This window comes from Halomicrobium urmianum, from assembly GCF_020217425.1.
Lineage (GTDB): Archaea > Halobacteriota > Halobacteria > Halobacteriales > Haloarculaceae > Halomicrobium > Halomicrobium urmianum.
Genome location: NZ_CP084090.1, coordinates 1,234,818 through 1,289,407 on the forward strand (window position 1 = coordinate 1,234,818; position 54,590 = coordinate 1,289,407).

A 54,590-nucleotide genomic window follows, 5' to 3' on the forward strand; every position below is an offset into this window, starting at 1 on the left:
CAACTGCATGGTCGTCTGGGACGTCCCGGACGACGAACTGGACGAGCGGGGTCGGGCGGTCGGGGGGCTGCCGTACGTGACGCTGTGCTACCACCGCCCGCGTCGGCCGGCCCGTGACTGGCCGTACAACCTCTTCACGATGGTCCACGGCCGGGAGGCGTCGGCCGTCGACGCGTCGATCGACCGGCTGGCCGACGAGCACCTCCCCTTCGAGCACGAGCGGCTCTACTCGACGGAGACGCTCAAGCAGACCGGGGCACGGTACGCGGACCTGGTCGGTCGATAGGCGGCCGGTATCACGGGGCAAACTGCCCAGAACCCTTTTGCGTTAGTTCGTTCTTAGTGGCAGCCACCCACATGAGTCCCAGCGAGCTCGCGACGGTGTTGGTCGTCGACGACGAGCCGGACGTGGCCGACGCCTATGCCGCGCAGCTCCGCGGCGAGTACGACGTCTTGACGGCCCACAGCGGCGAGGCCGGCCTGGCGAAGCTGGATCCGGACGTGGACGTGGTGCTGCTCGCCCGGCGGATGCCAGACGTCCGGGGCGCCGACGTCCTCGAGGAGATCCGCGACCGGCAGCTGGACGCGCGCGTGGCCATGGTGACCGCCGTCGACCCCGACTTCGAGATCATCGACATGGCGTTCGACGACTACGTCGTCAAGCCGGTCTCCCGATCGGATCTGGTCGACACTATCGAGCGGCTGCTGAACTGCGCCGCCTACGAGGAGCGGTTCCGCGAGTTCTACGCGCTGGCGTCGAAACACGCGGCGCTGTCGGCCAACAAGCCGACTGCGGAGCTGCGCTCCAGCGAGGAGTTCCGGGAACTGGAGGACCGGCTCGCCCGCCTGCGCTCGGAACTGGACGACATCGCGGACCAGTTCGACGGCGAGGACTACGCGGCCGTGTTCCGCGAGGTCGAGGGCCGTGCGCTGTCGCCGCTGGACGAATAGACGCGGCGAACTGGGGCTCGCTGACTGTATTTTCGAAAGCACTAACGGTAATTCGTCCCTAGCCGGGTGCAATGAGTCAGCAACTTCCGGACGTACAGGCCTCGAGTCCTGACGTCACCGTCGGTCTGAACCGGGTGGGCGTCACGGGCGTCGAGAAACTCGTCAAGATCGGCCGCGGGGACCAGCGGCCGATCGTCCTGATGGCGGAGTTCGAGGTCTTCGTCGACCTGCCCTCCTGGCGCAAGGGGGCGGACATGAGCCGCAACATGGAGGTCATCGACGAGACCCTGGAGGCGGCCGTCAGCCAGGAGGTCGAGGGCATCGAGGACGTCTGTGGGGAAGCCGCCGAGCGACTGCTGGAGAAGCACGACTACACGACGCAGGCCGAGGTGCGCATGGAGGCCGAGTACGTCACGCGCGAGGAGACGCCCGAGTCCGGGCGTCCCACGCAGTCCACTGCGGACATCGTCGCGTCGGCGACGGCCGACGAGGACGGCACGCGCGAGGAGATCGGCGCCCGCGTCACCGGCATGACCGTCTGTCCCTGTTCGCAGGGGATGTCCGCCGCCCGGGCTCGCGACGCGCTGCGCGGCCTCGGCGTCGAGGACGAGACGATCGACGCCTTCCTCGAGGAGGTCCCCCAGCCCGGCCACTCCCAGCGGGGCCACGCCACGCTCACCATCGAGAGCCAGGGCGCACCCGACGTCGACCTCGACGACGTCATCGAGGTCGCCCGGGACGCCATGAGCGCCCGGATCTACAACCTCGCCAAGCGGCCCGACGAGGACCACATGACCTACGAGTCCCACAAGAACGCCAAGTTCGTCGAGGACTGCGTCCGCTCGATGGCCGAGGGCGTCGTCGACCGATTCCCGCACCTGCCGGACGACGCCGTCGTCACCATGAAGCAGTCCAACGACGAGTCCATCCACCAGCACAACGCCCACGCCGAGCGCGTCGCCGAGTTCGAGACGCTGAAGCGGGAAGTCGGTGGGGAGTAGCGCGGCGCTCACTGCGCTCGCGCCGCGCTACGATCGAACGGGAGCGTGCGCACGGAGCGACACGCGAGATAGCGAGGGTCCGAGCGGGGCGAAGGCTCTCGGCGAAGTCGAGCGGGAGCGGTCTGCGGTATTCTCCTCCGTTCCGCTCGAAACCGGCGCTACCGTTTAATACCGCATATTACCGCCAGCTGGCATCAGACGGCACTTAATACCATCGAGCCCCCTACTCCCCCGTCAGCGCGTCTTCGAGGCCCGCGGGCGAGTCCGCCGCGCCCTCGCGGTCGCCGTCGACGAGCAGTTCGGCCCCCTCGCAGTCGGCGTCGGGGACGACCGTCGTCTCGTGGTCGGCCAGCCGCAGGGCCGCCCGGTGGAGGTCGCTGCCGGCCGGTTCGCCGACGCGGAGGACGTGCGGTTCGAGGACGCGGGCGGCCGCGGTCGCGTAGCCGGCCACCTCGACGCCCATGCGGTCGGACGCGCCGGCGAAGGAGGCCACGGCGTCGCGGGCCGCCTCGCGGTAGCGGTCAGCGCCGGTCAGCGCGGCCAGGTCCAGCAGCGCGTCGGCCATCTCGACGGTGGTGTCCAGCGGGTACTGCGTCCGGTCGCAGAGCCCGGGGCCATCCGCGGGGCCGTCCGTGAACGCGCCGCTGTCCTCCTGGAGGTGCTCGATCGTCCAGTCCGCGATCGCCTCGGCCGACTCGCCGTCTCCCAGCACCTGCCAGCTCGTGGTCAGCCCCTGGAGGACGCGGGCCTGGTCGAGCAGGAAGCCCGACGGGCCCGTCTCCTCGCCGTCGACGTAGTGGGTGACGACGCCGTCGTCGATCAGGTGCTCGCGCAGGTGGTCGCGGGCCCGCTCGGCGTACCGGCTCGCCCGCTCGTCGTCGGTGTAGGCCGCGTAGGTGGCGAGCGCGTCCACGGCCAGCCCGTTCCGGTCGGCCAGCACCGTCTCGTCGACGTGGGGCGGCTCCGTGGTCTCCCGCTCCGTTGCCTCCATGCGGTAGTAGTCGTCGTCGCCCGCCTGGCTGGCTGCGAAGGCCTCGCCCGTCCAGAGGGTCGTGGTGAGATACTCCAGCGCCTCCTCGGCGACCTCCCGGTAGGTCTCCTCGCCGGTGTAGCGGTACCCGTGGGCGAACGCTCGCATGACGGCGGCGTTCTCGTCGAGCAGCTTCTCGCGTCGCGCGTCGCTCCAGTCCCGTCCCGTCGCGTACCGGAAGAACCCGCCGCCGTAGGTGTCCCGCAGGTGCGTCCGGATCGCCTCCAGTGTCCGCGTCGCCTGGTCGCGGGCCCGCACCAGCGCGAACTCCACGGTCCGCGGCAGCGGGAACTTCACGTCCGACCCCCAGCCGCCGTACTCCTCGTCGTAGGCCGCCAGCAGCTGCTCGATCATCTCCTCCTCGATCCGCGTGGTGACCTCCCCGCCCGGCGGCGCCGCCGTCTGCAGCGCCCGCGGGACCGACCCCGCCGCCTCGCCCTTGCCGTCCCACGACTCCCGGACGCTGTCGAGGATGCCCCGGAACCCCGCCGGCCCGAGGTACGTCGCCCCCGAGAGCACCTCGCCCGACGGCGTCAGGAAGACGGTTGAGGGGAACCCGCCCATGTTGTACCGCTCGCGCACGCGCGGGCGACGGTCGGCGTCCACTCGCACCGGCACGAACCCGTCGTTAACGTTCGCCGCGATGCGGGGCTCCCCGTACGTCTTCCGGTCCATCTCCCGGCACTCCGGGCTCCACCGGACCGTCAGCGCCAGCAGGACCGGCTTGCCCTCGGCCTGCGCCCGCTCGAAGGCCTCCGGTCCCCACTCGCGCCACTCGACTTTCGTGTCCGCCGCGAACTCATCCATACCCCAGCTTCGGGCACCGCGTGAAAGTATCTTCCACTCCTCGCTTCGACTGTCCACGGCGTTGCCAGAACTATTGACGTGAACGATCGGGACATACGCACTGCCATGCCAATCACTATTCGCAGGCGCGTTCAGAGGACCAACCGTCCCTGGCCTCGAAAGGCGTTTGTGGCGGGGACTGTAATTCCGAGTATGCTTCGCGTCATCGCGGTGTTGTTGCTGATACCGCTGCTGGATGCGATCCTGCTGGCGGTGCTGGCCGCGCAGTACCTCCCGGTGGCCGTGGTGGTGCTGCTCGTGGTGCTCACGGCGCTGCTGGGGATGCTGCTGGTGCGGGCCGAGGGCCGGCACACCCTCCGGCGGATACAGGAGAAACTGGCGACCGGTCAGGTGCCCACCGACGAGCTGGTCGACGGCGGGTTCCTGATCGCCGCGGGCGCGTTCTTCCTGACGCCCGGGCTGGTGACGGACTTCGTGGGCCTGCTGCTGGCGCTGCCGCTGACCCGCTACCCCATCCGCAAGGCCGCGATGCGGTGGGTCATCGAGCCCTACGTCGACGCCCGGACCGAGGGCTTCGCCTCCGGGAACGTCTACATCGGCGGCTTCCCCGGCGACGGCGGCCCCGGCGCCGGCCCGAGCCCCGGTTCCGGCACGGGCGGCAGCGGCGGCCAGGGCAGCCCGCCCGGCTTCGACCACGACAACGCCACTGACATCGACTTCGAGGAGCGCGACGACGAGTGATCCGGTCGCCCTGTGGTGGTAAGACGCCCCACTCCGTCCGCGAAGAGTAACGCTTAACAGTACGCCTCGGATACGACCATATGCGCTCACCTGGGCCAATAGCTCAATCAGGTTGAGCGCTCGGCTGATAACCGGGAGGTTCGCGGTTCAAATCCGCGTTGGCCCACGTTTCTGGGTCTCACTAATTCGGTAGCGGCTTCTTTCGTATCGGTTTTGTGTGGCAGAGCGGTCTGCGTGAGCAGACGCTACGCGTATTCCCGCCGACCGGTCGCGTTGGCCTCGATGAAGTCCCAGTCGTACTCGACGCCGAGACCGGGACCGTCGGGCACTGGGACGGTGCCGTCGTCGTCGATCGCGTCGATCTCGTCGCGATAGTCGCCGGCGTAGACGGGCGGCGTGGTGTTGGGCGCGTCGGGGTGGACCAGCGCCATCTCGTAGTAGTTGGCGTTCCGCGCCGCGGCCATGCAGTGGCGCTTCGCCGGGCCCGGAGCGTGGAACTCGACGTCCAGCCCGAAGCCCTCGGCGACGCGGGCGATCTTCATCGCGCCGGTGATGCCGGCGTCGTAGTCGGGGTCGGCGCGGACGAAGTCCGTCGCCTCGCTGGCGACGAAGTCCGTGTGCGGTTCCAGCCCGCGGACGTGCTCGGTCTGGAGGAGCGGCGTCTCGACGCACTCGCCCAGCCGTCGGTGGCCGTGCTGGGAGATGCCGCCGTCGCGGTAGGGATCCTCGAGCCAGAGGTAGCCGTACTCGTCGCAGGCGCGCCCCACCTGTAGCGCGTTGGCCCACGTCTCCAGGTTACAGGCGGGGTCGACCATCAGGTCCATCTCGTCGCCGACGCGCTCGCCGACGGCGCGGACCGTCTCCGCCAGCAGGTCGGCGTCGCGCCAGTCGCCGTCCCAGCCGTGGACCTTGTAGGCGGGGTACCCCATCGCCAGGCACTCCTCGGCGAAGTCGGCGTAGGCTTCGGGGGAGTCCAGCCCGCCGCTCCTGTCGCCCTGGTACGTCGAAGCGTAGGCGGGCAGGCGCTCGCGGTGGGTGCCCAGTAGCTCGTGAATCGGCGCGTCGTACTTCCGGCCCGCGTAGTCCCACAGCGCGACGTCGAGCGGTCCCATTCCCATCCGGTCGTACTTCCGCAGGGCGCGCTTGATCTCCGACCAGTGCTGCTCCCGCTTGAGCGGGTCCTTCCCGATCAGGTAGTCGGCGACCATGTTGATCTGCGCCGCGCCCGGCGAGTTGTTCCCGACGTACCGCCCGACGAGTCCGTCGCTGGTCTCGATCCGGAACGCGAACAGCTTCCGCTCCATCCCGTTGCCCGGGTCGTAGATGATGTCGAACCCGCCCGGCGGCGTCCCGACGTCCGGCAACTCGTAACTGAACTCGATCGACTCGATTCTCTCGATGGTCGGTGACATACGACGGGGGACAGCAGGAGGGCGGAAACGTCTGTCGGACATTACCGATGATCGTTGGTAGTGGCTGGGAACGAGGAGAGAAACGGTATTTATAGGTCTCTGCGCGGCGTGGTTCGACGGCTAATCGACTGTGCCAAAACAACGGAAAAAGGAATGACGCTATCTATCAGACGCCTTCGGAATCACTCGGGACCTCGAAGGTGGTGAGAGTCGAACTGGATCCACCACTTTCTGCCGTCCACGTGATACGGATTACGTCGCCTTCTCGGAAGTTATCAGTGCTATCGGGCGTGGCTTCGTAGGTATCTCCAGCAGAGATAGAACTAGCGGACCATCCTCCAGAATTGTCTGTTATTGTTACTGCGTCAGAAGTAACGTCAATCTTTTCTTTGTCAATCGAATCTCCGCTGGCATGCGTGATAGTGACTACACCCTGATCTCCATTGCCCGACGGATTGTACTCGAACTCGAAGCTTGCCGTCGGCGTCGATTGCTGTGCCTGATCCCCCAGGTTGAGAACGAACGAGGCGATGACCGCGGCCAGGATGACCGTGATCGCGACCATCAGGATGACGCCGATGACCGGCGACACCGCGTCGTCCCGCTCGAAGAGTTCCTTGATTCGCATACGGATCTATCCGGGATACTGTTAGTATTAAAGACGTGCTATTGTTCGGTCGTTGAGTGTAATCCAGTATTCACTTGAAAACGGCCGCGGACAGGCAGAGCGGATGCGCCCGTCGGCAGCGCACCGTGGGCGAATAACTGTAATTACAGTTACCATCGGTGGCGATTTCCGACGGCAGCAGACTGGGACCGGTCGATTATCACGCTGCGTTACTGCTGGTCTCGGCGTTCAAGCACTGGTTGAGTGTTTGGTATCGGCTCGAAGCTGTTCGGAAATTGAGGCTACAGCAATGGTCGGGTGGAACGACGTCCCGTCGACCGCCGGGTGGGTTCCGGGGCCGCGGACGTCGGTTTTACCTGCACCTGGCGCGGAGTGCGTGCGAGTATACGCCGGACTCAGGCGTCGGACGGTCGGCGGAGAGCGCGGCGATAGCCGGCGAGTGCACCGATCGGCCCGGCCGCACGCGGAGGGCGCGCTGTTCGCCGTCGGCTACGTACGCGGGCTGGGACGCGCTGGACGGCCCGTCTCGAACCGAGAAGAACGGTCAGCAGTTACAGCGGCCTGCGCCGAGCTGGCCGCCCGGCTCGTCGACCCGACGGCCGCGTTCGAGGGGCGCGCTCAGAACCCGTACTCGTCGGATTCGCCCTGATCGCGGGCGGCGGGGTCCTGCTGCTCCTCGACGTTGTCGAACAGGTCCTCGCCGGGCTCCTCGGTCGCCTCCTCCGTGGGGCCGTACGCGGAGATGCCCATCGAGAGGAGGTCCTCGACGGCCTGTTCGCGGTTGACGAAGTCGCCGCTCTCGACGAGCCGGTCGATCTCCGAGTCGATGCGGTCCGGGAGGTCCACCTGTGTCTTCGGCATGTCTTGGAGTCCGTCAGTTAGCCACGTGAACGTTTCGCTCCCCATCCCCTTCTCCGCGGTCGTGGTTCGTGTGGCTACAGGCGGACCGTCGAACGCGTCGGGGTTCTCCGGCTGTTCGCAATCGCAGCCGTTCCACTGAAGCGCTGGTTGTTCGCCGTTCTCGACGAAACAGAGCCGTTCTCACGTCGGATCAGGAGCCGGCGACGCCCCAGGAGACGCGGTCCCAGAGGCGCTCGTAGCTGTAGTAGGTGACCGTCTTGACGACGTTGGCGGCGAGGCCGATCTCCAGCGCGTCGCCGGCGCTGCCGGTCACCGCGAGCGCGACGGCGACCGTGATCGCTACCATCACGAGCCGGTAGAGCAGCGTCTTGACGACGGCGCGGCGGCGCCGCTGGATGGCCTGTCGGTCCAGTAGCCCGGACGGCAAGACCATGTGGACGACTCGCCGGCGCTCGACTTCAGTTGGGCGGTCGTTCCCACAGACCGAAAACGGCCTGACCGCGGTCGGCCGGTCGGATCACCCTATCAGTTCCGCCTCGAGGTAGTCGAATTGCTGTTCGATCTCCTTCCGGCGCTGTCGCTTCACGATGGTCGCGTCCAGCACCGTGCCGACGACGGGGAGGTCGACGGCCTCGAAGGTCGTCGTCGCCGTCACGGTCGCGCCGTCGCCGGTCGCCTCGACGCGGTAGTCCGTCCGCATCGACTCGAAGATGCCGTCCCGCTGCTCGTAAGCGAGGACGGCGTCGGCGTCGTCGACGACGCCGAGGACCAGTTCCACCTCGAACAGACCGACCGTGTTCTCGAGCGTCACACGGTCGCCGTCGACCCTGACCGCGTCGAACCCCCCGGCGCGCATGAACGGCTCGACGTCCGCCATCAGGTCCCGGACCGCGTCCGGATCGGTGTCGAGCGTGCGCGTCACTGTCACTCGCTCCATGGTCTGAGACGCGACGGCCCGGAGGCTTAAGCTTTCGCGGAAAGCGGTTCGGCCCGGGGCGATAGCGCCCGCTATCGAAGGACAATACCCAAGCCGCTCCGGACGTAACCGAACGTGTTCGGGACAATGCACGCGCACCCGACGCGAATATATTCGCAAACATGCCCAGAGCAGAACTCACGCTGACGCTTCCGGAGGACGTCTGGATCGGCGAGCTGTCGCGGCAGTACCCCGGCGCGGAGTTCCGGGTGCTGGCCGCGGTGCCGGACGAGGAGGGCGGCGTGGGCCTGACGGAGGTCACGGCTGATCAGCTGGCAGACGTGCTCGGCGAGATGCGGGACCTGGCGGCGGTCTCCTCGCTGGAACTGCTCGGCCAGTGGGAGGAGACGGCGCTGGTCCAGTTCGAGACCGTGCGGCCGCTGCTGCTCCTCGCAGTCCAGGGGTCGGGCGTCCCGCTGGAGATGCCGTTCTCCCTGACCGACGGGGAGGCCCGGTGGGAGATCACCGCGCCCCAGGAGCGGCTCTCGGATCTGGGCGAGCAGCTCGACGAGTTCGGCATCCCCTTCCGCGTTGAGCGGGTGACCCAGCACGTCGAGACCGAGCAGTTGCTCACGGAGAGCCAGCTCGAACTCGTCCAGGCGGCCGTCGAGCACGGCTACTACGACACGCCCCGGGACTGCTCGCTGACCGACCTCGCCGACGAGGTCGGCATCGCCAAGTCGACCTGCAGCGAGACGCTCCACCGCGCCGAGGAGAAGGTCGTCAAGCGGTTCGTCGGGGACCTGGCCTGACCAGTTATAGTAGAAATTGAAACTATTTACACGTCGAGGGACACCTCGGGTACCCCTCGAGTGTGTCAGTGCGTTCAATTTCTACTGTAGTCGCCGTCGCCCGTCAGCGCCGCCAGCAGGTAGGCCGCCAGCCCCTTGTCCAGCGGATCGTTGGCGTTGCCGCAGTGAGGCGACTGGACGCAGGCCGGACAGCCGTCCCGGCAGTCGCACGACCGAAGCATGGACAGCGTCGTCGTCATGAGGTCGTCGATCCCCTCGAACCCGCTGCGGGCCAGTCCGACGCCGCCGGGATAGCCGTCGTAGACGAAGACGGTCGGCTTGCCAGTGTGGGGGTGGACCGGCGTCGACAGGCCGCCGACGTCTCGCCGATCGCAGAGGTACTCGAAGGGGAACATGGAGATCATGGCGTGCTCCGCGGCGTGGATGCCGCCTGGGAGATCGCCGGCGTCATCGGGCGATTCGGGCGCTGACGTCGCTTCGCCCTCGCCCGCCTCCCCGCCGCCGTCCGCGGCGGCGACAGCCTCGCCCCGGCCGAGCATGGCCCGCTCGACGTCGCCGGGGACGGTGAAGTACAGCGCCTTCGTCTCCAGCGTCGTCTCGGGCAGGTCCAGCGAGCGCTGGCCGATGGTCTCGCCGCTGGTGGCGTCCTTCCGTTCGTAGCCGGTGATCTGCTTGCGCATGGTCACCTCGGCGAAGCGGACGGGCACGTCCTCGCGGGCGGAAAGCCGGTCCTCGCGCAGGTCCGCTTCGACGGTGATGTCCTTGTCGTGGAGAGTCCGCGTGAAGTAGTCCGCCCACGTGCGGTCCAGTTCGGCGACGTTCCGGTCGAGGTTCAGGTCGACCACCTCGTACGTCGTCCCCTGGTGGTGGTAGATGGCACCGGGGTGGGCGTCCCGCAGCGCGTCGCCGAACGGCAGGCGCGCGACGACGTCGCCGCCGTGCATCAGCCGCACCTCGCGGTCGTCGACGGTCCGCAAGCTGGTGTCGTGCTGGGGACTGCCGTCGCCGGCGTAGGTCCAGCGGACGCCCGCGTCAGTCGTCCGACGCTGCAGGTCGCCCGCGCTCTCCAGGCCGGCGACGAGGTCCGGGAACCGGTCCCCGAAGTGGCGGTCGTCGTCGGGTTTCAGCCACGTCTCCCGGGCCGCCGAGCAGACGTGGGACGGCATGAGCTGGTCGTTCTCCGGGTTCGTGACGGCCTGTTCGGGCGGGTGGTCGAACAGCCGCCCGGGGTTGCGCGCGACGTACTGGTCGAGCTGGTCCTCGCCGGGGACCAGCACTACGAGCGCCGGGTCGGTGCCGCGGCCCGCGCGCCCGGCCTGCTGGAACGTCTGCATCCGCGTACCGGGGTAGCCGTCCAGGATCACCGCGTCCAGCCCGCCGACGTCGACGCCCAGTTCGAGCGCGTTCGTGCTCCAGACGCCGCGCAGGTCGCCGGACTTGAGCCGGTCCTCCAGGTCCCGCCGGCGCTCGTCGGTGAGCGCGGCCTGGTAGGCCCCGACCGAGCGGGAGAGGTCGTGCTCGCCCCGGTCCCGTAGCTCGTCGGCGCACTCGCTTGCGTACCGCTCGGCCACCTGGCGCGAGCCCGCGAACACGACGGTCTGGAGGCCCCGCTGGACGAGGTCGACGAACAGCTGCTTGCTCTCGACGTGGGGCGAGCGCCTGCGCCCGCTGTCGCCCCACCCGTCGCCGCCCGCGCTGCCGTCGTCGTACGTCGGCGGGTTCCACAGCAGCCAGTTTCGCGGGCCGCTGGCGCTCGCGTCCTCGTCCACGAGGGCGAAGGCGTCCTCGGGTCGCCCCGTCACCGCCGCCGCGTGCTCGACGGGGTTGCCGATGGTCGCCGAACAGCAGACCCATTCCGGGCCGGCGTCTGTGCCGTTTCCTCCGCGGGCGTCCTCCTGAAACCGCTCGACGACGCGCTGGAGCCGCCGCATCACGAGGGAGACGTGGCTGCCGAACACGCCGCGGTACTCGTGGACCTCGTCGATCACCACGGTCTCCAGCCGCTGGAAGAACCAGTCCCACAGCCGGTGGGCGTGGGGCAGGATCCCGTAGTGGAGCATGTCCGGCGTCGTCAGCAGGACCGTCGGCTGGCGCTCCCGGATGGCCTCCTTCTCCGACTTGGACTGGCGACCGGTGTACTGGTCGACGGTCACGCCCGAGGCGAACCCGAGGTCCGCCGCGAGGTCCGACAGCGTCTCCGTCTGGTCGTTGATCAGCGCGACCTGTGGGGCGACGTACAGCGTCGTCGCTCGCCTGTCCATCGCCCGCTCGAAGGCGGGTACCGTGTACGCGAGGCTCTTCCCGCTGGCCGTCTCCGTCGCGAGGACGACGTTGTCTCCCCCGCGGACGGCCTCGACGGCCTCGGCCTGGTGGGCGTAGAAGTCCTTGATGCCCCGGTCCGCCAGCGCGTCGGCGAGTCGCCCCTCGACCTCGCAGTCGGCCGGCGTCGCCTCCCGCCCCGGGATCGTCAGCCGGTCCTCGATCTGGCCCTCGTAGTAGGGCCGGCCCCGGAGCCACTCGATGGTCTCGTCCACGGCCGGCGTTGGACGCGAGCGGTCCTAACGGTTGCGCCCGCCCGCGCAGCCTTGATCGCTCAGCCCCTGCCCTTTTGGCCGTGCTGATCTACCGTCGCCCATGGACAAGGACGCCGTCCGCGAGGCCGTCTGGGACGAACTGGAGGACAGCGGCGTCGCCCGGTTCCCCTTCCCGCCCCACGACAGGATTCCGAACGTCGCGGGGGCGGAGGACGCCGCTGAACGCCTCGCCGGGACCGACGCCTGGCAGCGCGCCGACGCGATCAAGGCCAACCCCGACGCGCCCCAGTTGCCGGTCCGGCGGCGCGCGCTCCGCGAGGGCAAGACCGTCTACATGGCGGTCCCGCGGCTGCGCGAGGTCGAGTGCTTCCTGGAACTCGATCCCGCCGAGATCGACGACGTCGAGAGCGCGCCGACGGTCTCCTCGATGGACGAGTACGGCCGGCAGGTCGGCCCCGAGGACGTCGAATCGGTCGACCTGATCGTCTCCGGCAGCGTCGCCGTGAACGAGCAGGGCGCCCGGATCGGCAAGGGCGAGGGGTTCAGCGACCTGGAGTACGCCGTCCTGCGGGAACTCGACCTCGTCGGCGACGAGACGCCCATGGTCACGACCGTCCACGAGCGGCAGGTCCGTACCGAGGACTGGATCGTGGACGACCACGACGTCCCGATGGACCTCGTGGTCACGCCCGAGCGGATCATCGAGACGGAGACGCCCTACGAGCGCCCCGCGGGCGTCGACTGGGACCTGCTCGACGAGGAGCGGATCGAGGAGATGCCGGTGCTTGCGGAGCGATATCAGACAGATCGGTAGACCGGAGCGTCGAGGTCGTTCTCAGGGAGGGCGGTGCCGGTCGTAGACGTTCCGCCGGTGACCGACGGCCTCGACCCGGAGGAGATCTGCCGTCCGATCCCAGGGTGATGATGGCGCGATAGTCTCCTGCACGAAGCTTGTAGTACAGGTATCCGGAGAGCGGATCGAGGCGGTGATCCGTCCACTCAGTCGCCTCGTCGACCTTGTTCATCACGCGGTCGGCGACCCGTGGGTCCAGATGTTCGAGGTGACTGAGGGCCTGCTCGGTGTATTCGACCTCAGTCACCGCGGCCAGCTCCACCGCCGTCTCGAAGACCTGACTGGCCCTGTCGCTCCCGTCGACCGCGCAGAGTATTCGCGTCCGTGTGCGGGTGTACGACGAGGTTCGTGCATGACTATTGGTACCAAAAATCGATGCGCGGGATCGAGGTCGTCCTCGGGTGCTCGTGTGTCCGGTGCGCACAGTAACTCACCGTTTAAGAGCCGAGAGGCATTACGACCGGTCGATGAACGACGAGAGCTACGACGAGTATCAGGTAGCGGTCGTCGGTGGGGGGCCGGCCGGGCTGACGGCGGCCCTCTACACGACGCGCCTGGGACACGACACCGTCGTCGTCGACCGCGGGGGCGGTCGGGCGGCGATGATGCAGGAGACGCACAACGTCATCGGGGTATCCGAGGACGTGTCGGGCAACGAGTTCCTCGGGACCGCCCGCGAGCAGGTCGAGAGCTACGGCGGCGACATCCTCCAGGCGTACGTCGAGTCCGTCGAGGAGACCGACGACGGGTTCCGGCTGACCGCGGGCGAACACACCATCGAGGCCGACCGGGTCGTGCTGGCGACCGGGTTCACCGACGAGCGGCCGGACCCGCCGCTGCCGCGGACGGGACGCGGCCTGCACTACTGCCTGCACTGCGACGCCTACATGTTCGTCGACGAGCCCGTCTACGTGATGGGCACCGGCGACGCCGCGGCCCACGTCGCGATGATCATGCTGAACTTCACAGACGACGTGGACCTGCTGACCCGCGGCGAGGAGCCCGAGTGGAGCGACGAGACCGACGAGCAACTGCGGGGCCACCCCGTCGAGATCGTCGAGACGGAACTTGCGGACATACGCAACGACGACGACGGCTGGCTGGAGGCCGTCGAGTTCGAGGACGGCGAGGTCCGCGAGTACCGCGGCGGTTTCCCGATGTACGGCTCCGACTACCACGCCGAGCTGGCCGACCAGCTGGGCCTGGAGCGCACCGACGACGGCACCGTCGCCGTCGACGACCACGGGAACACGAGCGTCGACGGCGTCTACGCCACGGGGGACCTGACGCCCGGCCACAACCAGATCCCCGTCGCGATGGGCGACGGCGCCAAGGTCGGGATCGACATCCACTACGGCCTGCGGGAGTTCCCCCGATCGAACGAGGAGATCGAGGAGTCCGGCCCGGTCTCGCCCGAGGAGGTCCCCGCCATCTCGCCGGACCTCATGGCCACGGCGATCAGCCACGAGGGCCACGCCGGCGGCCCGCGCGACCCCGACGAGGGCGTCGACGCGGACGGTTCGGCCGACGGGGCCGAGAAGACGGCCGCCGAACAGGACGACTGACGCGAGATTCCGACCGAAGGGAGGAATCTCGGTTAGAGCGAGCGGGAGTGAGCGGAGCGAACGACACGCGAGCCGCGACGTTCCGACCGAAGGGAGGAATCTCGGTTAGAGCGAGCGGGAGCACTCGATAGAGCGAGCGGGAGCGCCAGGTCGCGAAGCGACCTCGGACGAAACGAGCGGTCGAGACCCCGCCCGGTCACTCGCCGACGGCGGCGGCAGCGTCCCTGAACAGCCCGTCCAGGTTCTCGGGCAGCGTCGGGTGGTACGCCCGGTCGGGAATCTCGCGGACGTCGAGTCCCATCTCGACGACGATCTGCATCGTCTTGGCGAAGCTGTCGGCGTGGTAGTGCAGGCCCTGCCAGCCCAGCACGGTGCCGTCCGTCCTGTCGACGACCAGTTTCCCCAGGCCCTCCGGGACGTACTTGGACTGGAACACGCCGTCGGCGCTGGCCCGCCGGGTGACGCAGACCACGTCGTGGCCCGCCTCGCGCGCGGTGCGCTCGGTGTGGCCCAGTCGGGCGTAGGGATAGACGCCCAGTCCGGAGAAGACGACGTGGTGGGCGACGTTGCGGTACTCCTCGAGGGGCTCGTCGTCGCGGTGACGCAGGACGTTCTCGGCGGCAACCTGGCCCTGCTCCTTGGCGACGTGGAGGATCGGCTCCTTTCCGTTGACGTCGCCGACGACGAACACGCGGTCGTCGTCGCGGGCCTGCATCGTGTCCCGGACCCAGCCGGGGCCGGGCTCCAGCGGCGTCTCCTCAACGTGCAGCCCCTCCAGGTTCGGCCGCCGGCCGGTGAACAGGAACAGCTCGTCGGCCTCGTAGGTCTCCTCGCCACCGTCCTCGAAGGCGACCGACAGCCGGACGCCGCCGCCGTCGGTGGGCTCCACTCGCTCCTCGTAGCAGTTGGTGGGGATCGTCACGTCCCACTGCTCGCGGTAGAGGTCAAGCACGGTCCTGCCGAAGGCTGGGTCGGCCTCGTCGAGCGGGTGCTCGTCGTGCTCGACGACCGTCAGGTCCATCCCGCCGACCTCGGCGAGGTACGGGACCAGTTCCAGGCCGACGTAGCCGAAGCCCATGACGATGCCCGAGTCGGGGAACGAGGTGGCGTCGAGCACGTCGGCGCTGGTCAGGAAGTCGACGTCCCCGATCCCGGGCGTACCGGGCACGTTCACCCGCGATCCGGTGGCGACGACGACGTAGTCGCCCTCGAAGCGCTCGCCGCCGGCCCGGACGGTGCGGTCGTCGACGAACCGCGCGGTGTCGTGGACGAAGCGGACGTCGTCGCGCGCGGCCAGGTCGTGGATCGCCTCGCGGCGGTGGGCGGCCCAGCCCAGCGTGTTGTCGTCCTTGCGCTCGGTCGTCCGCTCCAGGTCGACCTCAGGGACGCCCGCCAGCCGGTCGTCGTGGCGGGCCTGGAAGCGGTGGGCGCCGACCGAGAGGACCTCCTTCGAGGGCATACAGCCGTCCAGAATGCACAGGCCGCCGCCGGGGTCGCCGCCGTCGATCAGGGTGAGTTCGACCTCGCCGGCGAGTTCGTCCGCGACCATCGCGCCGGCGCTGCCGTAAGCGCCGATGACGATGACGTGAGTCACGGGTAACCCGTCGGCGCGGACGGGCATAAAGGAGCGGGCGCGTGACCCGGCGGCACACCGGCGGGCGCGCCGGGAATAGCTGCTCAGTCGCGCTCGTCGCGATCGTCGCCGCCGTTGACGACTGCGGGTCGGCGCCGCCCGACGCCGAACAGCGAGGCGAACGATCGGTCGCCGTGGATCAGCGCGTCCCAGACGACGAGCGCCGACGGCAACACCAGCAGCGACGAGAGGAAGGCGAGCGCCACGGAGATGGCGGTCAGGATCCCGAACTGCTGGAGCGGGACGGAGATCGCGATGGCGAGGACGCCCAGTCCGGCCGTCGTCGTCAGCATGCTGCCGAACAGCGCGCCCCCGGTGCCCCTGACAGTCCGGTCGAGGGCCGTCATCAGGTCGTATTCGGCGCGCTCGTCGGCGAACCGATGCGTGACGTGGACCGAGTAGTCGACGCCGAGACCGATCGTGATCGCCAGCAGCATCGCCGTGATGGCGTTGAAGGGGATGGCCAGCAGCCGCATCGTCGCCGGGATCATGGCGACGGTGACGACGACCGCGAACACGTTCGCGACGCCGAGCGTCGCGTACCCCTCCAGCAGGCGGTAGATGATCACCAGGAACAGGGCGGTCGCGCCCAGCGCGACCGCCAGGCTCACGACCGCCGACTCGAAGATCAGGTCCTCGATGACGGCGAACACGACGAGGGCTCCCGTCGCCGTCGCGGTCATCCGCATGTCCTCGGCCACCGACCAGGTGTCGTCGTAGACCGCCCCCTGATCGGCGTCGGACTCGACGGTATAGACGACCCGCGTGCTCCGGTAGTCCTCCGTGATGTAGTTGCTGGCCCGGTCGCCGGCCGACGAGTCCAGCAGGTAGTCGTATATCTCCCGCAGGTTGTCGTCGGGCACGCCGTTGTCGTTGCGGTCGTTGCGATCGACCAGCCGCTCGAACTCGGGGTCCCGCTCGGCCTGGCTCTGGATGATCGTCACGATAGAGGTGGCGTCGGCCCGGCCGTCCTCCTCGACGAAGGTGTCCGGCGGGCTGTCGCCCGCGCGGTAGATCTCCTCGAGGGCGTCGTCCCGCGTGAGGTGTCCCTCGACGTACACCGTCGCCGAGCTGCTCTGCGTGGTCTCGAAGTTGTCCTCGAGGAAGTTCAGCTGCTCGCGCGTCTCGTACTCGCTGGGCGAGAACGGCTCCGGCAGCTCCTCCAGATAGCCCGGGATGTCCTCTGGCGGGAGGAAGTCCTCGTCCTCGAAGCTGGTGTCGACGCCGGCCCCGTACGCGCCGGCCCCGGCCGTCAGGAGGATCACGCCGATCAGGAACAGCGCGGGCGCCCGGTCGGCGACGACGACGCCGCTGCGCAGCACCGATCCGAGCGCGGACCCCTCCGATCCCAGCGGCGACTGGCTGAACTGCGGGATCGGGTATCGCTCGCGGAGCCGGTCCAGTTCGACCTTCGCCGCCGGGAGGAAGACCCCGAAGATGAGGAACGTGAACACGATGCCGGCCGCGGCGGTGAGGCCGAACTCCTTGATCGGCCCCAGCGGGCTGGCGTAGTTCGACAGGAACCCGATGACGGTCGTCCCGGCGACGATGAAGAAGGCGACTAGGAGCTGATCGGTGGTGATCCGCATCGCGCTCTCCACGGACGCGCCGCGGACCCGCTCCTCCCGGTAGCGGTTGATCGAGTGGATGCCGAAGTCGATGCCGACCGCCAGCAGCATCGGCGGGACCGCCACGAGCATGATCGAGAACGGGATGCCGGCGTACCCGGTGAACCCGAAGGTCCAGACGATGGCCATCACCAGCGAGATTACGCCCAGCAGGAGGTCCGCCAGGTCCCGATAGGCGATGAGGAGGAAGGTCAGGATCAGGATCACCGCCGCCGGGACCACGAGCAGCAGCGAGTCCATGATGAGGTTCTGGGACTCGGTTCCGATCAGCGCGCTCCCGAACGTCTCGATGCTTCCCCCGCCGCCCCGCTGGACGGTGAAGTCGGCCCGCTCCTGGACCGGCGCCAGCGGGCTGCCGCCGCCCTGGCCGGCCCCGCCGGAGAGGCCCTCGGGCACCTCGTGGGTGACCGTGCCCAGCGTCGCCGACGTCGAAGCCGACTGCCGGTTGAAGTCGACGCCGACGAGGCTCCTGAACTGCGGGTTCTCGTCGTAGGCCGCGCGGATCGCCTCCTTTCGCTCGCTCGCCGTCGAGTGCTCGATGGCGTCGATCTGTCCCTCGATCGTCGTCGCCTCGGGGTCGATCCGCTGGGCGACGACGGCGGCCGCGCTGCCCGTCGATGTCACGCGTAGCTCCTCGTTGTCGTCCAGTCGCTCCTGGGTCCGCAGCATCCGCAGCATGGCGTCCCGCGAGAGGACGTTGGTGCCGCTCTGGAGCAGCTGGGTGCTCCCGGTGTCCGTCGTGAACGTCGGCGAGAACTCGTCGTTGATCGACTCCAGAGCCTCGTTCTCCGGGATGCCCTGTGCGAACTGCTGGGTGCCCGCCTCGGTCGACGTGGCCCCCAGCCCGCCGGCGAAGACGAGCGTCAGGACCAGGAACGTCAGTACGACTCGCCGGGAGTCGTTGACGACCCGGTCGTCGACCCAGTCGACGTAGTGCTGGTACTCCATCAGCTAAAGCGGAGGTAGCCGCCGATGGCGAGGACGCCCACGAGCGCCGCGATGCCGACGGCGATCAGCGAGGGGCCGCTGCCGCCGTCGTCAGACTGGACCTGCACGGGAACGTTATACGTGTCCGAGGTCACCGTGTCGCCGTCGGGCTCCTCGTACTGGAAGTCCATCGACAGCGGGTAGGTCTTGACCAGTGCGCCCTGTCCGGCGCTGACGCCGAACGTGACGTTTCTGGACTCGCCGGGGGCCAGCTCCGCGATGAACGCCTCGTCGTCGTCCGTCGTGATGGGATCGTTGGCGAACATCTTGGCGGAGATGTCCGTCAGCGTCTCGTCGTCGGCGTTCTCGATCCGGACCTCGACGGTCGAGCTCTCGCCGGGCGTGAGGTTCGCCGACTGTATCGCGACGTCGAACTCGTCGGTGTCGGGGGCGACCTCCTGGCGGACGTTCAGCGCGTCGCTGGTCTGCCGGTCGCCGTTCGAGTCGTCGTACTCGGCGGTCAGCGAGAACTGCCGCGGGCCGGCCTCCGCACCCTCGCTGACGTCGACGCCGAAGTCGAACTCGGCCGCCTCGCCGGCGTCGAGGGACCCGACGGCGTACTCCGTCTCGGTCGGGTTGACGTTCTGCTGCTCGCCGGACCACTGGAGGACGAGGTCGTCGACGGGGCGATCGCCGGTGTTGACCAGTTCCCCGGTCAGGCGTCCGTCGTCGCCGACCGCGAGGGTGCCGGAGACGTTGCGGACCGCGAAGGACTGTTCGGGGCCGGGCACGACGCCCACCGAGATCCCTTCGGCTCTGCCGGCGTTGCCGGCGTCGTCCTCGTAGCCGACGGCGGCGTTCAGCGTGTAATCCTGGCGCTCCGCGTTCTCGCTGGCACTGAGGTCGAAGCTGACCGTCTTCGTCTCGCCGGTCGCCCAGTCACCGACGTAGCGGCTCCCGGACTCCGCCTCGCCCAGCGTCACGTGGGCGTTCTGCGAGGTGAGTTGCACCGTCGCGTCGTTGGCCGCCGCGGGGCCGTCGTTGCGGAGCGTCAGGTTGTACGTGCCCCGGTCGCCGACGGCGACGTCGCTGTCCGTCTCGACGACGGTGAACTCCTGTTCGGCCTGGGGTGCGATGCCCACCGTCACCGGCGAGACGTTCTCCGTCTGGCCGTTGGGCCGCTCGTGGTCGCCCGAGAGGGTGAAGGCGTAGGGCTCGGAGTCTGCCGTGTCGGCGGCCGTCACGCTGTAGGTCAGTTTGCGGGTCTCACCGGGAGCCAGCGACTCGACGTAACGGTCGGCGGACGCGGACTGGCCGAAGGTGACGTCCTGGCTCGGCGAGGCCAGCGAGAGCGTCGCGTCGCGGGCCGTCCGATCGCCGGTGTTCTCGACGGTCATCTCGACCGTCCCGGTGCCGCCAACCCGGACGTTCGAGTCGACGTTCCGGACCGTCAGCTGCGGGGTGCGCTCGACGGTCACCGACAGCGTGATCGTCTCGTCGGCGCGGCTCTCCTGCTGGGTCCCGTCGCCCTCGGAGATGTAGTCGGTGTACTCGTAGTTGAGGTTGACAGCCACGTCGTAGGTGCCCGGTTCGGCGTCGTCGGGCACGGAGACGCGGAACGGGATCGACCGCGGCTCGGTGGTCCCCAGCGTCCCGATGGCCTGTCGGCCCGTCTGCACGTCGATCGGGGCCGACCGGTTGTTCAGCGCCACCGTCAGCCCGCGGGCCGTCTGGACCCGCTCGTTGAGGCCCGACGCCTGCGGACCGCTGCCCGCGCTCTCGAGGTCGCCGCTGTTGACGAGCGTCACTTCCAGGCTCGTCTCCTGGCCGGGCGCGACGGTGCTATCGGAGAACTGGGCGTCGATGTCCGGACTCCCGACGACCGCTGCCAGGGCCGTCGTCGGGACGAGCAGGGCCGCGACCAGCCCGACGACCAGTAGCGTCCGCCCCCTCATGCGGACACCTCGTTCGGCGCGGCCGACGGTGCTCCCGGTCCCCGTTCCGTCGGACGGTTCGCGCCGCCAGGGCCGGCGACACGTCGGCAGACACTGCAGTCCAGCAATCGCTCTGTCATGTGTCGAACGAACGTTCGGTAACATATGAATCTGCCGAAGCGATTCGACGGACTGAGGTCCCTCCGTCAGTACCCGTCGTATTGACCGCAAGCCTTACCCGATCGACCGAATATTCGTTCGGTATGACTGACGAGATCCCGTTCCTGGGGGAGCCGTCGGACTCCCGCGAGGAGATAATGCACGCCACGTTCGCCGCGCTGACGAAGCACGGCTACGCTGGGCTGTCCATTCAGCGCATCGCCGACGAGGCGGACCTGAGCAAGTCTACCTTCTATCACCACTTCGACGACAAGGACGACCTGCTCCGGTCGTTCGTGGAGTACGTGCTCGAAGAGTTCGGCCGGGAGCTCTCGACGCGGACCAGCGACGACCCGGAGGAGGCGCTGTGGACCTACGTGGACCTGCTGCTGGCGTCCGACGAGGTGGACGTCCTCCAGACGGAACTCAGCGACGAGATGCTCGAGTGCTACGTCGAACTGCGCGCGCAGGCGGTCCGCGACGACTCCCTCCGCGAGCTGTTCACCCGGCAGGACGACACCTTCGGGGAACAACTCGCCGACATCATCCGGGACGGCATCGACCGTGGCGTGTTCCGGGACGTCGACCCCGAAGCCGTCGCGACGTTCGTCCAGACGGTCGACGGCGGCAACGTCCTCCACCGGGTGACCAGCGACGACTACGACACGGACCAGATCAGGGCCCAGCTGGAGGCCTACATTCGCGGGCACCTGCTGGCCGACGGCGCCGACGAGAGGTACAGTTAAGCCTCGCCGTACACAGGACACGGGCGATGACAGCCAGCGTCGTTCCGGGGGGACGGCGGACCGGAGCCGGGTGGATCGCGCCAAGCGTCGCGCTCGCGAGCGCGGTCGCGCTCGCACAGGGGATCGAACCGACGGCGGCGACAGCGGCCGTCCTGCTGGCGACGAGCACTCGACGCTTCGAGGGAGTGACCGGGCTCGCCGGGAGCCTCCTCGCGGGGGCCGCCATCGGCGGTGGACTGGGACTGGCGCTCGCCGAACTCGCCGCGGTCGGATCGGCCGTCGCCGCCGGCCTCGGCGTCGCGCTCGGCGGTGGCGTCGGCGCCGTCGCCCAGTACGCCCTGGCCGGGACCGACGAGGCGTCCGACGAGCACGTGACCGTCGACATGGAGGAGCCCGACCGCTCGCCACAGCCGGCGGACCTCTTCGACGGCCACCCCGATCCGATCCTGTACGTCGTCGACGAGGGCCACGGGCCGGTCGTCCGGGCGGCCAACGCGGCCTACGCGGACGCGTTCGGCGTCGGCACCGACGGCGTGACGGGCGCGCCCCTCGCCGAGGCGCTGTTCGCGCCGGACGCCGACGGCGTGGCCGCCGAGGTCTCCGACGGCGAGGCGGTCGACCGACGCGTCGCCTGCGAGACGCCCGGCGGCGACCGCGCGTTCCGGCTCCGCTGGAGCGGTACCGGCGACGACGGCTACCTCCTGTTCACGCCGGCCTGAGCCGTTCCGCCAGCGGATCGGCGTGCTCGCGCGGCGCCGATCAGTTGGGGTGGCGACTGATCTCCTTGAACGCGGCGTCGATGTCGTCGAACTCGGCGAGCGCGGCGTCGACCTCCCCTCGCAGTTCGTCGACGCGGTCCCTGAGATCGGCGACTTCGGCGCTGTCCTCCAGGGCCTGCGGGGTCTTCTCGGCCTCCAGCAGCGCCAGCTTCGACGTCGCCTCGAGGTAGGTCGAGAGCCGGTCGTCGTACCGCTGGGCGGCCAGCTGCTGCTCGATGGCCGCCACGAGGTCGTCCTTCTCGATGGGCTTGCAGAGGTAGTCGTCGAACGGCATGTCGATGATGTCGAAGTCCGGATCGACGGCGGTGATCATGATCACCCGGCAGTCGAGGCCCCGCTCGCGAATCTCGTCGAGCACGTCGTCGCCCGAGAGGTCCGGCATCCGACGGTCGAGCAGGACGACGTCGACGTCCTCGTCGATCGACGCCAGGGCCTCCTCGCCACCGTAAGCGGTCTCGGTCTCGTACTCGTCGCCCAGGCGCAGGGCGTACACGTCCGCCACATCCCGCTCGTCGTCGACGACGAGCACCGTCGCAATAGACTCTCCCACGGTACTATCCCCGTTTCTCTCGTCCGTAATAATGATTCGGCCCGCGACCGCCCGGTGACGACGGCAGGCCGTTCGGGCCCGTGTGGGCGCGTAACGGAACTTTAAAGGCCGCATCAGGGCGACGTTCGCAGTAGGAATGCTCGCGCCACCGCTGCAAATCGTCGACAGCTTCCTGTTGAACTACAACCTCGGTGACGTGCTGCTCCTGGTGACCGCGCTCGGGGCCGTGGGGATCTTCCTCCAGCGCTCCAACAAGCTCCTGAGCCTCCACTTCCTGACCTTCGGGCTCCTCTTCATGATCCTCCCCGCCAACATGTTCGCGCCGGCCACGAAGAGCCTCCTGGCCACGGTCGCGATGTACAAGTTCGTCGGGATCGGCCTGCTCGTGATCGCGCCGGTGATCTTCGCGGTCAGCCGGTACTAGGCGAGCTTTCCCAGCGCGGCGAAGAAGTCCCGTCCCGGCCCGGCGATCCGCACCGGATCGTCCGCACGCGCGAGCCGGACGCGCTCGGGCGGCTCGACCGCCCGGCGCACGCGCCCGTCACTGACGACGACCCCCTCGGCCGCTTCCTCGATCCTGACCGTCACCTCGCTGTCGTCGTCGACGACCAGCGGTGGCATCGACTCCTCGCCCGCCATCTCCGTCACGACCAGCGCGTCGACCGACGGGTGGACGAGCGGCCCGCCCTCGCTGAGGTTGTAGGCGGTCGACCCGGTCGGCGTCGCCACCAGCACGCCGTCCGCGGAGCCGCTGGTGTACAGCGATCCGTCGACGCGGACCTCGAAGCCGGCACCGCCCCCGTGTCCCCGCCGCGGACCGTGGACGACGACCTCGTTGATCGCCGTGGAGAGCGACCAGTCGTCGCCCTCCGCGCGAATCCGGGGCATCTCCCGGGTCCTGATCGTGCCGCTCTCGCGGAGGTGCTCGACCTCGTCGACGACGGCGTCGACGGCGTCGTCGGCCGCGATGGCGTTCAGGAACCCGACTTCCCCGAGGTTGACGCCCATGATCGGCGTCGAGCCCGCGCCGCGCGCGGCGTAGAGAAAGGTCCCGTCGCCCCCGATGCTCACCACCAGGTCGCAGTCGGCCATCGCGTCGACGGTCACGCCCGTCGCCGGCGGCTGGTCCCCGTCCGGCCACCGACCGTCCTCGGCCGCGAGCGCGGCCGCGGTCGTCTCGTCGAACACGACGCCGGCCCCCAGCTCCCGGAGGCGCTCGGCCAGTCGGGCCGCGAGCGAGGTGGCGCGGCGGTTGTTCCGCTGGGCGACGATCCCGACGTTCATCGTCTCCGGGTATCGGCGGGCCGTACATAAGAGTGGTCTGAAAGTCCGATCCCGTCGGGGTGCCCCGCGTCGGGGCCCGTCGGCGACAGAGTTAACCCGTCGGCTCACACTCTATCCGGGCAGGCGGTCCCCCGGGGCCGGGAGACGGGATGAGCGAGGACGAGACCGACGAGGACTGGTTCGAGAGCGCCGTGGGCAGCGAGGCGTCCAGCGGCGACGGAGGGGACGGCGCCGCGAGCGACGACGGTGAGGCCACGGAGGACGGCGGTTCGACCGGCGACGCCGGAGACTACGATTCCCCGTTCGAGACGGACGAGGACCCGGGGTCGTCCGACGAGTACGATTCCCCGTTCGAGGGCGACGAGGACTCGGCGTTCGCGTCGGAGGGCGATTCGCCGTTCGAGGGCGACGACGAGTCCCTGTTCAAGGAGGACTTCACGGACGCGTTCGCGTCGGCCGGCGCCCCCGGCAGGTCGGAGTTCGAGGACGAGGACTTCGAGTCCGACATCCCGCGGATCGACCTCGGCATCGAGGGACTCGACGGGATGATTCAGGGCGGGGTCCCGGAGCGACACCTGATGGTGGCCATCGGATCGGCCGGGACCGGCAAGACGACGTTCGGGCTCCAGTTCCTCCACCACGGACTAAAGCAGGGCGAGAGCTGCGTGTTCATCACGCTTGAGCAGACCCGCGAGGCGATCATGGCCACGGCGAACGACCGGGACTGGGCGTTCGACCGCTACGCGGACGAGGACCGACTCGCCGTGATCGACCTCGACCCCGTCGAGATGGCCAACAGCCTCGACAACATCCGGGACGAACTCCCGGGGCTGATCGCCGAGTTCAGCGCCGACCGCCTCGTGCTCGACTCGGTCTCCCTGCTCGAGATGATGTACGACGATCAGGCCGAGCGCCGGACCGAGGTGTACGACTTCACCCGGTCGCTCAAGCGGGCCGGCGTCACGACCATGCTCACCTCCGAGGCCAGCGAGGACAACCCCTACGCCTCCCGGCACGGCATCATCGAGTACCTCACCGACGCCGTGTTCGTCCTCCAGTACGTCCGCTCGAACACCCAGGAGACCCGCCTGGCCGTCGAGATTCAGAAGATCCGCAACGCCAACCACTCCCGGGAGACGAACCCCTACGAGATCACGATGGACGGCATCGACGTCTACCGCCAGGCCGACATCCTCTAGACTGACGTCCCCTATGCGGCGCGACCGCGCCCGCCGGTTACGAGGAGTCGCTGGGGGCGACCGGCCGCGCCGCCCGGCGGTCGTCGCGAAATCGAGCGGAGCCCGGTCGCGTCGTCACTCGTCGCAGTCAGTGACGGTGACGCCGCCGTCGCTGTCGACGCGGACCTGCGTGCCGACGTAGCGGAACGTGATCGAACCGCTGTCGGCGCTGTCCCGAAAGAGCGCGCCGAGGGCGTCGGGGTCGACCACGGAGGCGAGCGGTTTCATCTCAAGCGGCGAGACGTCGTTCGCGTCGGCGACGGCGTCGACCACGGCGGCGACGATCTCGGTCTGGTCGCGTCCGGCCGCCTGCGACGTCGTCGAGGGGCGTGCGTCTGTCACAGACGCGACTAGTAGGTGTGAACGTATAAATCCATCCGCTCTACCTCGATATTCTTTCCATCACACGGAAATGGCATAGAGATTCGAACCTGGATAGATTATCATATTGATTCTCAATCCTGTCGCGAACCATACTTGAGTCACCGCGACCGTCTTTTCGATCATTCACTCCTTTCGGTAGTGAGATGGAGATATCGAACCCAATCTGTTGATTCGAGACGAGTATCGTCGCTATCAAGGTGTTGGCCCCGGTAGCGAAGCCATGGCGGACTACGACCTCGACGACGTCGACAGGCAGATACTCGACCACCTTCAGGAGGACGCCCGCTACACGGCCACCGAACTCGCGGAGGCCGTGGGCGTCTCCGACAACACGATTCACAACCGGATGGAACGGCTGGAAGAGGCCGGCGTCATCACGGGCTACACGGCGACGGTGGACCACGATAGAGCGGGTCTCTCTCTGTACTTTCACTTCACCTGTACCGCGCGCATCAGCGACCGCGCGGACGTCGCCGAGGAGGTGCTGTCCATTCCCGAGGTCATCGAGGTGACGGAGCTCATGACCGGCCAGCGGAACCTCCACGTCAGGATGGTCGCGGCCGACGACGAGGACATCACCCGGCTCGCCCAGCGGCTGGACGACCTGGCGCTCGAGATCAACGACGAGAACCTCATCCGGGAGGAGCGTCGGGACCCGCTCGCCTTCGTCGAGGTCGGCGAGATGCTGGATCGGAAGGAGTAGCGCCTGCCGGTCGCGACGAATCGGTAGCGTCTCCCGACCGCGACCCGGCCGTCTCAGTATGGACTGGCAGGTACGCCTGGCGACGCCCGCGGACGCGCCCGCGGTCCGCGACATCTACGCGCCGTTCGTCGAGTCGACGCCGGTCACCTTCGAGGTCGAACCGCCGACCGTCGGCGAGACGGCCGACCGCATCGAGGCGACGCTCGAGCGATACCCGTGGCTGGTCTGCGAGGCGGCCGGCGACGTCGTCGGCTACGCGGCCGCGAGCCAGCTGCGCTCGGCGGGGGCCTACCAGTGGACGGTGGAGCTGTCGGTGTACGTCGCCGAGGAATCACGGCGGTCCGGCGTCGGGACTGCGCTCTACGAGTCGCTGTTCGCGGTCCTGGCCCGGCAGGGGTACTGCGACGCCTACGCGGCCACGTCCCTGCCAAACCCCGCCAGCGAGGCCCTCCACGAACGGACGGAGTTCGATGCGGTGGGGACCTTCCCCGCCGCCGGCTACAAGGACGGCGAGTGGCACGACGTCCGGTGGTGGCACCGGCCGCTCCGGGAGCGACCGGCGGACCCGGACCCGCCGACGCCGCTGCCCGACCTGAACGACGACGCAGTCGACGACGCACTGGCGTCCGCGCGAACGGAGTGAGCGCGCGCTCGCGGGACTCACTGCGTTCGTCCCGCGGTGTCCGGCCGGGAATCCCCCGGCGACGGACGGTGCGGAGCTCCGCTCGCTCGTTTCGGGTGCTCGCTTCGCTCGCACACCTTGCGACGCCAAAGAACTACATTTTTTATCGCCGGTCCCGTTGTGTGGCACATGTCCACACGCGGCCGGCCGGAGAGCGGACGACAGCCGGAGGGCGGACAGGTCTCGCTGCCCGACGCGATCCCGATCAGCGTACCGGAACTGACGCGCCTGAGCTGGGAGCTGGGGACGCGCGTCGTGGGGGACGACGATTCGGAGCTGCACGGCGAGTGGGCGGGGACGGGCCGCTGGCGGCTGTCGGTCTTCCGCGTCACCGAACACACCGGGGTGGTGCGCGTCCGGACGCCGGTGGGTCGAAAGCAGTTCTACGGCGCGGCGATGGCGGACCTGCAGTCGGCGCTCGCGGACCTGGAGTCGGCACCGCGCTGGGATCGCCGCGCGTAACTGCTCCGCGGGCGATCACCGCCGACCGCCCACATAATTAAGCGGTCACCGCGTCACGTGACCGGTATGGTCCTGCTAGTTCCGTTCGACGGCTCGGAGCTGTCGAAGGCCGCGCTGCGACGCGCGCGCGAATTCTCCGAGTACACGGACGAGGCGGTGATCGCGCTGTCTATCATCCCCGACGACGCGGACTACGCGCGCGAGCGCGACTGGATCGGCGAGAACGAGTCCTTCGCAGTCGAGTCCGTCAGGGAGGCGCTGGCCGAACTGGTCGCGGACGTCGATCCAGACGCGGAGTTCCGCTGTGAGATCCCGGAAGACGTCAGTTCGATGGCCGACCTGACGACGGACGTGGTGCGGACGATCAGGGAAGTGGCCCACGAGGTCGACGCCTCGATCGTGTTCGTCGGCAGCGAGAACGCCGGCCGCGTCACGACGCCGGTCTGCAGCGTCGGCGCGCCCATCTCCGAGGATCCCGAGTACGACGTCCACATCGTCCGGCACGCCGAACCGGTGGTCGCCTGACGCGGGGCTGTCCGGCCTGCCCCGTCGGCGTCGCCCGACACCTACCGCGCGACGGTCACCGGGACCGACGCCCGGCGGACGACCGTCTCGGCGACGCTGCCCAGCAGGATGCGCGAGACGCCCGAGCGGCCGTGCGATCCCATCACGATCTGATCGACGTCGTGTTCGTCCGCGTAGTCGACGATGGCCGTGGTCGGCCGGCCCACCTCGACGACGCGCTCGACGGACGTCCCGGTCGCGTCGGCGGCGGCCTCGAGTTCGTCGAACAGCCGCTCGGCGCGCGCCTTCTCCTGGTCGTACCACTCCTCCGAGAACGTCGGGACCGACGCCTCGGCGCTGTAGCCCGCCTCCGCCGGGTTGATCACGTGAAACAGGATCACCGTCGCGTCGGGATACTGTTCGGTGACGAACTCGACCGCGCACTCTGCTTGCTCCGACCCGTCGACCGGCACGAGGATTCGTTGCCCCATGCGTCCCAGTAGCGCCACCCGTGCATTGAAAGTTCCCGTCGGATTGAGGCCGCCTGCCGCCGGGCGACCGCTGATTCTGCCCCCTGGCGTGGCACTCCGACAACAGGTGATGACAACGTCTGACCGCCGGTGATGCTCCCGCCAACAAATTGGACAAAATACAATTTATCGTGCCGCCGGTCGTTTCTGGCGGAGGCAGACTGTGTTCTACCACGACAACGAGCTTCAGTACGAAGTCGAGGTCGAGGAACCAGACCCGTACTACGCCAAGATGCTTCAGGAGGGGATCGGCGGCATCGAGGGAGAGATGCGCGTCGCCCTGCAGTACATGTTCCAGGCGTTCGGCACACCCAAGAGCAAGGCGAAGTACCGTGACCTCCTGATGGAGACGGCGATGGAGGAGTTTGGTCACGTCGAGATGTACGCCACGGCCATCACGAAGAACCTCCAGGGGGCACCCCAGAGCATCATCGACGAGATCGCTCACGACAGTCCGCTCATCTCGATGATGATGGAGGGGGGCCAGCCCCGGCAGGCGCTGTCCGCCGGGCTCCACGGCCTCGCGACCGACGCCAACGGCGTCCCTTTCAACGGCAACTACATCATTGCCAGCGGCAACCTCGCGGCCGACATGTACGCCAACATCGCCGCCGAGGCCACCGGGCGACAGCTCGCCTGCCGGCTGTACGAGATAACAGACGATGAGGGGATGAAGGACATGCTGTCGTACCTCATCGCTCGCGATACCATGCACCAGAACCAGTGGCACGCGGTCCTCGAGGACCTCGGCGAGACGATGCCCGTCCCCGCGAGTTTCCCCGAGGAGAAGGAGAACCAGGAGTTCAACTACCAGTTCATGTCCACGTTCCGCGAGGAGCGCGAGGACCCCGGCGAGCGCTGGACGCAGGGCACCTCCATCGACGGCAAGGGGGAGTTCTCGTACGGCTTCCAGCCGGGCGGCGGCACTGGTATCGTCGAGGAGGCCGCCGCCGAGATGTACAACGAGGCTTCGAGTCAGGGCGGAGACAAGAGCATCGACGACGAGTCCGTCGACGAGTCCTGACGGACTGGGCGACAGCGGTGGACAGCGCCGTCGCCGGGGCCTCGACGACGTGGCGCTCGCTCCGGGGTCGTCGGTCGAGGAACGCGGCGTGTCAATCGCGACCGTGCTTCGTCAGACAGGTCGCCAGCCCCTGGATCTCGACGGGCTCGGAGTTGTCCGGCGAGTAGACGACCATCTGGCCCTTCTCCATGTAGGGCACCTTCGACTCCAGGCTGGCGGGGATGTTCACGGCGGAGATGGCGTCCTCGTCGCCGAGGTTGAGGACGACGGTGGTGTTGATCTGCTTGAAGACGGGGTCGGCGATGTCCTGGGGGTCCTGCGTGATGAGAAAGAGTCCGAGGCGCTCCTTGCGGCCCTGCTTGGCGGCCTCGGTGAACTTGCCGATGACCTTGCGGGCCTGGACGCTGTCGGCGTCGGTGAGGAAGTTGTGGGCCTCGTCCATCCCGAGGATCAGCGGCGTCTCCTTGATGCGGTCGAACCGCGGGCTGTTCGAGAGCTTCTGGTCGACGAGCATCGACGCCAGCGCGAGCACGATCGTCGTCTTCGACCGGGAGTCGTTCAGGTGGTAGGTCGGGACGACGCTGATGCCGTTCGGGCGGACGAACTGCTTGACGAGGTCCGTGATGGGCCGGGCGTCCTGGTCGAAGACGCCGTCGAAGCCGTAGGCGCGCCGCTTGACGGCGTCGAAGGTGGCCTCGTGGACGCGCCCGGACTCGTCGAGTTCCTCCTTCAGCGCCGGGTCGTCGAGGAACGTAGTGAAGTCGTCGTAGGTGCCGGTCGATCCGAACTCCCTGCGGAACCGATCAAGCAGGTACTGCAGCGCGTTGTACTGGTTGTCGTTGAGTTGGCTGCCGGCGATCAGCCAGGGGTTGCGGTACACCATCGAGAAGGGAATGGTGAACTCCACCTGCTCGGCGCGGTGGTGCGAGGCGGCGTAGCTGGCGTCGTCGACCTTCGGGACGAAGCAGGTGGTGTCCTCGTGGCCGCCGCAGGCGACGCCTTCGCGCTCGCAGCGCCGGCGGAACTCCTCGGACAGCTCGCCGTCGTCGTGCATCTGGGCGTACTCGTCCTGCGGGTCGAACATCACCAGACAGGGCCCGACTTCGCGGTCCGTGCCCTCGATGGGGTAGGTGCGGTCCGCGGCGAGGAACTGCCGGAGGATGTTCTTCGAGCCGTGGGTCTTCCCCGACCCCGTCCCGCCGGCGACGAGCGTATGCCGGAAGACGAGCGGGTCGCCGTCGCTGTAGTCGTCCGTCAGGCGGTAGTCGATGGTCGGCGGCTCCGCGGCGGTCCTGACCTTCTCGCCGCCGACTGAGAGATGGCCCAGGAACACGCCGTCCTCGGGAATCTTGAGGCCGGTCTTGATCTCGGCCTTGTCCGTGGCCTGCCGGACGACGGTCTCGGGCTTGGGCACGCGGTCGGTCATCCGTCGCTTGAGGTCGCCGCCTGCTCGCGGCTCGTCGCCGCTCGCACTGTCCGAGGCGCGTGGCGCCTCGCCTTCCTCGTAGAGGACGGCTATCGGCTCCAGTTCGGCCATGAACTTGAAGTCCTGCTCGTCGATGCCGTTCGATCGCATCGCGCGGCGGGCGTGGATCTCGGTCGCGTCGTCGGCGCGGAACTCCTGGGCGTACTCCAGGCCCGCGATGCGGCAGAACAGCCGCTCGCCGTCGGGATAGGGGACGAGCAGGTACTTGCCGATCCGGATGTCCGAGCGGTTGCCCACCGTCACGTAGGCTCGCAGGCAGGTCTCCCGCTCGTCCTCGTGGATGGTCAGCCCCTCCGAGGCGGAGAGGACGCCGACGCCGCGGTCCCGGCCCGCCGGCTCGACGGACATCTCCTCGAAGGGGTCCGCCTCGTCGGACTCGCGCGCGGCCGCGCCGGTCCCGTCCGACGCGGCCGTCGCGTCGTCGCTCTCGTCGCCGCCGTCGCCGTCGTCTGGTTCGAAGTCGGTGAAGTCCCCGAGGTCGGACATACCCACTCCATCCGTCTCGGGTGACAAACGCCTTTCCCCCGACGACAGGCTTACCCCCCTCGGCCCGCTGGCACGTGGCATGGATCCCCTCCGCGTGATGACGTTCAACGTCCGCGTCGACCTCGAGGCGGACGGCGCGGACGCCTGGGCGAACCGGCGGGACCTCGTCGCCGACACGATCAGCTACCACGCGCCGGACGTGATCTGCCTGCAGGAACCGCTCGCCCGCCAGGTCGACGACCTCGACGAGCGCCTCCCCGGCTACGACTGGGTCGGCCGCTCTCGGGAGGCCGCGGAGCGCGCCGGCGAGTACGCTCCGGTCTTCTACGACGCCGACCGCTTCGAGCCGGAGGAGCGGGGAACGTTCTGGCTCTCGGAGACGGGCGAGCCCGGCGGCGTCGGCTGGGACGCCACCCACCCCCGGATAGCGACGTGGGTCCGCCTCGCTGACGCCGGAAGCCGCGCCGCTGGCGGCTTCCGAGCCCGTGCTCACTCCGTTCGCGCGGACGACGAGCGCGGCGACCGCCCGCTGCTCGTCTGCAACACCCACCTCGACCACGAAGGCGAGCGCGCCCGCCGGGAAGGGGCCGCGCTGGTGGCGGACCGGGTTGCAGACCTGGCGGTCGGAGCGGGGGTCGTCGTGACGGGCGACCTGAACTGCGAGGCCGGGGACCCGCCGCACGATCGGCTCGCCGGCGCCGAACTGGACGACGGCCGACACCTCGTGGACGCCGTCGCCGCGGCCGACGACCGCCACGGGCCCGCCACCTCGCGGACGGACTTCCACGAACTGGTCCCCGACCGGCGGATCGATCACGTCCTCGTCGCCGACGACGCCCGGGTCGACTCAGCCGTGACGCTGACCGACCGGGACCAGCGCCGCTACCCCTCCGATCACCTCCCGGTCGCCGTCGACCTGCGGTGACGGGACGGTCGGTCGACACCACGGCGGCCGCGGACTCGTCGGTCAGCTGACCTCCGGGGCATCGCTTAAATCCCTTGGTACTGTATCACATACTATGCTGCTCATCCGCGGACGGGCAGGTGGGACCGAGCTGACCGGCACGCTGTACGAACCCGGCGAGCGCGCCCCGTCGTTCAAGGGCGCGCCGGACGAGGGGACGCCGTACGTCTGGGTGTGCGACGCCTTCTACGAGGTGGCCAGCGGCGGGCAGGTCCAGCAGGTCGGCGACGAGGAGGTCAACGTGGCCTTCGAGTCGCCGATGCCCCGCGGGTTCGAGACGCGCGACGACGCCATCGCTGCGGGGAAGGAGCACGTCCGCACGCAGTTCGTCCGCGTCGGCGTCGACGCCGGCGACGTCGACGTCGACGTGATCCAGGTCGAGGAAGCGGAGGCCTGAGCGGTCGGCGACCGCACCGGCGGCGAGTGGACGAACCGACGCTCAGACGTCGAACTCGGCGCCCCAGCGGACGTCGTCGTACTCGCGCTGGCGCTCGCTGTCGAAGCGGCGCTCGATCTCCTCCTTGAGCGCGGCCTTCTCGTCGCGGCCGATCCGGGCCAGTTCGTCGGCCTTGTTGACGGCCAGCGGCGGGCCTCGCTCGGCAGCCACGTCGGCCAGCACCTGCCGGGTGATGGCGTCGCGGGTCTCCTCGTCGCGGGTAACGCCGTAGGGAGCCTCGACGCGGTAGAGGACGTCCTCCCGGGGGTCGTAGACTACGAAGAAGGTGACTTCGTAGGCCTCGGGCTCGCGGGCGCGCTCGACGCCCAGCGCGTCGCCGTCGGCCGCCATGACCGAGTCCGTGCCCACGCGCGAGCGGAACCAGCTGGTGCAGGTCAGCGAGTCGGTGACCCGCTCGCCCTCGTCGTCGCGCTGCTCCAGCAGTTTGGTGAAGAAGGCCGCGTCGTTGGCCCACGGCGCGGACCCCTGCGCGTCCCTGACCGCCCGGGTGATCGCCTTCGACGTGGTCGACTTGACGAAGCCGATCAGCGGCACGCCCCGGTCGAGGAACGCCTCCACGAGGTCGACGTAGTTCTCGACGACGGTCAGCACGTCCTCCTTGACGAGCAGTTCCGCCAGTTCGGGGTCGTGGTCGGCCCACTGGAGTAGCCCCGTGGGGTAGATGGGGCCGTCCAGGATCATGAGGTCCTCGACCACCTCGGCCTGCTTGAGCGCGTGCTCGCTCTCGGCCAGGTACAGCGCGAGCGCGTGGACGACGTCCTGCTCGTAGCGGTCGACCCGCGGGGTCTGGAGGATGCGTTCGCGGACGTACCCCTCGTCGTGCATCGTCCACTCGCCGTCCAGCGCGACGGAGACGTCGTTGGCGTGGGCGGTCATGACGATGGTCCGCGCCCGGTGGAGGTCCAGGTCGGAGGGGACGGCGCTCATCGCGGCCTGGGCCACGTCGATCACCAGACCGTTCTTGAACGTCGTCGGGTTGATCGTCCCCGAGTCGAGTCCGTGCTGGGTCGGGAAGGGCCGCTCCTGCAGGGCCGCGTCCTCGCAACCGACCCGGAGGCGGCGGCGCTCACCGATCGGTTCCAGCACGCGCCGACCGTCGGCCACCAGCGGGTCGAGGAAGTCCTCCCAGACGGTCTCGGCGAACTCCCGGTGGTCGCTCTCGTCGACGCTCTGTTCGATCCGGCCGGCGAGGCGCGCGATGCCGTCGACGTGCACCGGGTCGAGAGTCATTGCACGTGGCTTTCGCCGGCGGCGTATAAGGGTTTCCGGAGGCAGCGAGGCCGAACGAAGTGAGGCCTCGTTAGGGCGAGCGGGAGCGACCGCAGGGAGGCCTCGAAAATGCGAGCGCCGAAAGCTACGAGCCCCGAGTGCCGTTACTCCTCGTCGGACTCCTCGGCCAGCAGCCGCTCGAGGGCCTCGGCGACGTCGTCGTAGGTCTGCATCGTCAGACCGTCGGTCGTCAGGAGCACCCCCGCGCGGTCGGTCGCGACCCGGAGCAGGTAGCCGTTCTCGAAGGCGCGGATCGTGAACTCGTACTGGCCCAGTTCCGACTCCCGGTAGGCGTTGTTGGTGTCCTTGTAGCCGCGCCACTCGTGGCCGACGAACTCGTTGAGGTCGGCGTCCCGTTCCAGGTCCTCCCGGAGGTACAGCTGTTGAAAGTCAGATCGAGTGAAGTAGGTCACCGACCGGAGGCTGTCGCCCGTGGCGGTCCGGGCCGCGGTGACGATCTCCTCCGACAGCTCGTCTGAGAGGATGCGTCCGCTCATGTGCGAGTGATGGCTCGCGAACACTATAATTCCGGTGGGCCGGCGGGTCACGGGGCCGCCGTCGCCGGGCGGGAGGTCGCGTTGCGGTCCCTCCGCGCTACGTGCCGGGCTTCGAAGGGGTATTACGCGGCGCGGGAGGACCTCCGGACATGAAGGCTGCGCTCGTCATCCTGGACGGCTGGGGGCTCAACCCCGACGAGGGCGTCCGCGACGCGGTCGCCGCGGCGGACACCCCGAACTTCGACGACTACTGGGAGCGGGGTGCGACGAGCACCCTGGTGACCCACGGCCGCCGGGTGGGCCTCCCGGAGGGACAGATGGGAAACTCCGAAGTCGGTCACCTCAACATCGGCGCCGGCCGCGTGGTCAAGCAGGATTCCGCGCGCGTGTCCGACAGCATCGCCCGCTCGCGCGGCGAGTCGCCGCCGGACGAGGGCGCGCAGGACCCGCCGTTCTTCGAGAACGAGCGGCTGCTCTCCGCGTTCGAGTACGCCGAGGAGCACGACGGCCGCGTCCACTTCATGGGGCTGGTCTCCGACGGCGGCGTCCACTCCTACCAGGACCACCTCCACGCGCTGATCGAACTGGCCGGCCAGCGCGGGACCGACGCGGTCACCCACGCGTTCACGGACGGCCGGGACACCTCGCCGACCGGCGGCGAGGGCTACCTCGCCGACCTGCAGGCCCACGTCGAGGAGCACGGCACCGGCGACGTCGCCACCGTCGTCGGCCGCTACTACGCGATGGACCGCGACCAGAACTGGGAGCGCACCCGGCGGGCCTACGACGCCATCGTCGACCGGGCGGCCGACTACCGCGTCGACGACGCCGTCGAGGCGGTCCGCGGGTCCTACGACCGCGGTGACACCGACGAGTTCGTCGAGCCGACGCTGGTCGGCGATCACACCGACATGGCGGACGGCGACGCGGTGGTGTTCTTCAACTTCCGGGCCGACCGCGCCCGCCAGCTGACCCGCATGCTCGCGGACATTCGCCCGGAGGACTGGGGCGCCGACACCGAGCCGCCGGAGATCCGGACGGTCACGATGACCCAGTACGACCGGACCTTCGACGTGGGCGTCGCCTTCCCGCCGAACCAGCCCGAGGACGTGCTGGGCGAGGTGCTGGCCGACGAGGGGCTCACTCAGCTCCGCCTCGCCGAGAGCGAGAAGTACCCCCACGTCACCTACTTCCTCAACGGCGGCCGCGAGGTGGAGTTCGACGGCGAGCGCCGCCGCATCATCCAGAGCCCGGACGTCGGGACGTACGACCAGGCCCCGGCGATGAGCGCCCGCAAAGTGACCAACACCGCCGTCGAGATCATCGAGGAGGACGACCCGGACGCGCTCGTGCTCAACTACGCGAACCCCGACATGGTCGGGCACACTGGCGACTTCGCGGCCGCGGTCCAGGCCGTCGAGGCCGTCGACACCCAGCTCGGCCGGCTCGTCGACGCCGTGACGAAGGCCGGCGGGCACGTCCTGCTCTGCGCCGACCACGGCAACGCCGACGACATGGGCACCGAGGACGACCCTCACACCGCCCACACGACCAACCCCGTCCCCTTCGTCTACCTCGCGTCCGACGGGACCGACGGCGGCCTGACCGCCCGCGACGGCGGGACGCTGGCCGACCTCGCCCCGACGATGCTGGACCTGATCGGCGTCGAGCAGCCGGACGCGATGACCGGCGAGCCGCTAGTCGAGTAGCTCCAGGTACGCTGGCGGCACCCGGTCCGTCGTGTACGTCGCGCGCCCGCGCTCGACGACGCGGCGGCCGTCCCGCTCCATCGCCGCGGCGTCGACGGCGAAGACGATCGGATCGTCGGCGTGGCGTGATCCGACCTCGCGGGCCTCCGCGAGCGTCCCCGAGAGGTGGACCTTCTGGCGCGACATCGGCCTGAGCCCTTCTTCCCGGATGGCGTCGACGTTCCGGGGCGCCGTCCCGTGGTAGAGCGTGTCCGGGACGGGCGTGTCCGCGGCGTCGAGGTCCACGTCGACCGAGTGGCCGTACGCGGCCCGGACGCGGCCGCCGGCGGGGGCCTGACTGTCGTCGCTCCCCGCCGCGGCCCCGCCTGTCCACTCGAACCGACCTTTGGGGTCGGTCTCGATCACGCCCGCGAGTTCCCGCGAACCGCCCCAGTCGTACTTTCCGGCGACGGCCTCCGCGAGGTCGTCGAACGCGGTCCAGCCCGCGTCGTCCAGCGAGAGGCCGACGTCGTCGGGGAAGTGCCGGAGTGCGCCGCTCGCGAACTTCGAGAGCCGGCGGCGGCGCTCGCCGGAGAGGACCGTTTCCCCACGCCCCCCACAGGCGGGACACGTCTCACCGTCGAAGAACCCGTGCTCGTCGCACGCGCGGATCGTCGCCGTCATCGTCCGTCGGTCGGTCGCCCTCGATGAAAAGCGGTGCGCCAGAACAGTCAGTAGCGCTATACGTCTGGGGTGCCAACCCCGAGTGATGTCAGCGTCCACCGAGTTCGACTTCGGGGACGACCGCAAGCGGGTCTACCGGTACGTCGACCGCCACGGTCCGATCGAGCCCTCCGCAGTGGCCGAGGCGCTCCGGCTCGACCCCGAGTCGTTCCAGCACCACGTCTCGATCCTCCGGCGGGACGGCCTCGTCGAGGAGGTCGACGGCCGCCTCCGGACGCCGATGCACGCCGGCGAGGCGGAGGAACACGAGGAGGCCGGGATCACCTACGAGATCAGGCCGGCGGGGCCGCCGGACCTCTCGGGCGTCGTCGCGGTGATCCGCAGCGTCGTCGACGCGGAGAGGGACGTCGTCGCCGAGTCCGTCGCCGAGCAACTGGCCTTCGAGGAGACGCTGTTCCGCCGCTCGCCGACGGAGTGTCGCGCCGTGTTCGTCGCCACCGTCGCCGACGACGTCGTGGGGTGGGTCCACGCCAGTCGTCCCGAACCGGCCACGCTGTCCGGGACGGCGGAGCTGACCCTCGGCGTGCTGGAGGAGTACCGCCGCCACGGCATCGGGAGCCACCTGCTCCAGCGCGGCGTCTCGTGGGCCGCCAGCGAGGGGTCTCGCAAGGTCTACCAGAGCCTGCCCGCCACGAACGAGGTCGGGATCGAGTTCCTGGAGGAGAACGGCTGGGCGGTCGAGGCCGTCCGCGAGGACCACTACGAGATCGAGGGCGACCTCGTCGACGAGGTCATGCTGGCGCGGGACCTCTAGATCCGTGCCCTAGCGTTCGACCGTCTCGGTACCCGTCCTGAAGGAGTAGTCCAGCGCGGACGCCGAGTGGGTGAGCGACCCCATCGAGACCACGTCGACGCCCGTCGCCGCGTAGTCGGGGACGGACTCGACCGTGATCCCGCCGGAGGCCTCGGCCAGTACCTCGCGGCCGAGGTCCGCGGCCGCATCGCGGAGCAGATCGACCGCCCGCTCCGTCTCTCCGGGCGTCACGTTGTCCAGCAGGACGACGTCCGCCCCCGCCCGCGCGGCCCGCGGCGCGTCGGCGGGCTCCTCGACCTCGACCTCCACCTTCGTCGCGAAGGAGGCCCGCTCGCGGAAGCGCTCGACGGCCCGCTTCAGGCCCAGTTCGGCGACGTGGTTGTCCTTGACCATCACCATGTGAGAGAGGTCCAGACGGTGGGTGTCGCCACCGCCCGCCGCGATCGCGCGCTTCTCGACGCCGCGCAGCCCCGGTGTCGTCTTGCGGGTGCCGGCGATGCGCACGTCGTCATCGACCGCGCGGGCCTCCGCCACCGCCTCGCGCGTCTTCGTCGCGACGCCGGAGGCGTGGCCGGCGACGTTGACGGCGACGCGCTCGCCTCGCAGGACCTCGCGGGCTGGCCCGTCGACGCGGAGGACGGCCTCGCCCGCGTCGACGGCCGCGCCGTTCTCGACCCGGTCGATCACGTCGACGCCGAGGTAATCGAAGACGGCCGCGGCGGCGTCCAGTCCCGCGGCGACGCCTTCCTCCTTCGCGACGAGTCGACCGGCGGTCGCCCCGGGTACCTGGTTGGTGACGTCGTGGTGGCCCAGGTCCTCGCGGAGCCAGTCCTCGATTTTCGAGTCGGGGATCATCTCAGTCGGCCGTCGTCTCCGCCGCGTCCACGAGGTTGTGCGTGCCGACGGACTCGCCGTTCTCCGACGCGGCGCGGGCGACGAGCAGCGCGGTGACGCTCGCGTTCCGGAGCTCGTACAGCGACCGCGAGGTGCGCGTGCGGACGTAGGCGTCGACCTCGCCTTTCAGCCGCCGGAGGACGCCCTGGGCGCGCGCGAGGTCCTCCGGGTCGCGCCGCAGGCCGACGTACTCGTCCATCACCCGGCGCAGGCGGACGAACTTCTCGCGCGCGAAGTTGTCGGGCAGGTCCGGGTCGCGGTTCAGCAGGTCCGGCGACTCGACGACTTCGGGGTTTCGGCCGGCGGCGTCCTCCCCGGCCCGCAGCCCCCACACGAGCCCCTCCAGCAGGGACGTCGAGGCCAGTCGGTTGGCGCCGTGGACGCCGGTCCGCGAGCACTCGCCGACGGCGTAGAGGCGGTCCAGCGAGGCCCGGCCGCGGTCGTCGACGGCGACGCCGCCGCAGAGGAAGTGCTCCGCGGGCGCGACCGGGATGCCGGACTCCCAGTCGACGCCCCGCTCCTCGCACTTCGCCGCGAGGTCGGGGAACTCGTCGGCGAAGTCAAGCGGCGAGACACCGGAAGAGCGGAGCTCTTCCGAGCGTCGTCTCGCTTCGCTCGACGACACGTCCAGCACTACCTCGCCGGTGGCCTCGCGCTGCTCCTGGACGGCCCGCGCGACCACGTCGCGGGGCGCCAGTTCGGCGTCCTCGTGGTAGTCGGGCATGAACCGCTCGCCACCGGGAGACTGCGTCTCCCGAGCCCCCGAGCCGCCGGGCTCGGAGACCTCGCCGTTCCGGAGGAGGGCGCCCTCGCCGCGGACGGCCTCGCTGACGAGGAACGGGCCCCCGTCACAGTCGGCCGCCTCGTCGCGCCCTGGATAGACGGTCGGGTGGAACTGCACGTACTCCATGTCCGCGACGTCGGCCCCGGCGAGCGCGGCCATCGCGACGCCGTCCCCGGTCGAGCCGTCGGGGTTGGTCGAGCGCGGGTAGCAGTCACCGATGCCGCCCGTCGCGAGGACGGTCGCGCCGGCGTAGGTCGGCGTCACCGCGCCGTCGCGCTCCAGCAGCGCGCCGTGGACTCTGCCCTCGTGGGTGATCAGGTCCAGCGCGGCCGTGTCGTCCCGGATCTCGACGCCCTCGTGGTCGTCGAGGTAGGTCAGGAACGGGACGTGAATGTGCTTGCCCGTCGAGGCGTCGACGTGGAGGATGCGCGCCTCGTCGTGGGCGGCCTCGCGGCCGAAGTCCCACTCGCCGTCGCCCTCGGTGTCGAACTCCACGCCCAGCGTGTCGACGATGACGTCCCGCACGGCGTCATTGGCGTTCTCGACGAGCACGTCGACGGCGTCGGGGTCCGCGGTGTCGTCGGAGGCCGTCAGGATGTCGCGCTTGAACTGCTCGGGGTCGTCCCGGGCGACGGCGATGCCGCCCTGGGCCCACCACGAAGACGCGCCCGCCGGGCGAGTGGCCTTCGTGGCGACGGTGACGTCGTCGCCCTCACGCGCGGCGGCGAGTGCGGCCGCACACCCGGCGATGCCGGAACCCACGACGAGGACGTCCGTCTCCCGGTAGTCGTCGTAGTCCGCTGGTTCAGTCATGGTCAGATCTCCAGCATGCGGTCGAGCGCGACCTGCGCCAGTTCCTTCTCCTCCGGCGCGACCTCGATGACGTTGCGCTCGCGGCCCTCGAGCAGCTCCTCCAGCACCCAGCAGAGGTAGTTCGGGTCGATCTGGCGCATGGCGTTGCAGTCCATGCAGGCCTCGCCACAGAGGGGCAACACCTCCACCTCGGGGTGCCAGCGGTCGAGGTGGTTGGTGAGGTGGATCTCGGTGCCGATGGCCCACGTCTCGCCGGGGTCGGCCGCTTCGACGGTCTCGGTGATCGTCGCCGTGGATCCGACGACGTCGGCGGCCTCGACGACCTCGCGGCGGCACTCGGGGTGGACCACGACGTTCGCGTCGGGGTGGTCCTCGCGGATCTGGGCGACGTGGTCCTCAGTGAAGCGCTCGTGGACCTGGCAGTAGCCCTCCCAGAGGATCACGTCGTTGTCGACGGCCTCGGCGGCGCTGACGCCCTCCGGGTCCCACGGGTCCCACTCGACGATCTCGTCCTCGATTCCGAGGCGGTGGGTCGTGTTCGTTCCCAGGTGCTTGTCCGGCAGGAACAGCACCGTGTCGCCCTTCTCGAAGGCGTACTCGAAGGCGTCAGCCGCGTTCGAGGAGGTGCAGACCAGCCCGCCCTGCTCGGCGCAGAAGGCCTTCAGGTCGGCGTAGCTGTTCATGTAGGTGATCGGGACGATCTCCTCGTCGTCGGCCAGCGCTCCGGTGAGCTCGGCCCACGCCGCGTCGACCTGCAGGGCCTCGGCCATCCCGGCCATGGGACAGGAGGCCTCCATCGACGGCAGGATCACCGTCTGGTCGTCGTCCGTGATGATGTCCGCGGACTCGGCCATGAACGTCACGCCGCCGAAGATCACGTACTCGGCGTCGGCGTTCGCGGCCTCCTTCGAGAGCTGGTAGGAGTCGCCGACGAAGTCCGCGTGCTCGACGATCTCCCGGCGCTGGTAGTTGTGGCCGAGGATCACCACGTCGTCGCCGAGGTCGGCGAGCGCCGCCTCGATGCGCTCCGTTCGCTCGTCCTCTTCGAGCTCGCGGTATTCGGGCGGTAACTGTTCCAGGTTGTCGTACTTGAAGAGACTCAGGTCCGTCTCGAACTGCGCTGTTTCCATTTCGGGCATGGGTGTGGTCCTCCGGTAGGTAGCTAGGGGTCGAAGTGCCTGTTTGAAAAAATTTTGTGTTCAATAGGGCCCTGTGGTGGAGAGGAGGGTGTCTGTCGGGACGGTTGGTCGTCACTGTTTTGTGATACTGCTTGTCATGGGTCGCCGTACGACCGGAGCGGCGTCCTGTCGCGTCAGTTGCACCGGGCGATTCGGGCGGTGCGCCGACCGGTTCCCGCCGATCGCCTCCCGAGACCGCGCTCACTTCGTTCGCGCGGACGCCGGAGGACGGACGGAGTGAGTCCTCCGAGCCCAGCCTCGTGATTCGAGAGACCGAAGGTCTCTCGTCATCTGCTCACGGGCGCGAAGCGCCCGTTCGCACGGTTCGCGGGACGGAGTCCCGCGCTCATCACGAGAGGCGCGATGCGCCTCTCGAACGACTTCGCTCGGCTGGACGCCGGACCGCAAGAGCAACTGTTAGGGGACCCGGTCGCCACCAACGGGTATGACCGAGACGGACGCGGACGACCTCGCGGAGCGGGTCCGCGAGGGGAAGCTGCGACTCTACGAGCTGGAGGACCACGCGGACGCCGAGACGGCCGCGGCGGCGCGCCGGCGCCTGCTGGCCGAAGAAACCGGTGCGGATCTGGACGCCGTGGGCGACTACGCGTTCGACGCTGACGATGCGGAGTCGAACGTCGAGAACATGGTCGGCGCGGCGCAGGTCCCGATGGGCGTGGTCGGCCCGCTGCCGGTCGACGGCAGCGCCGCCGAGGGCGAGCACTACCTCCCGCTGGCGACGACGGAGGGCGCGCTCCTGGCCAGTGTCAACCGCGGCGCGAGCGCCATCCGGACGGCGGGCGGCGCCACCGCGGAGGTCCTCAAGTCCGGGATGACCCGGGCGCCCGTGTTCAAGGTCGACGACGTGCGCGAGGCCGGCGAGGTCTCGTCCTGGGCGCGCGGGAACGTCGACCGCCTGGCGGAGGCGGCCGAGGCGACCACCAGCCACGGCGAGCTACAGGACGTGACGCCCTACGTCGTCGGCGACAGCGTCTTCCTCCGCTTCGCTTACGACACGAAGGACGCCATGGGGATGAACATGGCCACCATCGCGACGGAGGCCGCCTGCGAGGTGGTCGAGGCCGAGACGCCCGCGGACCTCGTGGCGCTGTCGGGCAACCTCTGCAACGACAAGAAGCCCGCCGCCATCAACGCCATCGAGGGCCGCGGCCGGACCGTCGCCGCGGACGTCCTCATCCCCCACGAGCAGGTCGAGGCGGGGCTGGACACGACGACGGAGGCCATCGTCGAGGCCAACACCCGCAAGAACCTGATCGGCTCCGCGAAGGCCGGCGCGCTGGGGTTCAACGCCCACGCCGCCAACGTCGTCGCCGCGACCTTCCTGGCGACGGGCCAGGACGCCGCCCAGGTCGTCGAGGGAGCCAACGCCATGACCACCGTCGACGAGCGCGAGGAAGGGCTGTACGCCTCCGTGACGCTCCCGTCGCTCGAGGTGGGCACCGTCGGCGGCGGCACGTCGCTGCCCACCCAGTCCGAGGGTCTCGAGATCCTGGGCTACGGCGGCGGCGGCGACCCGCCCGGGAGCAACGCCGACGCGCTCGCCGAGGTCATCGCCGCGGGCGCGCTGGCGGGCGAACTCTCCCTGCTGGCCGCCCTCTCCTCCCGACACCTCTCCAGCGCCCACGCGGACCTCGGGCGGTGATCGGTCCGTCCTGACGGCCTTCGATTACTTTCGGCCTCCTCGGACGACGCCGTACGGGCGCGTTGCCGTCCGTCGCCCGCCACAGTGACGCATCTCCGACACTTTCACTTTCACCGCGCGGACGTGGCCGTTTCTTTTGTCGGTCCCGCGAGTAGTCTCGGGCGGCGTCCGCCGGTCAGCACCCGCGGGCGCCCCCACCACCCATGCGCTCTCCGCATCAGTCCTCCGACCGGACGGTACAGCACGTAGCGCCCGAGGCCGACCGCAGGGAGGCCTCGGGACGGGCGAGCGGGAGTGAGCGAAGCGAACGGCACGCGAGCCCCGCGGACGAGTCGTCGGACTGCGACGACGCTCCGTCGGACCGGCTGGCCCTCGCCCGCCGACTGCTGAGAGTGGCGAAACTGCTGGCGACCACGCTCGCGGCGCTCGTCGGCGTCGCGAGGACGCTGGGCCTCCTGTGACGCACGGAACCTTTTCGGCGGTGCCCGTCCTCCGCTCCCGCATGGACGCGGACGTCCGCCAGTACGGTCTCTTCGTGCTCTCCGGCCTGGTCGCGCCGGTGGCCACCGTGATCGCCACCCTCGCGATCGGGAACGCCTTCGACGTCCCGTCGTTCTACGTGATCTTCGCCCTCTTCGCCGTCCCGCTGCTGGGCCTCGGGACCGCCTACGTCGTGGGCGTCCGCACCGCCGGCCTGCCGGCGCCCGACTGGCTCCCCATCGGCGGCACGAGGCGCTTCCGCGACGAGATTCCCGAACGCTACCACGAGGAGTTCGCCGTCGAGACGCTCAATCAGGAACGTGAGCCGGAGAACCCCCGGACCGCGAAGTTCCTCGTGTACTACCTCGTCTACCTCGCCGCCGTCCCCGTCCACGCCGCGCTGCTGATCGTCCTGTTCAGCATCTGAGGCGGCGGGGTCGCACCGCGGCGTCAGAGCAGGCGATACGTGCCGCCGCTCTCCGTCGCGCGGCCCCGCCGGACGAGTTTCTCCAGCGCGTCCGCCGTGTACTCCGCGGGGACGCCCCGCTCGGCGGCGTAGTCGACGACGGCCTCGCGGTCGGGCGCGTCCAGTTCACGGAGCGCCGACAGGACCGTCTCCTTGCGGCTCTGGCTCCCACCGGCCCCCTGCTCCGCTCGCTCGTCCGCCGCGGCGACCGATTCGGCGTCGACTCCGGACGCCTCCAGGTACTCCTCGTCGTCCGGCCCGGCCTCGTCGACGCGCTCTTCCATCTCCGCGAACGAGTCCAGCTCCGCGAAGGCCTCGCCCTGATCCTGGCGGTTGGCGAGCATCGACGCCCGCACCTCCCGGGCGTGGTCCTCGTCGTCCGTCTCCACGAACTTCCGGCGCTTCTCGTACCCGCGGCGCTTCCCGCAGCGGGGACACTGGGTCGTCTCGGACCGCCCCTCGATGATCCACAGCGCCGAACACTCGCCGCAACCCACGACCGCGTACATGTCACGTATCCCTACCTCTGCCGGGCTGTTCACCCTTTCGTCCCAGGGGTTACAGACCGCGGCAGATCCTGGCATAGCGGCGTGAACAACCAGAAAGCCCCCGTCCGCTCGATGGCTGCGACTCGCTGCGGTCCTCACTTCGTTGTCGTTCGAAAGACGCCAGCGGCGTCTTTCGTGATCGCGAGAGAGTCGTCCGAAAGAGCGCCCAGCGCTCTTTCGTGATCGCGAGAGATCGAAGCTCTCTCGGACGACTTCGCTCTCTCGAACGACGGTCCTTGCGTCGCCTCGCTCATCGAGCGGACGGCCCCTTTCAGTCCCGCCCGATGCCGGCTGGCCAACCGACTACGGGCGGGACTTTCTGGTTGTTCGCAGTTGTAGCGGTTGTCCCGGGGCTCGCACAATCCCTTAGTCACGCCGTTACGTCACCAGTGCCATGGAGGAAGTTCCACACGCGACCCGGGAGACGGTCGAGGCGGTCGAGGGCGTCCACCTCACGCAACTGGCCGTGGGCGAGCGCATGAGCGTCCAGCACTTCCACTTCGAGCCGGGCGCCGGCGTCCCCGAGCACAGTCACCGCCACGAGCAGGTGGGGTACGTGGATCAGGGGACGCTCACCTTCGCCGTCGACGGCGAGGAGTTCACCGTCGGGCCGGGCGACTCGTACGTGATCCCCGGCGACGAGCCCCACAGCGCGGAGAACCGCGGCGAGGAGCCGGTCAGCGGCGTCGACGTGTTCAGCCCGCCGCGCGAGGATCCGGACTGGATGGACTGAACGGCCGGGCGGCTCTGCGTTGCTATCGGGGAGCGCCAGAGAAGAAAACGACGGCGGTTCCGCGGGTTACGAGGCTTCGAGGTCCTCTACGCGAGGTCTTCGATGTTGTCGACGATGGCGTCGGAGTACTCCTCGGTACCGAGCTTCTCGGCGCCCTCGAGCTGGCGTTCGAGGTCGTAGGTGACCTTGCCGGAGGAGATGGTCTCCTCGACGGCGTCGCGGACGAGGTCGGCGGCGTCCTTCCAGCCCATGTAGTCGAACATCAGGCGGCCGGAGAGGGTCATCGCGGTCGGGTTGGCCATGTTCTGGCCGGCGCGCTTCGGGGCGGAGCCGTGGACGGGCTCGGCGAGGACGCGGGCGTCGCCGAAGTTGGCGCCGGGCGCGATGCCGAGGCCGCCGATCTGGGCGCCAGCGGCGTCGGAGAGGTAGTCGCCGTTGAGGTTCGGCATGGCGAGGACGTCGAACTCGTCGGTGCGCAGCTGCATCCACTGGAGCATCGCGTCGGCGAGGCGCTCCTCGACCATGACGGCGCTCTCGGGGACGTCGATGTCGTCCTGTTCCTCCCACAGCGAGTCGGGCGCGGCGAAGACCTCCTCGTCGGGGTACTCCTCGTCGGCGACCTCCATGCCCCACTCGGAGAACTGGCCCTCGGTGAACTTCATGATGTTACCCTTGTGGACCAGCGTGACCTTGTCGCGGTCGTGCTCGATGGCGTAGTCGATGGCCTTGCGCACGAGGCGCTTGGAGCCCTTCTCGGTGATCGGCTTGATGCCGATGCCGACGGGACCCTCGTGGATGGTGTCGTCGAAGCCCATCTCCTGCTCCACGAAGTCGCGGACCTGCTCGACCTCGTCGGTGCCCGCCTCCCACTCGATGCCGGCGTAGACGTCCTCGGTGTTCTCCCGGAAGGTGACCATGTCCATCTCCTCGGGAGCCTTCATCGGCGAGGGGACGCCGTCGAGGTAGTACGTCGGTCGGACGTTCGAGTAGAAGTCGAGCGTCTGGCGCAGCGCGACGTTGAGCGAGCGGAAGCCCGCGCCGACGGGCGTCGTCAGCGGGCCCTTGATGGCGACGCGGTGCTCGTCGATGGCGTTGACCGTGTCGTCGGGGAGGTTCTCGTCGTACTTCTCCCGGCCGGACTCGCCGGCGTAGACGCGCATCCACGCGATGTCGCGGCCCGTGGCGTTGGCCGCGGCGGTCAGGACCTTCTGCGCGGCCGGACCGACGTCCTTCCCGATGCCGTCACCGTGGATGATCGGGATGACGGGGGTCTCGGGGATGTCGAGTTCGTCGTTCTCCTCGTCGACGACCTCGATCTGCTCGCCCTCTTCGGGCACCTCGACCTTGTCGTAATCGTATGCCATGGTCGAAGCATTACGACAGTTGCCTAAAGGACTGCCGCTTCCATCGTGGTATGTGACTGAATGACGCCCCCGATAGTCGACGAGACAGGCCCCAGGATTGGAAGATCATGCAGTAATCCGGGGCCGATCACCGTAGCAAGTTTACGAACGTACACCGTACCTGTCAGCCGAGTGCCACGGGCCGTTCGCGGGGGCTCGCCGGGGAACGTCTCGATGCGCGCGCCCGTGTCGTTCCCGAAGGCACGGCCACGGGGCCGGCGACGGATCTCCCCCGATCGCTGACGCCAGTCACTTCATCGGCACGCGCGAACGGCCAGTATGGACGCGATCGTTCACGGCGGCGCGGGCCCGGAGCCGGACGCGCCTCAGGAGCGGCGGGCGAGGGTGGCCGATGCGGCCGACGCGGCAGCGGCGGCGGACGACCCCCTCCCGGCCGTCTGCGCGGCCGTCCGCGTGCTGGAGTCGGACCCTCGGTTCAACGCGGGGACGGGCAGCGCCGTCCAGAGCGACGGCCGGATCAGGACCGACGCGGGCCTGATGACTGACGACGGGACGGTCGGCGCGGCCTGCGCCATGCCCGGCGTCGAGCACGCCGTCGACGCCGCCCGCGTCGTCGCGGCGGAGACGCCACACGTCCTGGTGGCCGGCGACCGGGCGGTCGACCTGGCCGCGGCCGCCGGCGTCGCCACCGACCGGGACCTCTGGACCGACCGGACGCGCGAGCGCTGGGCGGCCGCCGATCCGCCAGGGGGCAGGGTCGCCGAGCAGTTACCGTGGGTCATCGAGCGGTTCGGCGACGGCCACGACACCGTCGGCGCCACGGCGACCGACGGGAATCGGCTGGCAGTGGCCACCTCGACCGGCGGTCGCTGGTTCGCGCTGGCCGGTCGGGCTGGGGATGTCCCGCAGGTCGGCGCGGGGTTCTACGCGGACGAACGCGGCGCCGCCAGCGCGACCGGGGCAGGCGAGGCCATCGCCCGGTTCGGGCTGGCCCGGGCGGCCGTGGAACGGCTGGACGGAGAGGACCCGGAAGCGGCCGCGGCGTCGGCCGTCGACGCGTTCGCCGACGCCACGGGCGAGGGAGCAGGGGTCGTCCTCATCGACGCGGACGGCCGGGCGGGCGAGGCGTTCAATACCGCCGCGATGCAGACCGCGCGGCGGTGAGAAATTTGTTCGGCGCTCAGACCGCCGTCGCACTCGCTCAGTCGTCCCAGGGATCGATCTTGTTGTCGTACTGGGGCTCGCCGACGTCGCGGAGACGGCCGAGCCCGGTCGCGAGGAGGGCGACGACGACGACCCCGACCAGCGAGCCCAGCAGCAGGGCGACGGCCGTCCAGGGGCCGTCGGTGACGCCGCCGAGGAGCGTCACGACGGCGACGGCGCCCCACAGGAGTCGGCTGGCGTAGATCGGCGGTCGATCACGCTCGGAACTCATCTCCCCTCTCTTTCGAGGCCAAGGGGAAACCCTTTGCCCTGCAACCGTCAACCCTTCCCCATGACAGACGTGGACCTCGAGTCCGAGCAGTACGAGAAACACCGCGAGGCCGGCGAGATCCTCGCGGAGGTGCGCGACGAGGCAGCCGAGATGGTCGAGGTGGGCGTCTCCCACCTGGAAGTGGCCGAGTGGGCCGAGGAGCGGATCCGGGAACTGGGCGGCGAGCCCGCCTTCCCCGTCAACATCAGCGTCGACCACGAGGCCGCGCACGCGACGCCCGCGCCCGGCGACGAGGAGACCTTCGGCGAGGAGATGATCAACCTCGACATCGGCGTCCACGTCGACGGCTGGCTCGCGGACACGGCCGTCACCGTCGACCTCTCGGGCAACGACGAGCTGGCCGCGGCCTCCGCAGAGGCGCTGGACGCCGCCATCGAGACGGTCGAGGCCGGCGTCGACACCAGCGAGATCGGCGCCGCCGTCGAGGAGGTCATCGAGGGGTACGGCTACAGGCCCGTGGTCAACCTCACCGGCCACGGCCTGGGCCACTGGGAGCAACACACCGAGCCGAACATCCCGAACCGCGCCATCTCGCAGGGGACGACCCTGGAGGCCGGCCAGGTCGTCGCTATCGAACCGTTCGCGACGACGGGCACGGGCAAGGTCCACGAGGGCAGCGACGAGCAGATCTTCGCCCTCGAGCGCGAGCGGTCGGTCCGCAACCGCCAGGCCCGCCAGGCGCTGGATCAGATCACCGAGGAGTTCAAGACGCTCCCCTTCGCCGCCCGGTGGCTCGACGTCCCCCGCGTCGAGATGACGCTCCGACGGCTCAAACAGCAGGACGTGGTCCACGGCTACCCCGTCCTCCAGGAGCGGAAGGGCGAACTGGTCAGCCAGAAGGAACACACCGTCATCGTCACCGAGGACGGCTGCGAAGTGACGACGCGGAGCCGGTAGGACCGCCCGGGACCGCGGGAGCGCTTTCTCGGCTATCCGGTATCAGATGGTATTAGATGCTGCTCTCTGGTTTTGTCCACCACCAGATGGTATTTGATGGTAAGGGTGGGGTCGAGCGGTCGCTGTAGCGCGTCGGCTCGCCGAACGATAGCGACGCCAGCGGGTGACGAGACCAGTCGCTACCGGTCGGGATGGCCTCAGGCGTTGTTCATCCGGGTTTCGGTCGTGGTCCCGCAGACCCGACACTTGCTTACCCGGTAGGGCTCCCTGGAGAACTGTGCGTTCTCCTCTTTGGTACTCTCGGTCAGGATCTTCACCGAAACCTCGTGTGGCGTCGTCCGTTCGCACGTTGAACACGACTCCGTCAGGTCAGTTGCGCCGTCTGTAGCTGCCATCCCACTTCGATTAATGCAGCCCAGACCGCATAAAAATCCCCAACGGTTCGCCGCCGTTCAGACCGTTTATCCGGGGATTAACCGGTGCCGATCCAGACGGAGGACGCAGGGCCCGGTCAGCGCGTTTACGGAGATTCAAGCGTCGGTATCACCCGTGAAACCGACGTGAACGGCAACAAAGCTTATATAGTATGACTCGGCCGCCCGCGACCGCAGTGATTTTCTCCGGCGGCGGTCCACCGTGAGGCATGGATCAGGTGTTCGCGCCGTGGCGCATCGAGTGGGTAGAGCGAGACGACGGGAACCCGGACGTCGACTGCGTCTTCTGCGACCTGCCAGAACGCGGCGAGGACCGCGACAACCGGGTGGTCGCCCGGAGCGAACACGCCTACGTCCTCCTGAACAACTACCCCTACAGCCCGGGCCACGTCATGGTGATCCCCTACGCCCACACCGGCGAGTACGCCGACCTCTCCGAGGACGTCCTGCTCGACCACGCCCGACTGAAACAGCGGACCTTCGAGGCGCTGCGCGCGGGGCTGGACCCCGACGCCTTCAACGCCGGCCTGAACCTGGGCGGTGGCCCCGCCGGCGGATCGATCGAGGACCACCTCCACACGCACGTCGTCCCGCGGTGGGAGGGCGACACCAACTTCATGCCCGTGATATCGGACACCCAGGTCATCGTCGAGGCCGTCGACGACACCTACGAGCGGCTCCGCGACGCCTTCGCCGGCCTCGACGGTGCGACCGTCGAGGGCGAGGACGAGGCCGTGCGACTCTGACGACACGCCTTTGTCGGGGGCCGCGTTAGGCTTCGCCGATGTCTCGCGGTCCCGCGCTGCGACGGGTCGGGCTCGTGATCCTCGGGGTCAACGTCGCGCTCGCGGCCCTGAAAGGGGCAGTGTGGTGGGCGACGGGGAGCCTCGCCGTCGGCTCCGAGGCCGTCAACAGCCTCGCCGACGCCACCTACAGCCTCGTCATCGTCGCCGGCCTCTACCTGACGACGCGCCCGCCGGACTTCGAGCACCCGCACGGCCACGAGCGCATCGAACCGTTCGTGTCGCTGTTCGTCGCGCTGGGCGTCTTCGCCGCCGGCGGAGCCATCCTCTGGCGGGCCGGTCAGTCGCTGCTCTCCGGCGACATCGCGGTCGCGCGCGGGCCCGCTGCCGTCGGGGTGCTCGCGCTCTCGGCCGCGGTCAAGTACGGGCTCTACCGGTACTGCCTCTCCGAGGGTCGGGACCGCAACTCCCCGGCGCTGGTCGCGACCGCGAAGGACAACCGCAACGACATCCTGACCGCGGGCGCGGCGCTGGTCGGCGTCGCAGGGGCCGCGCTGGGTTTCCCGGTGCTCGACCCGCTATCCGCCCTGCTCGTCGCAGTCGGCATCCTCTACACGGGCGTCGAGATCGTCCGGGACAACGTCGACTACCTCGTCGGCGCGGCACCGCCCGAAGACCTGCGCGTCGAGATCCTCCGGCGGGCGCTGGCCCACCCGGACGTCGAGGGAGCCCACGACGTGATCGCCCACTACGTCGGTCCGGAGATCGACGTCAGCGTCCACGTCGAGGTGGAGGGCGACCGGACGCTCCGGGAGGCCCACGACATCGAGTCCGCCGTCGTCGCGTCCATCGAGGCCCTCCCCGAGGTCGACGACGCGTTCGTCCACGTCGACCCGAAGGAGCTGGGCGAGTGGAAGCCCGACGAGTCGGTCGAGCGACTCAGGGACTCCTGACCGTCAGCGTGCCCGATCTGGACGCTTGGGAGCCAGGGAGTTCCCGGTCGATGCCGATATTCCAACGGCGCCTCTATTAGATACAATGTACATATCACTGAGTATTATATAGGACGAGTTTGTGGACCCGGATATGGCTCTGATACCGCCCCCTGCGCAACGCAGTATCGTCCCCGAACAGGGGTCGTCGACTCGCTTCCCCCTCCACGGAGCGCGACGATGAACGGTCGGACGCTCTCCGCGGCGGCGCTCGCGCTCGTGCTCGTCGCCTCCGCCGCCGTCGCGCCCGCTGCCGGCCAGGACAGCGGTCTCGAGGACGACGCCATCGTGACCATCGACGTCGAACCGCGGCCGGAGAACCCCGACCCCGGCGAAGAGGTCACGTTCGACGCGACGATCGAGAACGTCGTCGAAAACGCCAGGACGTACAACCTCCAGCGCGTAGAGCTGCGGGAGTCGCCCGACGCCGAGGACGAGGTCGACGGGACCGACCTCAACAGCGACGTTCAGGGCGGCGAGTCCGTCACGGCATCGGTCAGCGAGCAGTTCGACGAGTCCGGCGAGTACACGCGCTACGTCCACATCCAGATGCTCTCGCCCACCGGCGACCTGATCAACCTGGTGCGCGAGGTGAACGTGACTGTCCGGCAGTCCCACCCCTCGCTGTCGATGACGGTCGACTCGGTCGACGGCGACGGCGACGGATCTCTGTCGGTGTCCGTCGCCAACGCCCTGCCCGACCCGGTCCGGGGCGTCACCCTGACGTTCGGCGACGGCGACGTCTCCGTGGTCGACCAGCGGCGGATCGTCTCGCAGATCGCGTCGGGCGAGCAGGCCACCGTCACCGTCGACGCGCAGGACATCTCTAGCGGTCGCCAGACCGTGCCGGTCGAACTGGAGTACGTGACCGCAGACGGGGAGTCCCGGTCGACGACCGAGAACCTGTCCGTGCGGGCCGGGAACGGCGGCGACGCCGACGTGCGGCTGACCGACCTCCAGGTCGCCCGGGACGGAGAAGAACTCCGGATCAGCGGCAAGGCGAGCAACCTCGGCGCGAGCAACGTCTCCGGCGTCCTCGTCGGGGTGGGCGACGGCGACGGCGTCGGCCCCGCCGGGAGCCAGTCAGAGGCGTTCGTCGGGACCGTCGGCCCGAGCGGCGAGGCCGAGTTCACCGTGCGAGCGGCGATCGAGTCGAACGGGTCGGTGACGGTCCCGCTCGAGGTCAGCCACGCCGACGGCGGCCGCCGCGTCGCGACCGAGCAGACCGTCGCGTACGTCCCCGAGGAGCCCGCCGACGTGACGCTCACCGGCGTCAGCGTCGAACAGCAGGGACGGGAACTGGTCGTCAGCGGTAGCGTAAGCAACCTCGACGACGAGAACGTCACCGGCGTCGTGGTGTCGGCCGCCGAGGGCGACGCCGTCGCGCCCGGCCAGAACCGAGCGGAGTACTTCGTCGGCTCCATCTCCGGGAGCGACTTCTCGTCGTTCGAGGTGCGCGCCGCACTCACCGGGCAGCGCAACGGATCGGTGACGATCCCGCTGCGCGTCCGCTTCACCGACGACGGCCGCGAAGTCACCGAGACCGTCGAGCGCCAGTACCAGCTCCAGCAGGGCGCGGCGCCGGAAACCAGCCAGTCGTCCTCGCCGGGGCTGCTGGTCCCGGTCGCCGGCCTCGCGCTCGTCGCCGTCCTCGCGATCGTCGGGTGGACCCGCTACAGAGAATGAGTGTACTCGACACGAACGCCGCAGTCAAAGAGTACGACTCGGGTGACAAGCGGCTCCGCGCGCTCGACGGCGTCGACGTCTCCGTCGAGGCGGGTGAGTTCGTCGCCATCGTCGGCCCCTCCGGCAGCGGCAAGTCCACGCTGCTGAACCTGCTCGGCCTGCTCGACGAGCCCACCGAGGGCAGCGTCGAGGTCGAGGGGACCCGGCTGTCGACGCTGTCGACCAGCGAGCGGACGGACCTGCGCCGCGAGACCGTCGGATTCGTCTTCCAGAGCTTCTACCTGATTCCGACCCTGACGGCCCGGGGGAACGTCGCGGTACCGGGGCTGGTCAGGTCGGATCGCGACTCGGTGTCCGAACGTGCCGAGACCCTGCTCGAACGGGTCGGGCTCGGCGACCGCACGAACCACTACCCCAACGAGCTGTCGGGCGGACAGAAACAGCGGGTCGCCGTCGCGCGGTCGCTCATCAACGACCCCGACGTACTCCTGGCCGACGAACCGACGGGAAACCTCGACCAGGACACCGGCGCGAAGGTGCTCGACGTCTTCGACGAGATCACCGACGAGGGCGTCGCGGTCCTGACGGTCACCCACGACGAGCAGGTCAGCGACTTCGCGGACCGCATCGTCAGACTGGTCGACGGGAGGATCGAGTCCCGATGATCGACAGCCCGTTCTCCCGCCGCTTCCCGTTCGCGGCGCTGGCCTGGCACAACCTCTCGCGCGCGAAGGCCCGCTCGATCCTCGCGACGGCCGGGATCACGATCGGCGTGATCGCCATCGCGTCGCTGGGGATGTTCGGGGCCGCCTACGAGCAGTCGCTGCGCAACACGTTCGACGACACCGTCAGTCAGGTGTACGTCAGCCCCGGCGAGGACGCGTCGTTCGACGCGATGACGCGGATGCACGTCCAGGAGATCGAGCGGACAGTCGACGGCGACGTCTACCCCGTCGGCTACTTCACTGCGAACGTCAGCGGGATCGCGGCCGAAGACGCGCAGGTCACCATGGTGTCGCTCGACAGGCCGACCGATTTCTACGACATCGCCAGCGGTGACACCGACGGCGATTGGCGGTCGGGCGTGATAATCGGATCCGCGGTCGCAGAACAGCTCGAGGTCGACGTCGGCGACGGCATCACCGTCGACGGGAACACCCGCCGCGTCCGCGCCGTCCTCCAGGAGGCCGGGCGCGGGCAGGTGCTCCCGGCGGACGACGCCATCGTCGTCCCGCAGTCGCGGGCCCCCTCGAAGGAGTACCAGTTGATCATCGTCCACTCCGAGAACCCGCAGAAGGCGTTCGAGACGTCCAACCGCATGGACGAGGAACTCAACGGCCGCGAGGAGCGGTACTCGGTAAACGACGCCGAAGAAGGCTACGAGCAGCTGAATCAGCAGCTCAATACGTTCAACATGCTGCTGATCGGGATCGGTAGCGTCTCCCTGCTCGTCGCGAGCGTCAGCATCCTCAACGTGATGCTCATGTCGACGATCGAGCGCAAGGAGGAGATCGGCGTCATGCGGGCCGTCGGCTATCACCGCCTTGACGTCCTGCGGCTGATGCTGGTGGAGGCCTCACTGCTGGGGGTGATCGGCGCCCTCGTCGGCGTCGCCATCAGCGTCCTCATGGGGATGGCGATCAACGCCGAACTGCTCAGCGACCCGCTGGCGTTCACGACCGAGGCGCTCACGTACACCGTGCTTGGCTTCCTGTTCGGGACGCTGGCGAGCTTCGTCAGCGGGCTCTATCCGGCGTGGAAGGCCGCCAACGCGCGGCCCGTCGAGGCGCTGCGGGA

At 69.2% G+C, this 54,590-nt stretch carries 56 protein-coding genes, 1 tRNA gene and 1 pseudogene (2 of these 58 cut by a window edge); 32 read left to right on the top strand and 26 right to left on the bottom strand.

Features of this window, described 5'->3' with window-relative positions; genetic code table 11:
- From ahbB to mptA, 3 genes are all read left to right on the top strand, one after another.
- Nucleotides 1-286: the 3' portion of a siroheme decarboxylase subunit beta gene (ahbB, locus tag LCY71_RS05885; RefSeq protein WP_225335430.1), read on the top strand. It extends 803 nt beyond the left edge of the window; only the last 286 of its 1,089 coding nucleotides appear in the window; the start codon falls outside the window, past its left edge; the stop codon is at nt 284-286.
- Nucleotides 287-357: 71 nt separating this feature from the next.
- Nucleotides 358-951 carry a HalX domain-containing protein gene (locus tag LCY71_RS05890; protein WP_225335431.1) on the top strand — a complete coding sequence of 198 codons (594 nt, stop codon included), beginning with the start codon at nt 358-360 and terminating at the stop codon, nt 949-951.
- Nucleotides 952-1,022: 71 nt separating this feature from the next.
- Nucleotides 1,023-1,952 carry a GTP cyclohydrolase MptA gene (mptA, locus tag LCY71_RS05895; protein ID WP_225335432.1) on the top strand — a complete coding sequence of 310 codons (930 nt, stop codon included), beginning with the start codon at nt 1,023-1,025 and terminating at the stop codon, nt 1,950-1,952.
- Between the two features lie 223 nt (nt 1,953-2,175).
- On the opposite strand, the gene LCY71_RS05900 is transcribed toward mptA, so the two are convergent.
- Nucleotides 2,176-3,789, bottom strand: coding sequence for a DUF255 domain-containing protein (locus tag LCY71_RS05900; RefSeq protein WP_225335433.1), 1,614 nt, complete (start codon nt 3,787-3,789; stop codon nt 2,176-2,178).
- A gap of 192 nt (nt 3,790-3,981) precedes the next feature.
- On the opposite strand from LCY71_RS05900, the gene LCY71_RS05905 reads away from it, so the two are divergent.
- Together LCY71_RS05905 and LCY71_RS05910 are read left to right on the top strand one after the other, a co-directional pair.
- Nucleotides 3,982-4,530, top strand: a complete 549-nt coding sequence (locus LCY71_RS05905) for an FxsA family protein (protein WP_225335434.1) — start codon at nt 3,982-3,984, stop codon at nt 4,528-4,530.
- Nucleotides 4,531-4,622: 92 nt separating this feature from the next.
- Nucleotides 4,623-4,696: transfer RNA gene (locus tag LCY71_RS05910), tRNA-Ile, on the top strand.
- Nucleotides 4,697-4,775: 79 nt separating this feature from the next.
- Here the strand turns inward: LCY71_RS05910 and LCY71_RS05915 are convergent.
- The 5 genes from LCY71_RS05915 to LCY71_RS05935 all read right to left on the bottom strand — a co-directional run bounded on the left by LCY71_RS05915 (nt 4,776) and on the right by LCY71_RS05935 (nt 8,368).
- Nucleotides 4,776-5,942, bottom strand: coding sequence for an enolase C-terminal domain-like protein (locus LCY71_RS05915; protein ID WP_225335435.1), 1,167 nt, complete (start codon nt 5,940-5,942; stop codon nt 4,776-4,778).
- A 166-nt stretch (nt 5,943-6,108) separates the two neighbouring features.
- The gene (locus LCY71_RS05920) at nt 6,109-6,570 is read right to left on the bottom strand and encodes a type IV pilin domain-containing protein (RefSeq protein ID WP_225335436.1); all 462 of its coding nucleotides are present in this window, start codon (nt 6,568-6,570) and stop codon (nt 6,109-6,111) included.
- A gap of 618 nt (nt 6,571-7,188) precedes the next feature.
- Nucleotides 7,189-7,431 (bottom strand): ribbon-helix-helix domain-containing protein, encoded by a 243-nt coding sequence (locus LCY71_RS05925; protein WP_225335437.1) that lies wholly within the window; start codon nt 7,429-7,431, stop codon nt 7,189-7,191.
- A 190-nt stretch (nt 7,432-7,621) separates the two neighbouring features.
- The gene (locus tag LCY71_RS05930) at nt 7,622-7,864 is read right to left on the bottom strand and encodes a DUF2061 domain-containing protein (protein ID WP_225335438.1); all 243 of its coding nucleotides are present in this window, start codon (nt 7,862-7,864) and stop codon (nt 7,622-7,624) included.
- Nucleotides 7,865-7,948: 84 nt separating this feature from the next.
- Nucleotides 7,949-8,368 carry an SRPBCC family protein gene (locus LCY71_RS05935; RefSeq protein ID WP_225335439.1) on the bottom strand — a complete coding sequence of 140 codons (420 nt, stop codon included), beginning with the start codon at nt 8,366-8,368 and terminating at the stop codon, nt 7,949-7,951.
- A gap of 161 nt (nt 8,369-8,529) precedes the next feature.
- Between LCY71_RS05935 and LCY71_RS05940 the strand changes: the two genes are divergently transcribed.
- The gene (locus LCY71_RS05940; RefSeq protein WP_225335440.1) at nt 8,530-9,159 is read left to right on the top strand and encodes a helix-turn-helix domain-containing protein; all 630 of its coding nucleotides are present in this window, start codon (nt 8,530-8,532) and stop codon (nt 9,157-9,159) included.
- A gap of 74 nt (nt 9,160-9,233) precedes the next feature.
- On the opposite strand, the gene LCY71_RS05945 is transcribed toward LCY71_RS05940, so the two are convergent.
- A complete protein-coding gene (locus tag LCY71_RS05945) occupies nt 9,234-11,693 on the bottom strand; it encodes a DEAD/DEAH box helicase (RefSeq protein ID WP_225335441.1) in 2,460 nt (819 codons plus the stop codon).
- Between the two features lie 100 nt (nt 11,694-11,793).
- Between LCY71_RS05945 and LCY71_RS05950 the strand changes: the two genes are divergently transcribed.
- Nucleotides 11,794-12,507, top strand: coding sequence for a 5-formyltetrahydrofolate cyclo-ligase (locus tag LCY71_RS05950; protein ID WP_225335442.1), 714 nt, complete (start codon nt 11,794-11,796; stop codon nt 12,505-12,507).
- Nucleotides 12,508-12,528: 21 nt separating this feature from the next.
- Here LCY71_RS05950 and LCY71_RS21655 read toward each other — a convergent pair.
- A pseudogene (locus LCY71_RS21655) lies at nt 12,529-12,793 on the bottom strand (type II toxin-antitoxin system RelE family toxin).
- A 220-nt stretch (nt 12,794-13,013) separates the two neighbouring features.
- On the opposite strand from LCY71_RS21655, the gene LCY71_RS05955 reads away from it, so the two are divergent.
- Complete coding sequence (locus tag LCY71_RS05955; RefSeq protein WP_225335443.1) at nt 13,014-14,111, top strand: NAD(P)/FAD-dependent oxidoreductase; 1,098 nt, start codon at nt 13,014-13,016, stop codon at nt 14,109-14,111.
- A gap of 196 nt (nt 14,112-14,307) precedes the next feature.
- Here LCY71_RS05955 and LCY71_RS05960 read toward each other — a convergent pair whose 3' ends face one another.
- The 3 genes from LCY71_RS05960 to LCY71_RS05970 all read right to left on the bottom strand — a co-directional run bounded on the left by LCY71_RS05960 (nt 14,308) and on the right by LCY71_RS05970 (nt 20,254).
- Nucleotides 14,308-15,705, bottom strand: a complete 1,398-nt coding sequence (locus LCY71_RS05960; protein WP_225335444.1) for a dihydrolipoyl dehydrogenase family protein — start codon at nt 15,703-15,705, stop codon at nt 14,308-14,310.
- A gap of 83 nt (nt 15,706-15,788) precedes the next feature.
- Nucleotides 15,789-18,320 (bottom strand): efflux RND transporter permease subunit, encoded by a 2,532-nt coding sequence (locus LCY71_RS05965; protein WP_225335445.1) that lies wholly within the window; start codon nt 18,318-18,320, stop codon nt 15,789-15,791.
- Entirely contained in the window at nt 18,320-20,254 is a 1,935-nt protein-coding gene (locus LCY71_RS05970) for a COG1361 S-layer family protein (RefSeq protein WP_225335446.1), read from the bottom strand. Before LCY71_RS05970 ends, LCY71_RS05965 begins: the two co-directional genes overlap by 1 nt.
- A 242-nt stretch (nt 20,255-20,496) precedes the next feature.
- On the opposite strand from LCY71_RS05970, the gene LCY71_RS05975 reads away from it, so the two are divergent.
- A complete protein-coding gene (locus LCY71_RS05975) occupies nt 20,497-21,138 on the top strand; it encodes a TetR/AcrR family transcriptional regulator (protein ID WP_225335447.1) in 642 nt (213 codons plus the stop codon).
- Nucleotides 21,139-21,164: 26 nt separating this feature from the next.
- Complete coding sequence (locus LCY71_RS05980) at nt 21,165-21,857, top strand: hypothetical protein (protein ID WP_225335448.1); 693 nt, start codon at nt 21,165-21,167, stop codon at nt 21,855-21,857.
- Between the two features lie 40 nt (nt 21,858-21,897).
- On the opposite strand, the gene LCY71_RS05985 is transcribed toward LCY71_RS05980, so the two are convergent.
- The gene (locus LCY71_RS05985) at nt 21,898-22,467 is read right to left on the bottom strand and encodes a response regulator (protein WP_225335449.1); all 570 of its coding nucleotides are present in this window, start codon (nt 22,465-22,467) and stop codon (nt 21,898-21,900) included.
- Nucleotides 22,468-22,603: 136 nt separating this feature from the next.
- Here LCY71_RS05985 and LCY71_RS05990 point away from each other — a divergent pair, with 136 nt between their 5' ends.
- Nucleotides 22,604-22,891: a DUF8006 family protein gene (locus LCY71_RS05990; protein WP_225335450.1), complete on the top strand. Its 288-nt coding sequence runs from the start codon at nt 22,604-22,606 to the stop codon at nt 22,889-22,891.
- Here the strand turns inward: LCY71_RS05990 and LCY71_RS05995 are convergent.
- Nucleotides 22,888-23,751 carry an NAD(+)/NADH kinase gene (locus tag LCY71_RS05995; RefSeq protein WP_225335451.1) on the bottom strand — a complete coding sequence of 288 codons (864 nt, stop codon included), beginning with the start codon at nt 23,749-23,751 and terminating at the stop codon, nt 22,888-22,890. The two genes, LCY71_RS05990 and LCY71_RS05995, sit on opposite strands and share 4 nt — an antisense overlap.
- A 149-nt stretch (nt 23,752-23,900) precedes the next feature.
- Between LCY71_RS05995 and LCY71_RS06000 the strand changes: the two genes are divergently transcribed.
- Nucleotides 23,901-24,950, top strand: a complete 1,050-nt coding sequence (locus LCY71_RS06000) for a KaiC domain-containing protein (RefSeq protein ID WP_225335452.1) — start codon at nt 23,901-23,903, stop codon at nt 24,948-24,950.
- 114 nt (nt 24,951-25,064) lie between these two features.
- Here LCY71_RS06000 and ddfA read toward each other — a convergent pair whose 3' ends face one another.
- On the bottom strand, nt 25,065-25,331 hold the full coding sequence (gene ddfA, locus LCY71_RS06005; protein ID WP_225335453.1) for a DdfA family disk-determining factor: 267 nt from the start codon (nt 25,329-25,331) through the stop codon (nt 25,065-25,067).
- A gap of 262 nt (nt 25,332-25,593) precedes the next feature.
- Between ddfA and LCY71_RS06010 the strand changes: the two genes are divergently transcribed.
- The 4 genes from LCY71_RS06010 (at nt 25,594) to LCY71_RS06025 (ending at nt 27,745) form a co-directional block, all read left to right on the top strand.
- Entirely contained in the window at nt 25,594-26,076 is a 483-nt protein-coding gene (locus LCY71_RS06010) for an Lrp/AsnC family transcriptional regulator (RefSeq protein WP_225335454.1), read from the top strand.
- Between the two features lie 58 nt (nt 26,077-26,134).
- Nucleotides 26,135-26,719 carry a GNAT family N-acetyltransferase gene (locus tag LCY71_RS06015; protein ID WP_225335455.1) on the top strand — a complete coding sequence of 195 codons (585 nt, stop codon included), beginning with the start codon at nt 26,135-26,137 and terminating at the stop codon, nt 26,717-26,719.
- Between the two features lie 168 nt (nt 26,720-26,887).
- Nucleotides 26,888-27,220 (top strand): hypothetical protein, encoded by a 333-nt coding sequence (locus LCY71_RS06020; RefSeq protein ID WP_225335456.1) that lies wholly within the window; start codon nt 26,888-26,890, stop codon nt 27,218-27,220.
- Nucleotides 27,221-27,286: 66 nt separating this feature from the next.
- Entirely contained in the window at nt 27,287-27,745 is a 459-nt protein-coding gene (locus LCY71_RS06025; RefSeq protein ID WP_225335457.1) for a universal stress protein, read from the top strand.
- Nucleotides 27,746-27,786: 41 nt separating this feature from the next.
- Here LCY71_RS06025 and LCY71_RS06030 read toward each other — a convergent pair whose 3' ends face one another.
- Entirely contained in the window at nt 27,787-28,215 is a 429-nt protein-coding gene (locus LCY71_RS06030; protein WP_225335458.1) for a universal stress protein, read from the bottom strand.
- Between the two features lie 202 nt (nt 28,216-28,417).
- On the opposite strand from LCY71_RS06030, the gene LCY71_RS06035 reads away from it, so the two are divergent.
- Nucleotides 28,418-29,278 carry a manganese catalase family protein gene (locus LCY71_RS06035; RefSeq protein WP_225335459.1) on the top strand — a complete coding sequence of 287 codons (861 nt, stop codon included), beginning with the start codon at nt 28,418-28,420 and terminating at the stop codon, nt 29,276-29,278.
- Between the two features lie 91 nt (nt 29,279-29,369).
- On the opposite strand, the gene LCY71_RS06040 is transcribed toward LCY71_RS06035, so the two are convergent.
- Complete coding sequence (locus LCY71_RS06040; protein WP_225335460.1) at nt 29,370-31,250, bottom strand: ATP-binding protein; 1,881 nt, start codon at nt 31,248-31,250, stop codon at nt 29,370-29,372.
- 79 nt (nt 31,251-31,329) lie between these two features.
- Here LCY71_RS06040 and LCY71_RS06045 point away from each other — a divergent pair, with 79 nt between their 5' ends.
- Complete coding sequence (locus tag LCY71_RS06045) at nt 31,330-32,175, top strand: endonuclease/exonuclease/phosphatase family protein (protein ID WP_225335461.1); 846 nt, start codon at nt 31,330-31,332, stop codon at nt 32,173-32,175.
- A 94-nt stretch (nt 32,176-32,269) separates the two neighbouring features.
- A complete protein-coding gene (locus tag LCY71_RS06050; RefSeq protein WP_225335462.1) occupies nt 32,270-32,611 on the top strand; it encodes a DUF7113 family protein in 342 nt (113 codons plus the stop codon).
- A gap of 42 nt (nt 32,612-32,653) precedes the next feature.
- On the opposite strand, the gene LCY71_RS06055 is transcribed toward LCY71_RS06050, so the two are convergent.
- A complete protein-coding gene (locus LCY71_RS06055) occupies nt 32,654-33,901 on the bottom strand; it encodes a DNA double-strand break repair nuclease NurA (RefSeq protein ID WP_225335463.1) in 1,248 nt (415 codons plus the stop codon).
- A 143-nt stretch (nt 33,902-34,044) separates the two neighbouring features.
- The gene (locus LCY71_RS06060) at nt 34,045-34,437 is read right to left on the bottom strand and encodes a DUF7522 family protein (protein ID WP_225335464.1); all 393 of its coding nucleotides are present in this window, start codon (nt 34,435-34,437) and stop codon (nt 34,045-34,047) included.
- A 149-nt stretch (nt 34,438-34,586) separates the two neighbouring features.
- On the opposite strand from LCY71_RS06060, the gene gpmI reads away from it, so the two are divergent.
- A complete protein-coding gene (gene gpmI, locus LCY71_RS06065; protein WP_225335465.1) occupies nt 34,587-36,146 on the top strand; it encodes a 2,3-bisphosphoglycerate-independent phosphoglycerate mutase in 1,560 nt (519 codons plus the stop codon).
- Here the strand turns inward: gpmI and LCY71_RS06070 are convergent.
- A complete protein-coding gene (locus LCY71_RS06070) occupies nt 36,135-36,809 on the bottom strand; it encodes an RNA 2'-phosphotransferase (protein ID WP_225335466.1) in 675 nt (224 codons plus the stop codon). The genes gpmI and LCY71_RS06070 overlap by 12 nt on opposite strands.
- A gap of 85 nt (nt 36,810-36,894) precedes the next feature.
- Here LCY71_RS06070 and LCY71_RS06075 point away from each other — a divergent pair, with 85 nt between their 5' ends.
- A complete protein-coding gene (locus LCY71_RS06075; RefSeq protein WP_225335467.1) occupies nt 36,895-37,623 on the top strand; it encodes a GNAT family N-acetyltransferase in 729 nt (242 codons plus the stop codon).
- 9 nt (nt 37,624-37,632) lie between these two features.
- On the opposite strand, the gene nadC is transcribed toward LCY71_RS06075, so the two are convergent.
- From nadC to nadA, 3 genes are read right to left on the bottom strand one after another with little or no spacing between them, the layout of a single operon-like run.
- On the bottom strand, nt 37,633-38,478 hold the full coding sequence (gene nadC / locus LCY71_RS06080; protein ID WP_225335468.1) for a carboxylating nicotinate-nucleotide diphosphorylase: 846 nt from the start codon (nt 38,476-38,478) through the stop codon (nt 37,633-37,635).
- A gap of 1 nt (nt 38,479) precedes the next feature.
- Nucleotides 38,480-40,114, bottom strand: a complete 1,635-nt coding sequence (locus LCY71_RS06085; RefSeq protein ID WP_225335469.1) for an L-aspartate oxidase — start codon at nt 40,112-40,114, stop codon at nt 38,480-38,482.
- A 2-nt stretch (nt 40,115-40,116) separates the two neighbouring features.
- A complete protein-coding gene (nadA, locus tag LCY71_RS06090; RefSeq protein ID WP_373325146.1) occupies nt 40,117-41,253 on the bottom strand; it encodes a quinolinate synthase NadA in 1,137 nt (378 codons plus the stop codon).
- A 484-nt stretch (nt 41,254-41,737) separates the two neighbouring features.
- On the opposite strand from nadA, the gene hmgA reads away from it, so the two are divergent.
- The 3 genes from hmgA to LCY71_RS06105 all read left to right on the top strand — a co-directional run bounded on the left by hmgA (nt 41,738) and on the right by LCY71_RS06105 (nt 43,862).
- The gene (gene hmgA, locus LCY71_RS06095; RefSeq protein WP_225335470.1) at nt 41,738-42,955 is read left to right on the top strand and encodes a hydroxymethylglutaryl-CoA reductase (NADPH); all 1,218 of its coding nucleotides are present in this window, start codon (nt 41,738-41,740) and stop codon (nt 42,953-42,955) included.
- Between the two features lie 203 nt (nt 42,956-43,158).
- Nucleotides 43,159-43,416 carry a hypothetical protein gene (locus LCY71_RS06100; protein WP_225335471.1) on the top strand — a complete coding sequence of 86 codons (258 nt, stop codon included), beginning with the start codon at nt 43,159-43,161 and terminating at the stop codon, nt 43,414-43,416.
- Nucleotides 43,417-43,457: 41 nt separating this feature from the next.
- Nucleotides 43,458-43,862: a hypothetical protein gene (locus LCY71_RS06105; protein ID WP_225335472.1), complete on the top strand. Its 405-nt coding sequence runs from the start codon at nt 43,458-43,460 to the stop codon at nt 43,860-43,862.
- Nucleotides 43,863-43,885: 23 nt separating this feature from the next.
- Here the strand turns inward: LCY71_RS06105 and LCY71_RS06110 are convergent, their stop codons facing one another.
- The gene (locus tag LCY71_RS06110; RefSeq protein WP_225335473.1) at nt 43,886-44,410 is read right to left on the bottom strand and encodes a DUF5817 domain-containing protein; all 525 of its coding nucleotides are present in this window, start codon (nt 44,408-44,410) and stop codon (nt 43,886-43,888) included.
- A gap of 433 nt (nt 44,411-44,843) precedes the next feature.
- Between LCY71_RS06110 and LCY71_RS06115 the strand changes: the two genes are divergently transcribed.
- Nucleotides 44,844-45,182, top strand: a complete 339-nt coding sequence (locus LCY71_RS06115) for a cupin domain-containing protein (protein WP_225335474.1) — start codon at nt 44,844-44,846, stop codon at nt 45,180-45,182.
- Nucleotides 45,183-45,268: 86 nt separating this feature from the next.
- On the opposite strand, the gene icd is transcribed toward LCY71_RS06115, so the two are convergent.
- On the bottom strand, nt 45,269-46,546 hold the full coding sequence (gene icd, locus LCY71_RS06120) for an NADP-dependent isocitrate dehydrogenase (protein WP_225335475.1): 1,278 nt from the start codon (nt 46,544-46,546) through the stop codon (nt 45,269-45,271).
- A gap of 318 nt (nt 46,547-46,864) precedes the next feature.
- On the opposite strand from icd, the gene LCY71_RS06125 reads away from it, so the two are divergent.
- Nucleotides 46,865-47,710 (top strand): isoaspartyl peptidase/L-asparaginase, encoded by an 846-nt coding sequence (locus LCY71_RS06125; protein WP_225335476.1) that lies wholly within the window; start codon nt 46,865-46,867, stop codon nt 47,708-47,710.
- A 37-nt stretch (nt 47,711-47,747) separates the two neighbouring features.
- Here LCY71_RS06125 and LCY71_RS06130 read toward each other — a convergent pair whose 3' ends face one another.
- Nucleotides 47,748-47,981, bottom strand: coding sequence for a hypothetical protein (locus LCY71_RS06130; RefSeq protein WP_225335477.1), 234 nt, complete (start codon nt 47,979-47,981; stop codon nt 47,748-47,750).
- Between the two features lie 60 nt (nt 47,982-48,041).
- On the opposite strand from LCY71_RS06130, the gene map reads away from it, so the two are divergent.
- Nucleotides 48,042-48,938, top strand: coding sequence for a type II methionyl aminopeptidase (map, locus tag LCY71_RS06135; protein ID WP_225335478.1), 897 nt, complete (start codon nt 48,042-48,044; stop codon nt 48,936-48,938).
- Between the two features lie 197 nt (nt 48,939-49,135).
- On the opposite strand, the gene LCY71_RS06140 is transcribed toward map, so the two are convergent.
- Nucleotides 49,136-49,333 (bottom strand): DUF7835 family putative zinc beta-ribbon protein, encoded by a 198-nt coding sequence (locus LCY71_RS06140; protein ID WP_225335479.1) that lies wholly within the window; start codon nt 49,331-49,333, stop codon nt 49,136-49,138.
- A gap of 248 nt (nt 49,334-49,581) precedes the next feature.
- On the opposite strand from LCY71_RS06140, the gene LCY71_RS06145 reads away from it, so the two are divergent.
- The 5 genes from LCY71_RS06145 to LCY71_RS06165 form a co-directional block, all read left to right on the top strand.
- Nucleotides 49,582-50,118 (top strand): HIT family protein, encoded by a 537-nt coding sequence (locus LCY71_RS06145; protein ID WP_225335480.1) that lies wholly within the window; start codon nt 49,582-49,584, stop codon nt 50,116-50,118.
- A 38-nt stretch (nt 50,119-50,156) separates the two neighbouring features.
- Nucleotides 50,157-51,068, top strand: coding sequence for a cation diffusion facilitator family transporter (locus LCY71_RS06150; protein ID WP_225335481.1), 912 nt, complete (start codon nt 50,157-50,159; stop codon nt 51,066-51,068).
- A gap of 219 nt (nt 51,069-51,287) precedes the next feature.
- Nucleotides 51,288-52,793: a COG1361 family protein gene (locus LCY71_RS06155; RefSeq protein WP_225335482.1), complete on the top strand. Its 1,506-nt coding sequence runs from the start codon at nt 51,288-51,290 to the stop codon at nt 52,791-52,793.
- Nucleotides 52,790-53,458: an ABC transporter ATP-binding protein gene (locus LCY71_RS06160; RefSeq protein ID WP_225335483.1), complete on the top strand. Its 669-nt coding sequence runs from the start codon at nt 52,790-52,792 to the stop codon at nt 53,456-53,458. Before LCY71_RS06155 ends, LCY71_RS06160 begins: the two co-directional genes overlap by 4 nt.
- Nucleotides 53,455-54,590, top strand: the 5' portion of a protein-coding gene (locus LCY71_RS06165; RefSeq protein WP_225335484.1) for an ABC transporter permease. The gene runs 4 nt beyond the window's last position; the window shows 1,136 of its 1,140 coding nt (coding positions 1-1,136); the start codon lies at nt 53,455-53,457; the stop codon falls past the right edge of the window. The genes LCY71_RS06160 and LCY71_RS06165 overlap by 4 nt, the downstream gene beginning before the upstream one ends.

Coding starts and splice junctions, on each gene's coding strand:
- LCY71_RS05890 (WP_225335431.1), top strand. CDS start 358: ATGAGTCCCAGCGAGCTCGCGACGGTGTTGGTCGTCGACGACGAGCCG.
- mptA (WP_225335432.1), top strand. CDS start 1,023: ATGAGTCAGCAACTTCCGGACGTACAGGCCTCGAGTCCTGACGTCACC.
- LCY71_RS05900 (WP_225335433.1), bottom strand. CDS start 3,789: ATGGATGAGTTCGCGGCGGACACGAAAGTCGAGTGGCGCGAGTGGGGA.
- LCY71_RS05905 (WP_225335434.1), top strand. CDS start 3,982: ATGCTTCGCGTCATCGCGGTGTTGTTGCTGATACCGCTGCTGGATGCG.
- LCY71_RS05915 (WP_225335435.1), bottom strand. CDS start 5,942: ATGTCACCGACCATCGAGAGAATCGAGTCGATCGAGTTCAGTTACGAG.
- LCY71_RS05920 (WP_225335436.1), bottom strand. CDS start 6,570: ATGCGAATCAAGGAACTCTTCGAGCGGGACGACGCGGTGTCGCCGGTC.
- LCY71_RS05925 (WP_225335437.1), bottom strand. CDS start 7,431: ATGCCGAAGACACAGGTGGACCTCCCGGACCGCATCGACTCGGAGATC.
- LCY71_RS05930 (WP_225335438.1), bottom strand. CDS start 7,864: ATGGTCTTGCCGTCCGGGCTACTGGACCGACAGGCCATCCAGCGGCGC.
- LCY71_RS05935 (WP_225335439.1), bottom strand. CDS start 8,368: ATGGAGCGAGTGACAGTGACGCGCACGCTCGACACCGATCCGGACGCG.
- LCY71_RS05940 (WP_225335440.1), top strand. CDS start 8,530: ATGCCCAGAGCAGAACTCACGCTGACGCTTCCGGAGGACGTCTGGATC.
- LCY71_RS05950 (WP_225335442.1), top strand. CDS start 11,794: ATGGACAAGGACGCCGTCCGCGAGGCCGTCTGGGACGAACTGGAGGAC.
- LCY71_RS05955 (WP_225335443.1), top strand. CDS start 13,014: ATGAACGACGAGAGCTACGACGAGTATCAGGTAGCGGTCGTCGGTGGG.
- LCY71_RS05965 (WP_225335445.1), bottom strand. CDS start 18,320: ATGGAGTACCAGCACTACGTCGACTGGGTCGACGACCGGGTCGTCAAC.
- LCY71_RS05970 (WP_225335446.1), bottom strand. CDS start 20,254: ATGAGGGGGCGGACGCTACTGGTCGTCGGGCTGGTCGCGGCCCTGCTC.
- LCY71_RS05975 (WP_225335447.1), top strand. CDS start 20,497: ATGACTGACGAGATCCCGTTCCTGGGGGAGCCGTCGGACTCCCGCGAG.
- LCY71_RS05980 (WP_225335448.1), top strand. CDS start 21,165: ATGACAGCCAGCGTCGTTCCGGGGGGACGGCGGACCGGAGCCGGGTGG.
- LCY71_RS05990 (WP_225335450.1), top strand. CDS start 22,604: ATGCTCGCGCCACCGCTGCAAATCGTCGACAGCTTCCTGTTGAACTAC.
- LCY71_RS05995 (WP_225335451.1), bottom strand. CDS start 23,751: ATGAACGTCGGGATCGTCGCCCAGCGGAACAACCGCCGCGCCACCTCG.
- LCY71_RS06000 (WP_225335452.1), top strand. CDS start 23,901: ATGAGCGAGGACGAGACCGACGAGGACTGGTTCGAGAGCGCCGTGGGC.
- LCY71_RS06010 (WP_225335454.1), top strand. CDS start 25,594: ATGGCGGACTACGACCTCGACGACGTCGACAGGCAGATACTCGACCAC.
- LCY71_RS06015 (WP_225335455.1), top strand. CDS start 26,135: ATGGACTGGCAGGTACGCCTGGCGACGCCCGCGGACGCGCCCGCGGTC.
- LCY71_RS06020 (WP_225335456.1), top strand. CDS start 26,888: ATGTCCACACGCGGCCGGCCGGAGAGCGGACGACAGCCGGAGGGCGGA.
- LCY71_RS06025 (WP_225335457.1), top strand. CDS start 27,287: ATGGTCCTGCTAGTTCCGTTCGACGGCTCGGAGCTGTCGAAGGCCGCG.
- LCY71_RS06030 (WP_225335458.1), bottom strand. CDS start 28,215: ATGGGGCAACGAATCCTCGTGCCGGTCGACGGGTCGGAGCAAGCAGAG.
- LCY71_RS06040 (WP_225335460.1), bottom strand. CDS start 31,250: ATGTCCGACCTCGGGGACTTCACCGACTTCGAACCAGACGACGGCGAC.
- LCY71_RS06045 (WP_225335461.1), top strand. CDS start 31,330: ATGGATCCCCTCCGCGTGATGACGTTCAACGTCCGCGTCGACCTCGAG.
- LCY71_RS06050 (WP_225335462.1), top strand. CDS start 32,270: ATGCTGCTCATCCGCGGACGGGCAGGTGGGACCGAGCTGACCGGCACG.
- LCY71_RS06055 (WP_225335463.1), bottom strand. CDS start 33,901: ATGACTCTCGACCCGGTGCACGTCGACGGCATCGCGCGCCTCGCCGGC.
- LCY71_RS06060 (WP_225335464.1), bottom strand. CDS start 34,437: ATGAGCGGACGCATCCTCTCAGACGAGCTGTCGGAGGAGATCGTCACC.
- gpmI (WP_225335465.1), top strand. CDS start 34,587: ATGAAGGCTGCGCTCGTCATCCTGGACGGCTGGGGGCTCAACCCCGAC.
- LCY71_RS06070 (WP_225335466.1), bottom strand. CDS start 36,809: ATGACGGCGACGATCCGCGCGTGCGACGAGCACGGGTTCTTCGACGGT.
- LCY71_RS06075 (WP_225335467.1), top strand. CDS start 36,895: ATGTCAGCGTCCACCGAGTTCGACTTCGGGGACGACCGCAAGCGGGTC.
- nadC (WP_225335468.1), bottom strand. CDS start 38,478: ATGATCCCCGACTCGAAAATCGAGGACTGGCTCCGCGAGGACCTGGGC.
- LCY71_RS06085 (WP_225335469.1), bottom strand. CDS start 40,114: ATGACTGAACCAGCGGACTACGACGACTACCGGGAGACGGACGTCCTC.
- nadA (WP_373325146.1), bottom strand. CDS start 41,253: ATGCCCGAAATGGAAACAGCGCAGTTCGAGACGGACCTGAGTCTCTTC.
- hmgA (WP_225335470.1), top strand. CDS start 41,738: ATGACCGAGACGGACGCGGACGACCTCGCGGAGCGGGTCCGCGAGGGG.
- LCY71_RS06100 (WP_225335471.1), top strand. CDS start 43,159: ATGCGCTCTCCGCATCAGTCCTCCGACCGGACGGTACAGCACGTAGCG.
- LCY71_RS06105 (WP_225335472.1), top strand. CDS start 43,458: ATGGACGCGGACGTCCGCCAGTACGGTCTCTTCGTGCTCTCCGGCCTG.
- LCY71_RS06110 (WP_225335473.1), bottom strand. CDS start 44,410: ATGTACGCGGTCGTGGGTTGCGGCGAGTGTTCGGCGCTGTGGATCATC.
- LCY71_RS06115 (WP_225335474.1), top strand. CDS start 44,844: ATGGAGGAAGTTCCACACGCGACCCGGGAGACGGTCGAGGCGGTCGAG.
- icd (WP_225335475.1), bottom strand. CDS start 46,546: ATGGCATACGATTACGACAAGGTCGAGGTGCCCGAAGAGGGCGAGCAG.
- LCY71_RS06125 (WP_225335476.1), top strand. CDS start 46,865: ATGGACGCGATCGTTCACGGCGGCGCGGGCCCGGAGCCGGACGCGCCT.
- LCY71_RS06130 (WP_225335477.1), bottom strand. CDS start 47,981: ATGAGTTCCGAGCGTGATCGACCGCCGATCTACGCCAGCCGACTCCTG.
- map (WP_225335478.1), top strand. CDS start 48,042: ATGACAGACGTGGACCTCGAGTCCGAGCAGTACGAGAAACACCGCGAG.
- LCY71_RS06140 (WP_225335479.1), bottom strand. CDS start 49,333: ATGGCAGCTACAGACGGCGCAACTGACCTGACGGAGTCGTGTTCAACG.
- LCY71_RS06145 (WP_225335480.1), top strand. CDS start 49,582: ATGGATCAGGTGTTCGCGCCGTGGCGCATCGAGTGGGTAGAGCGAGAC.
- LCY71_RS06150 (WP_225335481.1), top strand. CDS start 50,157: ATGTCTCGCGGTCCCGCGCTGCGACGGGTCGGGCTCGTGATCCTCGGG.
- LCY71_RS06155 (WP_225335482.1), top strand. CDS start 51,288: ATGAACGGTCGGACGCTCTCCGCGGCGGCGCTCGCGCTCGTGCTCGTC.
- LCY71_RS06160 (WP_225335483.1), top strand. CDS start 52,790: ATGAGTGTACTCGACACGAACGCCGCAGTCAAAGAGTACGACTCGGGT.